This window comes from Streptomyces sp. HUAS MS02 (genome assembly GCF_055702265.1).
Window position 1 is genome coordinate 6,895,584 of the sequence record NZ_CM146747.1, and the last position, 55,866, is coordinate 6,951,449.

Annotated in this window: 51 protein-coding genes, 1 tRNA gene and 1 pseudogene (2 of these 53 running past the window's edge); 27 read left to right on the top strand and 26 right to left on the bottom strand. The window is 71.2% G+C overall.

Going from position 1 to position 55,866, the window contains the following annotated elements; translation table 11 throughout:
• A protein-coding gene (locus ACZ9QC_RS29675; protein ID WP_472915914.1) for an aldo/keto reductase crosses the window boundary here: on the top strand, positions 1-252 show its final stretch. Its footprint begins 774 nt before the window's first position; only the last 252 of its 1,026 coding nucleotides appear in the window; its start codon lies beyond the left edge, outside the window; its stop codon occupies positions 250-252.
• 90 nt (positions 253-342) lie between these two features.
• Here the strand turns inward: ACZ9QC_RS29675 and ACZ9QC_RS29680 are convergent, their stop codons facing one another.
• The 3 genes from ACZ9QC_RS29680 to ACZ9QC_RS29690 all read right to left on the bottom strand — a co-directional run bounded on the left by ACZ9QC_RS29680 (position 343) and on the right by ACZ9QC_RS29690 (position 3,281).
• Positions 343-1,215 carry a DUF4429 domain-containing protein gene (locus tag ACZ9QC_RS29680; RefSeq protein WP_472915915.1) on the bottom strand — a complete coding sequence of 291 codons (873 nt, stop codon included), beginning with the start codon at positions 1,213-1,215 and terminating at the stop codon, positions 343-345.
• A 75-nt stretch (positions 1,216-1,290) separates the two neighbouring features.
• Positions 1,291-2,499, bottom strand: a complete 1,209-nt coding sequence (locus ACZ9QC_RS29685; protein WP_472915916.1) for an alpha/beta hydrolase — start codon at positions 2,497-2,499, stop codon at positions 1,291-1,293.
• A gap of 125 nt (positions 2,500-2,624) precedes the next feature.
• Positions 2,625-3,281, bottom strand: a complete 657-nt coding sequence (locus ACZ9QC_RS29690) for a TetR family transcriptional regulator (RefSeq protein WP_472915917.1) — start codon at positions 3,279-3,281, stop codon at positions 2,625-2,627.
• Between the two features lie 99 nt (positions 3,282-3,380).
• On the opposite strand from ACZ9QC_RS29690, the pseudogene ACZ9QC_RS29695 reads away from it, so the two are divergent.
• Together ACZ9QC_RS29695 and ACZ9QC_RS29700 are read left to right on the top strand one after the other, a co-directional pair.
• A pseudogene (locus ACZ9QC_RS29695) lies at positions 3,381-5,034 on the top strand (MFS transporter); the annotation flags it as partial.
• Between the two features lie 259 nt (positions 5,035-5,293).
• Entirely contained in the window at positions 5,294-5,599 is a 306-nt protein-coding gene (locus ACZ9QC_RS29700) for a small hydrophobic protein (RefSeq protein ID WP_230211969.1), read from the top strand.
• Positions 5,600-5,716: 117 nt separating this feature from the next.
• On the opposite strand, the gene ACZ9QC_RS29705 is transcribed toward ACZ9QC_RS29700, so the two are convergent.
• Complete coding sequence (locus tag ACZ9QC_RS29705) at positions 5,717-6,472, bottom strand: potassium channel family protein (RefSeq protein WP_472915918.1); 756 nt, start codon at positions 6,470-6,472, stop codon at positions 5,717-5,719.
• A gap of 72 nt (positions 6,473-6,544) precedes the next feature.
• A complete protein-coding gene (gene aceE / locus ACZ9QC_RS29710; protein WP_316728802.1) occupies positions 6,545-9,292 on the bottom strand; it encodes a pyruvate dehydrogenase (acetyl-transferring), homodimeric type in 2,748 nt (915 codons plus the stop codon).
• Positions 9,293-9,728: 436 nt separating this feature from the next.
• On the opposite strand from aceE, the gene ACZ9QC_RS29715 reads away from it, so the two are divergent.
• From ACZ9QC_RS29715 to ACZ9QC_RS29740, 6 genes are all read left to right on the top strand, one after another.
• On the top strand, positions 9,729-10,169 hold the full coding sequence (locus ACZ9QC_RS29715) for a DUF3052 domain-containing protein (RefSeq protein ID WP_033527287.1): 441 nt from the start codon (positions 9,729-9,731) through the stop codon (positions 10,167-10,169).
• 206 nt (positions 10,170-10,375) lie between these two features.
• The gene (locus tag ACZ9QC_RS29720; RefSeq protein ID WP_184894666.1) at positions 10,376-10,834 is read left to right on the top strand and encodes a peroxiredoxin; all 459 of its coding nucleotides are present in this window, start codon (positions 10,376-10,378) and stop codon (positions 10,832-10,834) included.
• A 113-nt stretch (positions 10,835-10,947) separates the two neighbouring features.
• Positions 10,948-11,523, top strand: a complete 576-nt coding sequence (locus ACZ9QC_RS29725; RefSeq protein ID WP_472915919.1) for a calcium homeostasis/redox stress adaptation protein — start codon at positions 10,948-10,950, stop codon at positions 11,521-11,523.
• 199 nt (positions 11,524-11,722) lie between these two features.
• On the top strand, positions 11,723-12,298 hold the full coding sequence (locus ACZ9QC_RS29730) for a TerD family protein (protein WP_033527290.1): 576 nt from the start codon (positions 11,723-11,725) through the stop codon (positions 12,296-12,298).
• Positions 12,299-12,423: 125 nt separating this feature from the next.
• Positions 12,424-13,569 (top strand): DUF475 domain-containing protein, encoded by a 1,146-nt coding sequence (locus tag ACZ9QC_RS29735; RefSeq protein ID WP_472915920.1) that lies wholly within the window; start codon positions 12,424-12,426, stop codon positions 13,567-13,569.
• Positions 13,570-13,678: 109 nt separating this feature from the next.
• The gene (locus tag ACZ9QC_RS29740) at positions 13,679-14,416 is read left to right on the top strand and encodes a TerD family protein (RefSeq protein ID WP_472915921.1); all 738 of its coding nucleotides are present in this window, start codon (positions 13,679-13,681) and stop codon (positions 14,414-14,416) included.
• 66 nt (positions 14,417-14,482) lie between these two features.
• Here the strand turns inward: ACZ9QC_RS29740 and ACZ9QC_RS29745 are convergent, their stop codons facing one another.
• A complete protein-coding gene (locus tag ACZ9QC_RS29745; RefSeq protein ID WP_217179560.1) occupies positions 14,483-15,328 on the bottom strand; it encodes a TerD family protein in 846 nt (281 codons plus the stop codon).
• 190 nt (positions 15,329-15,518) lie between these two features.
• On the opposite strand from ACZ9QC_RS29745, the gene ACZ9QC_RS29750 reads away from it, so the two are divergent.
• The 3 genes from ACZ9QC_RS29750 to ACZ9QC_RS29760 are packed head-to-tail and all read left to right on the top strand — an operon-like array spanning position 15,519 to position 20,139.
• A complete protein-coding gene (locus ACZ9QC_RS29750) occupies positions 15,519-16,685 on the top strand; it encodes an HpcH/HpaI aldolase/citrate lyase family protein (protein ID WP_472915922.1) in 1,167 nt (388 codons plus the stop codon).
• Between the two features lie 59 nt (positions 16,686-16,744).
• Positions 16,745-19,309, top strand: coding sequence for a phosphoribosyltransferase (locus ACZ9QC_RS29755; protein WP_472915923.1), 2,565 nt, complete (start codon positions 16,745-16,747; stop codon positions 19,307-19,309).
• Positions 19,309-20,139 carry an HAD family hydrolase gene (locus ACZ9QC_RS29760; protein WP_472915924.1) on the top strand — a complete coding sequence of 277 codons (831 nt, stop codon included), beginning with the start codon at positions 19,309-19,311 and terminating at the stop codon, positions 20,137-20,139. Before ACZ9QC_RS29755 ends, ACZ9QC_RS29760 begins: the two co-directional genes overlap by 1 nt.
• A 14-nt stretch (positions 20,140-20,153) precedes the next feature.
• On the opposite strand, the gene ACZ9QC_RS29765 is transcribed toward ACZ9QC_RS29760, so the two are convergent.
• Together ACZ9QC_RS29765 and ACZ9QC_RS29770 are read right to left on the bottom strand one after the other, a co-directional pair.
• Entirely contained in the window at positions 20,154-20,861 is a 708-nt protein-coding gene (locus ACZ9QC_RS29765) for a DedA family protein (RefSeq protein WP_472921848.1), read from the bottom strand.
• Between the two features lie 97 nt (positions 20,862-20,958).
• Entirely contained in the window at positions 20,959-21,177 is a 219-nt protein-coding gene (locus ACZ9QC_RS29770) for an FmdB family zinc ribbon protein (RefSeq protein WP_472915925.1), read from the bottom strand.
• A gap of 424 nt (positions 21,178-21,601) precedes the next feature.
• Between ACZ9QC_RS29770 and ACZ9QC_RS29775 the strand changes: the two genes are divergently transcribed.
• The 3 genes from ACZ9QC_RS29775 to ACZ9QC_RS29785 all read left to right on the top strand — a co-directional run bounded on the left by ACZ9QC_RS29775 (position 21,602) and on the right by ACZ9QC_RS29785 (position 26,338).
• A complete protein-coding gene (locus ACZ9QC_RS29775) occupies positions 21,602-23,746 on the top strand; it encodes a transglycosylase domain-containing protein (RefSeq protein ID WP_472921849.1) in 2,145 nt (714 codons plus the stop codon).
• A 47-nt stretch (positions 23,747-23,793) separates the two neighbouring features.
• Entirely contained in the window at positions 23,794-25,080 is a 1,287-nt protein-coding gene (locus ACZ9QC_RS29780; protein ID WP_472915926.1) for a polysaccharide deacetylase family protein, read from the top strand.
• A gap of 115 nt (positions 25,081-25,195) precedes the next feature.
• Entirely contained in the window at positions 25,196-26,338 is a 1,143-nt protein-coding gene (locus ACZ9QC_RS29785; protein ID WP_472915927.1) for an amidase domain-containing protein, read from the top strand.
• 19 nt (positions 26,339-26,357) lie between these two features.
• Here ACZ9QC_RS29785 and ACZ9QC_RS29790 read toward each other — a convergent pair whose 3' ends face one another.
• The 3 genes from ACZ9QC_RS29790 to ACZ9QC_RS29800 all read right to left on the bottom strand — a co-directional run bounded on the left by ACZ9QC_RS29790 (position 26,358) and on the right by ACZ9QC_RS29800 (position 29,889).
• The gene (locus ACZ9QC_RS29790) at positions 26,358-27,011 is read right to left on the bottom strand and encodes a DUF4383 domain-containing protein (protein ID WP_472915928.1); all 654 of its coding nucleotides are present in this window, start codon (positions 27,009-27,011) and stop codon (positions 26,358-26,360) included.
• A 112-nt stretch (positions 27,012-27,123) separates the two neighbouring features.
• Positions 27,124-28,500, bottom strand: a complete 1,377-nt coding sequence (locus ACZ9QC_RS29795; protein WP_472915929.1) for a hypothetical protein — start codon at positions 28,498-28,500, stop codon at positions 27,124-27,126.
• 567 nt (positions 28,501-29,067) lie between these two features.
• Positions 29,068-29,889, bottom strand: coding sequence for a DUF4097 family beta strand repeat-containing protein (locus ACZ9QC_RS29800; protein WP_472915930.1), 822 nt, complete (start codon positions 29,887-29,889; stop codon positions 29,068-29,070).
• Positions 29,890-30,058: 169 nt separating this feature from the next.
• On the opposite strand from ACZ9QC_RS29800, the gene ACZ9QC_RS29805 reads away from it, so the two are divergent.
• Positions 30,059-30,130: transfer RNA gene (locus ACZ9QC_RS29805), tRNA-Val, on the top strand.
• A gap of 61 nt (positions 30,131-30,191) precedes the next feature.
• Here the strand turns inward: ACZ9QC_RS29805 and ACZ9QC_RS29810 are convergent.
• On the bottom strand, positions 30,192-30,518 hold the full coding sequence (locus ACZ9QC_RS29810; protein WP_230211983.1) for a hypothetical protein: 327 nt from the start codon (positions 30,516-30,518) through the stop codon (positions 30,192-30,194).
• A 121-nt stretch (positions 30,519-30,639) separates the two neighbouring features.
• Here ACZ9QC_RS29810 and ACZ9QC_RS29815 point away from each other — a divergent pair, with 121 nt between their 5' ends.
• Complete coding sequence (locus ACZ9QC_RS29815) at positions 30,640-31,566, top strand: LysR family transcriptional regulator (RefSeq protein WP_316728824.1); 927 nt, start codon at positions 30,640-30,642, stop codon at positions 31,564-31,566.
• Between the two features lie 43 nt (positions 31,567-31,609).
• On the opposite strand, the gene ACZ9QC_RS29820 is transcribed toward ACZ9QC_RS29815, so the two are convergent.
• Positions 31,610-32,554 carry a ketopantoate reductase family protein gene (locus ACZ9QC_RS29820; protein ID WP_472915931.1) on the bottom strand — a complete coding sequence of 315 codons (945 nt, stop codon included), beginning with the start codon at positions 32,552-32,554 and terminating at the stop codon, positions 31,610-31,612.
• 186 nt (positions 32,555-32,740) lie between these two features.
• On the opposite strand from ACZ9QC_RS29820, the gene ACZ9QC_RS29825 reads away from it, so the two are divergent.
• Positions 32,741-32,968, top strand: a complete 228-nt coding sequence (locus ACZ9QC_RS29825; RefSeq protein ID WP_230211985.1) for a DUF2277 domain-containing protein — start codon at positions 32,741-32,743, stop codon at positions 32,966-32,968.
• Between the two features lie 164 nt (positions 32,969-33,132).
• Here the strand turns inward: ACZ9QC_RS29825 and ACZ9QC_RS29830 are convergent, their stop codons facing one another.
• From ACZ9QC_RS29830 to ACZ9QC_RS29850, 5 genes are all read right to left on the bottom strand, one after another.
• Positions 33,133-33,747 (bottom strand): DedA family protein, encoded by a 615-nt coding sequence (locus ACZ9QC_RS29830; RefSeq protein ID WP_472915932.1) that lies wholly within the window; start codon positions 33,745-33,747, stop codon positions 33,133-33,135.
• Between the two features lie 182 nt (positions 33,748-33,929).
• Positions 33,930-34,385 carry a DoxX family protein gene (locus ACZ9QC_RS29835; RefSeq protein WP_472915933.1) on the bottom strand — a complete coding sequence of 152 codons (456 nt, stop codon included), beginning with the start codon at positions 34,383-34,385 and terminating at the stop codon, positions 33,930-33,932.
• 86 nt (positions 34,386-34,471) lie between these two features.
• Complete coding sequence (locus ACZ9QC_RS29840) at positions 34,472-36,511, bottom strand: FAD/NAD(P)-binding protein (protein WP_472915934.1); 2,040 nt, start codon at positions 36,509-36,511, stop codon at positions 34,472-34,474.
• A gap of 167 nt (positions 36,512-36,678) precedes the next feature.
• A complete protein-coding gene (locus ACZ9QC_RS29845; RefSeq protein WP_472915935.1) occupies positions 36,679-38,334 on the bottom strand; it encodes an alkaline phosphatase D family protein in 1,656 nt (551 codons plus the stop codon).
• Between the two features lie 103 nt (positions 38,335-38,437).
• Positions 38,438-39,082 (bottom strand): HNH endonuclease family protein, encoded by a 645-nt coding sequence (locus ACZ9QC_RS29850; protein ID WP_472915936.1) that lies wholly within the window; start codon positions 39,080-39,082, stop codon positions 38,438-38,440.
• Positions 39,083-39,653: 571 nt separating this feature from the next.
• On the opposite strand from ACZ9QC_RS29850, the gene ACZ9QC_RS29855 reads away from it, so the two are divergent.
• The gene (locus tag ACZ9QC_RS29855; protein WP_472915937.1) at positions 39,654-40,235 is read left to right on the top strand and encodes a TMEM165/GDT1 family protein; all 582 of its coding nucleotides are present in this window, start codon (positions 39,654-39,656) and stop codon (positions 40,233-40,235) included.
• A gap of 176 nt (positions 40,236-40,411) precedes the next feature.
• Positions 40,412-41,083 (top strand): HAD family hydrolase, encoded by a 672-nt coding sequence (locus ACZ9QC_RS29860; protein ID WP_472915938.1) that lies wholly within the window; start codon positions 40,412-40,414, stop codon positions 41,081-41,083.
• Between the two features lie 180 nt (positions 41,084-41,263).
• Here the strand turns inward: ACZ9QC_RS29860 and ACZ9QC_RS29865 are convergent, their stop codons facing one another.
• Positions 41,264-42,220 (bottom strand): NAD(P)-dependent oxidoreductase, encoded by a 957-nt coding sequence (locus ACZ9QC_RS29865; RefSeq protein WP_472915939.1) that lies wholly within the window; start codon positions 42,218-42,220, stop codon positions 41,264-41,266.
• Between the two features lie 69 nt (positions 42,221-42,289).
• On the opposite strand from ACZ9QC_RS29865, the gene ACZ9QC_RS29870 reads away from it, so the two are divergent.
• Both ACZ9QC_RS29870 and ACZ9QC_RS29875 read left to right on the top strand, forming a co-directional pair.
• Positions 42,290-42,652, top strand: coding sequence for a winged helix-turn-helix transcriptional regulator (locus tag ACZ9QC_RS29870; RefSeq protein ID WP_472915940.1), 363 nt, complete (start codon positions 42,290-42,292; stop codon positions 42,650-42,652).
• A 234-nt stretch (positions 42,653-42,886) separates the two neighbouring features.
• Positions 42,887-43,165: a DUF6959 family protein gene (locus ACZ9QC_RS29875; RefSeq protein ID WP_472915941.1), complete on the top strand. Its 279-nt coding sequence runs from the start codon at positions 42,887-42,889 to the stop codon at positions 43,163-43,165.
• A 123-nt stretch (positions 43,166-43,288) separates the two neighbouring features.
• Here ACZ9QC_RS29875 and ACZ9QC_RS29880 read toward each other — a convergent pair whose 3' ends face one another.
• Entirely contained in the window at positions 43,289-43,609 is a 321-nt protein-coding gene (locus ACZ9QC_RS29880) for an antibiotic biosynthesis monooxygenase family protein (protein WP_472915942.1), read from the bottom strand.
• A 51-nt stretch (positions 43,610-43,660) separates the two neighbouring features.
• Entirely contained in the window at positions 43,661-44,773 is a 1,113-nt protein-coding gene (locus ACZ9QC_RS29885) for a peptidoglycan-binding domain-containing protein (protein ID WP_472915943.1), read from the bottom strand.
• A 209-nt stretch (positions 44,774-44,982) separates the two neighbouring features.
• Here ACZ9QC_RS29885 and ACZ9QC_RS29890 point away from each other — a divergent pair, with 209 nt between their 5' ends.
• Positions 44,983-47,205, top strand: a complete 2,223-nt coding sequence (locus ACZ9QC_RS29890) for an MDR family MFS transporter (protein WP_472915944.1) — start codon at positions 44,983-44,985, stop codon at positions 47,203-47,205.
• Here the strand turns inward: ACZ9QC_RS29890 and ACZ9QC_RS29895 are convergent.
• Entirely contained in the window at positions 47,111-47,755 is a 645-nt protein-coding gene (locus tag ACZ9QC_RS29895) for a GNAT family N-acetyltransferase (RefSeq protein WP_472915945.1), read from the bottom strand. The two genes, ACZ9QC_RS29890 and ACZ9QC_RS29895, sit on opposite strands and share 95 nt — an antisense overlap.
• Before the next feature lie 203 nt (positions 47,756-47,958).
• Between ACZ9QC_RS29895 and ACZ9QC_RS29900 the strand changes: the two genes are divergently transcribed.
• Both ACZ9QC_RS29900 and ACZ9QC_RS29905 read left to right on the top strand, forming a co-directional pair.
• Positions 47,959-48,723: a hypothetical protein gene (locus tag ACZ9QC_RS29900; RefSeq protein WP_472915946.1), complete on the top strand. Its 765-nt coding sequence runs from the start codon at positions 47,959-47,961 to the stop codon at positions 48,721-48,723.
• Between the two features lie 5 nt (positions 48,724-48,728).
• Positions 48,729-49,349: a hypothetical protein gene (locus ACZ9QC_RS29905; protein WP_472915947.1), complete on the top strand. Its 621-nt coding sequence runs from the start codon at positions 48,729-48,731 to the stop codon at positions 49,347-49,349.
• A gap of 131 nt (positions 49,350-49,480) precedes the next feature.
• Here the strand turns inward: ACZ9QC_RS29905 and ACZ9QC_RS29910 are convergent, their stop codons facing one another.
• Positions 49,481-52,141, bottom strand: coding sequence for an NACHT domain-containing protein (locus ACZ9QC_RS29910; RefSeq protein ID WP_472915948.1), 2,661 nt, complete (start codon positions 52,139-52,141; stop codon positions 49,481-49,483).
• A 96-nt stretch (positions 52,142-52,237) separates the two neighbouring features.
• Positions 52,238-52,657, bottom strand: a complete 420-nt coding sequence (locus tag ACZ9QC_RS29915; protein ID WP_472915949.1) for a DnaJ family domain-containing protein — start codon at positions 52,655-52,657, stop codon at positions 52,238-52,240.
• Positions 52,658-52,775: 118 nt separating this feature from the next.
• Between ACZ9QC_RS29915 and ACZ9QC_RS29920 the strand changes: the two genes are divergently transcribed.
• Positions 52,776-53,171, top strand: a complete 396-nt coding sequence (locus tag ACZ9QC_RS29920) for a hypothetical protein (RefSeq protein WP_472915950.1) — start codon at positions 52,776-52,778, stop codon at positions 53,169-53,171.
• A 24-nt stretch (positions 53,172-53,195) separates the two neighbouring features.
• On the opposite strand, the gene ACZ9QC_RS29925 is transcribed toward ACZ9QC_RS29920, so the two are convergent.
• Together ACZ9QC_RS29925 and ACZ9QC_RS29930 are read right to left on the bottom strand one after the other, a co-directional pair.
• Positions 53,196-53,867 carry an O-methyltransferase gene (locus tag ACZ9QC_RS29925; protein ID WP_467333518.1) on the bottom strand — a complete coding sequence of 224 codons (672 nt, stop codon included), beginning with the start codon at positions 53,865-53,867 and terminating at the stop codon, positions 53,196-53,198.
• A 113-nt stretch (positions 53,868-53,980) separates the two neighbouring features.
• Positions 53,981-55,327 (bottom strand): DUF2330 domain-containing protein, encoded by a 1,347-nt coding sequence (locus ACZ9QC_RS29930; RefSeq protein ID WP_472915951.1) that lies wholly within the window; start codon positions 55,325-55,327, stop codon positions 53,981-53,983.
• A gap of 272 nt (positions 55,328-55,599) precedes the next feature.
• Here ACZ9QC_RS29930 and ACZ9QC_RS29935 point away from each other — a divergent pair, with 272 nt between their 5' ends.
• Positions 55,600-55,866: the 5' end (the start) of a bifunctional glycosyltransferase 87/phosphatase PAP2 family protein gene (locus ACZ9QC_RS29935; RefSeq protein ID WP_472915952.1), read on the top strand. It continues 1,821 nt past the right edge of the window; the window shows 267 of its 2,088 coding nt (coding positions 1-267); its start codon is at positions 55,600-55,602; the stop codon falls past the right edge of the window.

The window sequence follows — 55,866 nt, forward strand, 5'->3', positions numbered from 1 at the left end:
GAGGTCGCCGCCTCCCACGGCGCCTCCCTCGGCCAGACAGCCCTGGCCTGGGTCCATCAGCAGTCGGCCTTGCACGGCCTCCCGGTCGTCCCGATCCCGGGCACCCGCAAGTCGGCAAGGGTGGAGGAGAACGCGGCGGCGACGAGGATCGTCCTGGGCGAGGAGGACATGGCCCTGCTGGAACCGATAGCGGCAAAGGTGGCAGGCGACCGCTACGCGGACATGCGCTTCACTTCCGCAGGCAGGGAGTAGGGCAGCACGCCCAAGGGGGCGCGGGGAACTGCGCGACAAGCCACGACGCACCGTCAGTGCAGAACGGCGCTCCCCACGAACGACGCTCGGCTAAAGCTCAGCCAACAACTCCGCCTTCTTCACACTGAACTCCTCGTCGGTGACCAGTCCCGCCTCGTGCAACTCCCCGAGATGCCGGATCCGGTCGGCGATGTCGGCCGGATCCCGCCGGGCGCCGGCCCCGGCGTCGCCCCCGGTCCCGGCGGGCGCCACAGCCGCACCCCCGGCGGAGCGGACCGCGGCCAGGACCGCGGCGGCGAACGGCAACGACTCGTGCACCGGCCCGTACCCCAGCCCGAACACGACCGAGGCGGGATCGTGGTCCGGCTGAGCCGGACGCTCCCCGGACGCGTCGCGCGGCAGCAACCGCAGGTATCCGTCGAAGATCTCCGGCGACCGCCACTCGACCCCACCGAGCGCGCTCACCGGGAAACTCTGGTCCCCGGCCTTCCACTTCGTCGACGACGCCCCCGTCCAGAACCACCGGAACGACACCGAGCGCCCGTCGAACGACGCCTTCCCGTCGTACGCCTTGAACTGCAACGGCGCCTCGGGCGCGGCCACCAGGAACCGTTCCGCCGGCCCGGTCTCGGTCAAGCGGGCCCGCAGCTCGTCGGCGTAGTACTCGGCGAGCGTCTCCCGCTCGGCCGGCAGTACCAGCCGGTACGGGTCGGAGCCCTCCTTGAGCTGGTCCGCCGCCGCCTCCATCAGCGGATCGGCGCCCGGCCGCGGCACGGCACGCAGGACGACGGTGCCTCGCTTCCCGGGTGTCAGTGAAACCCCCGCGATCGCCTCCAGGGGGATGCGTCGTTCACCGAGCGCCTGGAAGAGCTTCGGCGTGCGGATCCCCCGTTCGAAGCGGATGAGGACGGAATCGGACTCGAACTCCCAGGCGGCTTGAAATCCGGCCAGTACGTCACCCATGCGGCTCATCGTATGCGGGCGACGCGGGGAAGTCCCGACCGAGGCGAACCGCACTTTTCTCCTCCTCTACGCGCGTCAGGCCGCAGCGCTGTCGGACAGACCTGTCAGACACGCGTCGTTCTCCGACGCGCACCGCACCGACTCGTACGCGCCGATGCCGATCTCGGCGAAGTTGCGCAGACTCTCGGTACCCGGCTCGAAATAGCCGCTGTGTCCCTGGGCGTCGGCCGCCGACAGGATGCGCGCCCCGAACTCCGTGGAGACCGGGTCGGCGCCGTGGCCGAGCCCGCCGACCTCCAGGTAGGGCACGTCCTGGACCCAGTCGTCGGCGTCCCGCATGGCCCACACCCGGGCCGCCGTCCGCAGTTGCCGGACCGAATCGGCGCGCATCCCGGGGCTGCCCGCGACCGCGATGTCGGTGACCCGCGACGGCAGCGAGCGCGCGGCGACCCCGCACACCACGGAGCCGTAGCTGTGGCACACCAGCGCGACGGTGGAGCCGCCGGGCAGGCTCCGCACCAGCCCGTTCAGCCGGACCGAGCCCTGTTCGGCCCGCAGCGCGGTCGCCGAGTCCAGGCCCAGGCCGTCGGGCGCGGTGTAGTCGGCCCAGGCGATGACGGCCGTACGCGTCCCGCGGCTCGCCGCGCGCTCGGCGTCGTAGAGCGACTCGGCCATGCCGACGGGGGCGGAGTACCGGCGGTTGGTGCGCTGGAAGTTGATCACGTTGGTGTCGACGCCGGGGACGACGATGGAGACGCGCTCGGCCTTGTCGAGGTCGCCGAAGACCTCGGCGACCCGGCCGTTGCCCTTGGGGTCGAACGCGAGGATGTGCCGGTTGCGCACGGCCAGCATGTCGAAGCGGTGCATCCGGCGGCCGGCCTCGAACCGGCCGGTCTCGGAGAGCCGCTTGTCGTGCGTGCGTTCCCGTTCGTGTCGGCTCTGCTGCTTCAGCGCGATGCGGTTGGCCCGGTACCGCAGTTCCACGGGCGCGCCGTTCATGTTGCCGACGGCGAGTGGATAGCGGTGGGCGAGCCGGGTGCGCTGCGGTGCGGTGAGCGAGGCGAAGAAGGCCGCCAGGCGGTGCGGGGGCGATTCGGCGTCCGGCAGTTCACGGCCGTCGAGGTGTCCGCTCTGCCACGCGGAGAGCGACGCCTGGAGCGGCGACTTCTCTCGGTGGCTGCGGATCGCGGTCCAGCCGGTGGTCGCCAGCATCACGAAAACCACGGCCAGCGCCAGTAGTGCGCGCCAGACGTTCAGTTGCGGGGAGGAGTCGAAGGAAGTCACTGAAAGGACACACTAAGAGAACGGAAGGGTCTCGCGTTAACGGAGTGAGGGGGATCACGTTTCGATCACGCCCGTTCCGTACGGTGCGCAGAGAAGGTCCCATTGATGCCCTTGCTGAATTCTTTTCAGTCATTACGCCACTTTTCGGCCAATGAGGGGCGCAGGGCGTCCAGGTGTGCGGCGGTCAGCTCGCGCATCGCCTCCATGCTGAGGTCGCCGCCCAGCGCCCACAGTCGTTCGGTGACGCGCATGACGCCGGCGAACACCGCCACCGCCACGCGCGGCCGGGGGTCGGTCGCCACGTCCAGCCCCTCGCGCTCGGCGATGATCCGCTCGATCTGTCGCCCCACCTCGTCCGCCCGGCGCAGATGCGCGGCCAGCAGGGCGGGCGTCGACTCGACCATGCCGTACGCGCGCAGGTGGAGGTCGAGCGGAACGATCTGGCCGACGGCCGCGCCGAAGGCGTCCCAGCCCTCCAGGACGGCGTTGCGCATCGCCTCCAGCGGGGCCTCGTGCGGGGGCCGGGCGCGCACGGCCGCCAGGAAGTGCTCGTGGGTGAGGCTCACGACCGCGAGCGCGGCCTCCTCCTTGCCCGCGAAGTACCGGAAGAAGGTGCGCTGCGACACATCGACGGCCTCGGCGATGTCGTCGACCGTCGTCGCCTCGTACCCCCGCGTCGTGAACAGCTCCAGCGCCGCCCGCAGCAGCGCGTCGTGGGTGCGCTGTTTCTTCCGCTCGCGCAGCCCGGGCCGCTCGTCCGCCGTCGCCGCCGCAGTCTCCATGAACCCTCGTTTCCACCCGCCCTTGCGGCGAGTGACGTGTCAGTTACCGACTTGTGAATTGGTTTGTCAACTGTCAGTGGCTGTCATTAGCCTCGCGGCATGACTAGTCAGACCACTGTCGACAAGACGGGACCGGGGGACAAGGCGCCAGGCGTCCCGTCGGACCCGACGACGAACCGGGGCCGGGGCCTGCGCGGCCATCCCTGGTTCACCCTCCTCACCGTGGCCGTCGGCGTCATGATGGTCGCCCTCGACGGCACCATTGTGGCGATCGCGAACCCGGCCATCGCCAAGGACCTGGGTGCCACCTGGGCCGATGTCCAGTGGATCACCAACGCGTACTTCCTCGCCCTCGCCGTGACGCTCATCACCGCGGGCAAGCTGGGCGACCGCTTCGGCCACCGCCAGACCTTCCTCATAGGCGTGGTCGGCTTCGCCGCCGCCTCCGGGGCCATCGGCCTGTCGGACTCGGTCGCCTTCGTGGTGACCTTCCGTGTCTTCCAGGGCCTGTTCGGCGCGCTGCTGATGCCCGCCGCGCTCGGTCTGCTGCGCGCCACGTTCCCCGCCGAGAAGCTGAACATGGCGATCGGCATCTGGGGCATGGTCATCGGCGCCTCCACCGCGGGCGGCCCGATCCTCGGCGGCTTCCTGGTGGAGAACGTCAGCTGGCAGTCGGTGTTCTGGATCAACGTCCCGGTCGGTGTCCTCGCCGTTGCCCTGGGCGCCTGGATCCTGCTGGACCACCGCGCCGAGAACGCCCCGCGCTCCTTCGACGTCCTGGGCATCGCCCTGCTGTCCGGAGCCATGTTCTGCCTGGTCTGGGCGCTCATCAAGGCCCCGGAGTGGGGCTGGGGCGACGCCCGGACGTGGACCTTCCTGGTGGTCTCCGTCGTCGGCTTCGCGCTCTTCGCCTTCTGGGAGACGAAGGTGAAGGAGCCGCTCATCCCGCTGGCCCTCTTCCGTTCCGTACCGCTCTCGGCGGGTGTCGTCCTGATGGTCCTGATGGCCATCGCCTTCATGGGCGGCCTGTTCTTCGTGACGTTCTACCTCCAGAACGTGCACGGCATGAGCCCCATCGACGCGGGTCTGCACCTGCTTCCGCTCACCGGCATGATGATCGTCGGCTCGCCGCTCGCCGGCGCGCTGATCACCAAGGCCGGGCCGCGCGTCCCCCTGGCCGGCGGCATGGCCCTCACCGCGATCGCGATGTACGGCATGTCGACGCTGGGGACCGACACCGGCAGCGCCGTGATGTCCCTCTGGTTCTCCCTCCTCGGCCTCGGCCTCGCCCCGGTGATGGTCGGCGCCACCGAGGTCATCGTCGGCAACGCGCCCCTGGAGCTGTCCGGTGTCGCCGGCGGTCTCCAGCAGGCCGCGATGCAGATCGGCGGCAGCCTCGGTACGGCCGTGCTGGGCGCCGTGATGACGTCCAAGGTGGACAGCGACTTCGCGGGCAACTGGAAGGACGCGGGGCTCCCGCCGCTCGACGAGGCGCAGCTCGCCCAGGCCAAGCAGGCCGTCCAGCAGGGCGCGGCCCCCGTCGCCGAGGGCACCCCGGCCGAGATCGCCGCGAAGATCACCACGGTCGCGCACGACACGTTCATCTCCGGCATGAGCCTGGCGTCCCTGGTCGCCGCCGGGGTGGCCGCGGTCGCCGTCCTCGTGGCGTTCCTGACCAAGCGCGGCGCGAACGCCGAGGCGGGTGCCGGAGCGGCGCACATCTAACAGCTCCGCCCCTGCTTCACGCGCCGGTTTCCGCCCGCGTTCGCCTATCAGGGTGACAACGCTGAAGATCGCTTCCACCCCGTACGCGCCGCAGGTCACAGTGGGTCAAGTCCTCCGCACGGCATGGTCGTTCGACCGCGGAGCGACCCGGGGGTCTGCGGCGCGCTGCCGGAGGGGGGCAGCGCGCGCAGAACGGCTCCGTCAACCCTCCCCGGTTTCAAGCACTCCTCCTGGGTACTCGCCATCTCGTACTCGAACTGACCGCGAGGATCCGGGAGTTGTTGACTATGGCGGGCTTCGGACACGGTACGCGCAGGCACCCCCGCTCACGTGGCCGGACGTGGTCACGGACCGGGCCGGATCGCGCGACCCTCGGGATCATCGGAGTCATCTGCGCTGTCGCCGGATTCTTCGTCCTGGGCATCGTCCTGGGACCCGTGGCGGTCCTCTGCGGCTGGCTGGCGATGAACCGCACCTGGTCCGGCGCCCGCCCCGTCCCCGCGATCATCGCGGTCGTTCTGGGTGCGATCGACACGATCCTGGCGATCATCTGGCTGGCGGGCGTGACCGGCCCGGGAACGGGTCTCGTCTGAGCGTGCGGCCCGGTGGGGATGAGCAGCACGGGGCGCAGCCCCTGCTTTTCAGGGGCGCGGGGAACTGAGCGAGAAGCCCCACCCACCCGCACCCGACAACGCACCCGCATCCCACCCTCACGGGCGTCCCTCCGGCACCCCCTCCACCCCCTTCAACGACGCCACCTCCGCCCGCAACAGCCGAACCTCCTTCGCCAGTTCCGCTATCGCGGCCGTCTGCCGCCGTTCCTCCGCGTCGTCCTTCTCGAAGCGCGCTATGAACCACGCCGCGATGTTCGCGGTCACCACACCCAGCAGCGCGATCCCGGACAGCATCAGCCCGACCGCCAGCACCCGCCCCAGCCCGGTCGTCGGCGCGTGGTCCCCGTACCCCACGGTCGTCATCGTCGTGAACGACCACCACACCGCGTCGTCCAGCGTGTCGATGTTCCCGCCCGGCGCGTCCCGCTCCACGGACAGCACCGCCAGCGACCCGAACATCAGCAGACCGAGGACCGCCCCGCCGACGTACGTCGTGAGCCTTATCTGCGACGCCATCCGCGCCCGCTGTCCGACCAGCAGCAGCGTCGCCACCAGCCGCAGCAGTCGCAGCGGCTGGATGATCGGCAGCACCACGGCCGCCAGGTCCAGCCACCGCGACCGTACGAACTCCCACCGCCGCTCGGCGAGGATGAGCCGGATGACGTAGTCGAGCGCGAACGCGCCCCACACCCCCCACTCGGCGACGTCGCACCACCACTCCACCTCCGTGCTCGCGTCAGGCCGGACGATCGGCACGGCGTACGCGACGGCGAACACCAGGGCCAGACCGAAGAGCGGACGCTGGGTGCGCTGTTCCCAGTGGAGCTGTGCCGAGACCGATCGCTGCTTCATGGCGGCATCGTAGGAAACGTGAAGGGGTGGTGAACCCACCGGTTCACCACCCCTTGACATCCAGGCCGGATGCTAGGCGTCGCCGCCCGCGGCCCCCGGGTCCGCCGCCGCCACGTCGAGCAGCTGGTAGCGGTCGATGGCCTGCTTCAGCACCGAGCGGTCCACCTTGCCCTCGCGCGCCAGCTCGGTCAGCACGGCGACCACGATCGACTGCGCGTCGATGTGGAAGAAGCGCCGGGCCGCGCCCCGGGTGTCCGCGAAGCCGAAGCCGTCCGCGCCCAGCGACTGGTACGTGCCCGGCACCCAGCGCGAGATCTGGTCCGGCACCGACCGCATCCAGTCGGAGACGGCCACGAACGGCCCCTCGGCGCCGCTCAGCTTCCGCGTCACGTACGGGACCTGCTGCTCCTCCTCGGGGTGCAGCAGGTTGTGCCGCTCCACCTCGACCGCCTCACGGCGCAGCTCGTTCCAGGAGGTCGCCGACCAGACGTCCGCCTTCACGTTCCAGTCGGCGGCGAGGATCGCCTGCGCCTCGACCGCCCACGGCACCGCGACACCGGAGGCGATGATCTGCGCGGGGATCGAGCCCGCCTCGCCGGCCCGGTAGCGGTGGATGCCCTTGAGGATGCCCTCGACGTCCACGTCCGCCGGCTCGGCCGGGTGCTGGATCGGCTCGTTGTAGACGGTGAGGTAGTAGAAGACGTCCTCGCCGGGCTTGCCGTCCGCGGTCTCGCCGTACATCCGGCGCAGACCGTCCTTCACGATGTGCGCGATCTCGTACCCGAACGCCGGGTCGTAGGCGACACAGCCCGGGTTGGTGGACGCCAGCAGCTGCGAGTGCCCGTCCGCGTGCTGCAGACCCTCACCGGTCAGCGTCGTACGGCCGGCGGTCGCGCCCAGGACGAAACCGCGGGCCAGCTGGTCGGACATCTGCCAGAACTGGTCACCGGTGCGCTGGAAACCGAACATCGAGTAGAAGACGTAGACCGGGATGAGCGGTTCGCCGTGCGTCGCGTACGCCGAACCGGCGGCGATCAGCGAGGCCGTGCAGCCCGCCTCCGAGATGCCGTCGTGCAGCATCTGCCCGGTCGGGGACTCCTTGTACGCGAGCAGCAGATCGCGGTCCACCGCCTCGTACTGCTGGCCCAGCGGGTTGTAGATCTTCGCGCTCGGGAAGAACGAGTCCATACCAAAGGTGCGGTACTCGTCGGGCGCGATCAGCACGAACCGCTTGCCGATCTCCTTGTCCCGCATGAGGTCCTTCAGCAGTCGGACAAACGCCATGGTCGTGGCGATCGACTGCTGACCGGAGCCCTTCTTCACACTCGCGTACGTCTTCTCCTCCGGCAGTGCCAGCGGCTTCGCCCGCACGACACGCGTCGGGACGTACCCGCCGAGCCCCTTGCGGCGGTCGTGCATGTACTGGATCTCCTCGGAGTCGCGCCCGGGGTGGTAGTACGGCGGGGCGCCGCTCTCCAGCTCCTTGTCGGAGATCGGCAGGTGCAGCCGGTCGCGGAAGCGCTTGAGGTCGTCGACCGTCAGCTTCTTCATCTGGTGCGTGGCGTTGCGGCCCTCGAAGTTCGGACCCAGGGTCCAGCCCTTGACCGTCTTCGCCAGGATGACCGTCGGCTGGCCCTTGTGCTCGTACGCCGCCTTGTACGCCGCGTAGATCTTGCGGTGGTCGTGACCGCCTCGGCCCAGGTGCAGGATCTGGTCGTCGGTCATGTTCTCGACCATCGCGCGCAGCCGGTGGTCGTCACCGAAGAAGTGGTCGCGGATGTACGCCCCGGTCTCCGTGGCGTACGTCTGGTACTGGCCGTCGGGCGTGGTGTTCATCCGGTTGACCAGCACACCGTCGCGGTCCTGCGCGAGCAGTGGGTCCCAGGAGCGGTCCCAGACCAGCTTGATCACGTTCCAGCCGGCGCCCCGGAAGACCGACTCCAGCTCCTGGATGACCTTGCCGTTGCCACGCACCGGGCCGTCGAGGCGCTGGAGGTTGCAGTTCACGACGAACGTCAGGTTGTCGAGGCCCTCGCGCGCGGCGAGGGTGAGCTGGCCGAGCGACTCCGGCTCGTCCATCTCGCCGTCGCCGAGGAACGCCCAGACGTGCGACTTGGAGGTGTCCGCGATCCCGCGCGCCTCCATGTAACGGTTCATCCGCGCCTGGAAGATCGCGCCCAGCGGGCCGAGGCCCATGGACACGGTCGGGAACTCCCAGAAGTCCGGCATCAGGCGCGGGTGCGGGTAGCTGGACAGGCCGTAGGGCGCCTTGGACTTCTCCTGGCGGAACGCGTCGAGCTGCTGGTCGTCGAGCCGGTCCAGCAGATAGGCGCGGGCGTAGATGCCGGGGGAGGCGTGGCCCTGGAAGAAGATCTGGTCGCCGCCGTCGCCCTCGTCCTTGCCGCGGAAGAAGTGGTTGAAGCCCACGTCGTAGAGGGAGGCGGAGGACGCGAAGGTCGCGATGTGACCACCGACGCCGATCCCGGGCCGCTGGGCGCGCGAGACCATCACGGCGGCGTTCCAGCGGGTCGCGTTGAGGATCTTCCGCTCGATCTCCTCGTTGCCGGGGAAGAACGGCTCGGCCTTGGTCGGGATGGTGTTGACGTAGTCCGTGCTGCGCATCTCGGGCACGGCCACGCGCTTCTCGCGGGCCCGCTCGATGAGCCGGAGCATCAGGTAGCGCGCGCGCTCACGGCCGCGCTCGTCCACGGCGGCGTCGAGCGAGTCGAGCCACTCCTGGGTCTCCTCGGGATCGAAGTCAGGGACCTGACTCGGAAGGCCGCCAATGATGATCGGATTGCGATCGGATCCGGAAGCCACGCTGTTCCTTAGCTGTCAGAGGGCCGCTCTTCAATGGTTCTTCTGGGGGTTCCGCAGGGGTTCTTCTGGGGGTTCTCTAGGTGCCTGCACCGCCCCCCATCGTGTACCTCGGGAACGCAAACGTCATCTCTACCGAGAGGTAACCCGGGCGGTCACCGGCTCGACAAAGGTAGTAAAGGTATTCGATGCTCGTACCCCCGGATGGTTGCTGAATGCACAAAAAGGGCAGAACGGTGTGGCGTGCGTCACGTGAGGCTGTGAATCCGCGTAGAGAGTTGCGGTGACACGGCCCGGATCGTCACCGTTTCGGCGGTCTCCAAGGCTGGGTACTTGCGCGATCCGCCCCGCCCGTGTGGACTACGGCCAATGCTTCGCGCACGCGCGTGGCTGATTCCCCAGGGGGCGACCCCACCCGAACATGATCAGGAGGCAACCCGTGAGCGCGACCGCGGACCACGCGGAGGAGCGGACGAACCCTGCCGCAAGGCTGGGGTTCCAGCCCGAGCAGGTGGTCCAGGAGATCGGCTACGACGACGATGTCGACCAGGAGCTCCGCGAGTCCATCGAGGAAGTCGTAGGCAGTGAGCTCGTCGACGAGGACTACGACGACGTGGCCGATGCCGTCGTGCTGTGGTTCCGAGACGACGACGGCGACCTGACGGATGTGCTGGTGGACGCCACCACGTACATCGAGGAAGGTGGCTCGATCCTGCTGCTGACGCCCAAGACCGGGCGAGACGGCTATGTGGAGCCCAGCGACATTTCGGAGGCCGCGACGACTGCGGGGTTGTCCGCGTCGAAGAGTGTCAGCGTGGGCAAGGACTGGAGCGGAAGCCGCCTGGTCACGCCGAAGGCGGCGAAGTCCGGCAAGAGGTGACGTGACGCTGCCGCTCTGGCTCGGCAGGTTCGCCTGAGAGCTCGGGGCGAGCTGCGCGAGGGTGGCCGCGGGTTCGCCGTGGCTTGTCGCGCAGTTCCCCGCGCCCCTGGAGGCGGGCCCCTTAGGGGCCACCCCTCCAGGGGCGCGTCGTTTCCCGTGCGTAGGCTGGCTCACCCGAACAGTCCATGAAGGGACTCAGGTAGATCATGGCGATCCAGGTCGGTGACAAGGCCCCCGACTTCGAGCTCAAGGACAATCACGGCGCCACCGTGCGGCTCTCGGACTTCCGGGGCGAGAAGAACGTGGTGGTGCTCTTCTACCCCTTCGCGTTCACCGGGGTGTGCACGGGCGAGCTGTGCGAGCTGCGGGACAACCTGCCGAAGTTCGTCAACGACGACGTGCAGCTGCTGGCCGTGTCGAACGACTCCATCCACACCCTGCGGGTCTTCGCCGAGCAGGAAAGCCTGGAGTACCCGCTGCTGTCGGACTTCTGGCCGCACGGCGAGGTCTCCCGGGCGTACGGCGTCTTCGACGCGGACAAGGGCTGCGCGGTGCGCGGCACGTTCATCGTCGACAAGGAGGGCCTCGTCCGCTGGTCGGTCGTCAACGCCCTGCCCGACGCCCGCGACCTGAACGAGTACCTCGCGGCCCTCGACACCCTGTGATTCTTCGGTTCCACACCCTGCGAGGAACGGGAACCCGTCACTAGGATCGACACGTTGATCCGACACCAACGCACGACGGGGCTCCCCGCCCCTGAAACCAAACGGAGGACTTCGTGGGAGTCAGCCTCAGCAAGGGCGGCAACGTATCGCTGACCAAGGAGGCGCCGGGCCTGACCGCGGTCATCATCGGACTGGGGTGGGACATCCGCACCACGACCGGCACCGACTTCGACCTGGACGCCAGTGCCCTGCTGCTGGACGCGTCGGGCAAGGTCAGCAGCGACGCCAACTTCATCTTCTTCAACAACCTGAAGAGCCCGGACGGCTCGGTGGAGCACACCGGCGACAACCTCACCGGTGAGGGCGAGGGCGACGACGAGCAGATCAAGGTCAACCTCGCGACCGTCCCGCCCGAGATCGAGAAGATCGTCTTCCCGGTCTCGATCTACGACGCCGAGAACCGACAGCAGTCCTTCGGCCAGGTCCGCAACGCCTTCATCCGCGTGGTGAACCAGGCGGGCGAGGCGGAGATCGCCCGCTACGACCTCTCCGAGGACGCCTCCACCGAGACCGCCATGGTCTTCGGCGAGCTCTACCGGCACGGCGCCGAGTGGAAGTTCCGCGCCATCGGCCAGGGCTACGCCTCGGGCCTGCGCGGTATCGCCCAGGACTTCGGTGTGAACGTCTGAGTCACGGGGGAGGACCCCCGTGCGCCACAGACGCACGGGGGAAGACCTCCGTGCGCCACAGACTCACCACGTCCGGCGCCGCTGTCGACACCGACCGCGGCGCCGGACGCGCTCGTACGACGAGGGCGGGCGGCCCGCGCGTACGCGACAACTGAACAGTTGAGCAACCGCAGCTCGAAAATCGGGGAGGACCAGCACCATGGGCGTCACACTCGCCAAGGGAGGCAATGTCTCCCTCTCCAAGGCCGCGCCGAACCTCACACAAGTGTTGGTCGGACTCGGCTGGGACGTCCGGACCACCACCGGAGCCCCCTTCGACCTCGACGCCAGCGCGCTGCTGTGCCAGGGCGGCCGGGTGCTGGGGGACGAGTGGTTCGTCTTCTACAACAACCTCAAGAGCCCGGACGGCTCGGTGGAGCACACCGGCGACAACCTCACCGGCGAGGGCGACGGCGACGACGAGTCGCTGATCATCGACCTCTCCCGGGTGCCGGCCACCGTCGACAAGATCGTCTTTCCGGTCTCCATCCATGACGCCGAGAACCGCGGCCAGGCCTTCGGGCAGGTCAGCAACGCCTTCATCCGAGTGGTCAACCAGGCCGACGGCCAGGAACTCGCCCGCTACGACCTCTCCGAGGACGCCTCCACCGAGACCGCGATGATCTTCGGCGAGGTCTACCGCTACGGCGGCGAGTGGAAGTTCCGCGCGGTGGGACAGGGGTACGCGTCCGGCCTGCGGGGCATCGCCCTCGACTTCGGGGTGAACGTCTCGTAGCGCTATATGCGCAAAAGCCGGGGCCGTGTGGGGTGTGAGAGGTACCCGACTAGACTTCGGGTTCAAAGTTTCGCAAAGCCGCGCGCGGCGCGGGGGAACCCCGTACACACACGATTGGGTAGCCAGTGGTTCTGAAAACCTTCGGCTGGTCGTTCGCGGTCACCGCGCTCGGCTTGGTAGCAGCTGTTCTCTATGACGGATGGACGGCGCTCGGGCTCGTCGCGATCCTGTGCGTCCTGGAGATCTCGCTGTCGTTCGACAACGCGGTGGTCAACGCCGGGATCGTGAAGAAGATGAATGCCTTCTGGCAGAAGATCTTCCTCACCATCGGCATCCTGATCGCCGTCTTCGGTATGCGGCTGGTCTTCCCTGTCGTGATCGTGGCGATCAGCGCCCAGCTGGGTCCGATCGAGGCCGTCGACCTCGCGCTCAACGACAAGGACCAGTACCAGCAGTACGTGACCGACGCCCACCCGTCGATCGCGGCGTTCGGCGGTATGTTCCTGCTGATGATCTTCCTGGACTTCATCTTCGAGGACCGGGACATCAAGTGGCTGACCTGGCTGGAGCGTCCGCTGGCCAAGCTCGGCAAGATCGACATGCTGTCGGCCTGTATCGCGATGATCGTCCTGCTGATCACCTCGATGACCTTCGCGACCCAGGCCCACCAGCACGGCGGCACCCATGTCGACAAGGCACAGACCGTCCTGCTCTCCGGACTCGCGGGTCTCATCACCTATCTGATCGTCGGCGGGCTCTCCGGGTTCTTCGAGAACCGGCTGGAGGAGGACGAGGAGCGCGAGCACGAGGAGGAGGAAGCGGCGGAGCGCGCGGGCAAGCCCCGTTCGGCCGTGGCCCTCGCGGGCAAGGCCGCGTTCTTCATGTTCCTCTACCTGGAAGTCCTGGACGCGTCCTTCTCCTTCGACGGCGTCATCGGCGCCTTCGCCATCACCAACGACATCGTCCTGATGGCGCTGGGCCTCGGTGTCGGCGCGATGTACGTCCGGTCGCTGACCGTGTACCTGGTCCGCCAGGGCACCCTCGACGACTACGTGTACCTGGAGCACGGCGCGCACTACGCGATCGGTGCCCTCGCCGCGATCCTCCTCATCACCATCCAGTACGAGATCAACGAGTTCATCACCGGTTCCATCGGCGTCATCCTGATCGCCTGGTCCTTCTGGTCCTCCGTCCGCCGCAACAGGGCGCTGGCGGCCGAAGAGGGAAAGGCTGATGCCGCCGACAAGGCGGAGGTCTCCTCCGGGGTGTGATCACCCGTGAGGTGAGGGCAGGCTCTGAGCGGGGCGGCCGACGAGGATGCGTCCTCGTCGGCCGCCCCGCTGGTGGTTGACGCGACGACACGGCAGGTGTGGGGCGGGCATGAGTTTTCTGGACAACCTGTGGCGCGGGCGGGCCTCGGAGTTCGACGCGGGCAACGCGGCGACCAACGCGATCGAGCTGACCAAGCGGCACCAGAAGGTGTCCCTCTCCAAGCAGAACGCGGCCGCCGGCCATCTGCGGGTCAACCTGTCCTGGCGGATGCGGACCTCCGACATCGGCGCGCCCAAGCGGCAGAGCGTGCTGCGGCACCCCTTCAAGGCCCTCAGGCCCGAGGAGGTGCAGGCGCACAGCCAGAGCATGGTGAACGTCGACCTCGACCTCGGCTGCCTCTACGAACTGGCCGACGGCTCCAAGGGGGTCGTCCAGCCCCTGGGCGGCTTCCTCGGCGACATCAACGAGGCGCCGTACATGCGGCTGAGCGGGGACGACCGGTTCGGTTCCGGGTCCGGCGAGACGATGTACATCAACCTGGACCACCGGGACCAGTTCAAGCGGATGCTGGTCTTCGTCTACATCTACGACCAGACGCCGGCCTTCGACCGTACGCACGCGATCGTGACGCTGTACCCGAGCAACGGGCCGCGGATCGAGATAGGCCTGGACGAGCGGCATCCGCAGGCCCGGTCCTGCGCGGTGGTGATGATCGAGAACGTCAAGGGCGAGATCACCGTGCGCCGGGAGGTGAAGTTCGTCTACGGCTTCCAGGCCGAGCTCGACCGGCTGTACGGGTGGGGGCTGCAGTGGGGGCGGGGCTACAAGACCAAGGCGGAGCGCTGACGCCGGTCCCGGGGCGCGGTTCCCCGTGCCCCGAGGGGCGCTGACGCGCCCCTCGGGGGCAACCCCTCAGCGGCCGATGAACTGAGGGCCCTGCGGGGGCAGGCGGAAGTTCGGGTCCAGGGCCGCCGCCGTGGGCTGCGGGTAGCCGTAGGCCGGGCCGTTGGTGGTGGCGGGCGTCGGCTGCGGGTGGGGGTAGCCGTAGGCCGACTGCTGGGTCGGGGCCGCCGGGGGGTAGCCGTACGCGGGCTGGGACGGAACGCCCGTCGGGGGCTGCTCCGGAGGCAGCGGGGCCGAGATCTCCGGGGCCGGGGTCTGGGTCGTGGCGTCCTCGTCGGCCGTCGCGGCCGCCGCCTCCGACTCGTCGACCGAGATGCCGAAGTCCATGGCGAGGCCCTGGAGGCCGTTGGTGTACCCCTCGCCCAGCGCGCGGAACTTCCAGCCGCCGCCCCGGCGGTAGAGCTCGCCGCAGATCAGGGCGGTCTCGTCGCCGGTCTCCGGCTTGATGTCGAAATACGCCAGCGGTTCGGCGTCCGCGACGGTGGCGTCGTACAGCAGAATGCGCAGGGACCGTACGCGGCCGAAGGGGACGGGTTGCCCGGAGGCGTCGTCGGCGGAGGCCACGAGGAGAATCTGGCCGACGGCGGACTCGACACCGGCCAGATCGGTCTGGATGGTGTCGGTGAGGCCTTCGGCCACACGCTTTTTGCCGAGTCGCCACACCTTGCCCGAGGGGTGGCGTGGCTGGTTGTAGAAGACGAAGTCCTCGTCGGACCGTACGCGGCCGTCGGGGCCGAGGAGCAGCGCCGAGGCGTCGACGTCCGGGGCGTCCTGCCCCGGCGCCCAGCGCAGCACGGCGCGGACCGCCGTGGCTTCTACGGGGACGTTCGACCCCTTCAGCATCGCGTGCGTCATGCGGTCATCCTGCCCTCTCGGTCCTGATCACGACAACGCGGGGGCGGCGAACCGCCGGTGAGAACGTTCAGCGCCCGACACGGCCGGGTTACCAGAACTTCATGTCGGCCGGGAACTGATGTCACACATTTGTACGTACTATTACCGGCCACGATCGTGACCGGATGCCGAGCAAGCACGGGGGAACCACATGCGTCATTTCGGGCACATAGCCCCTGAGGAGCGGCGGCGTCTCTTCTACCGGGAGCCCGGCGTCTTCGACGCCGACTCCCCGGCCCGGGTGCTCGCCGCCGCGCTCGGGGCCACGCTCTACAGCCCGGCGACCCGGGAGCGGCTCGCCGACGACATCGTCAAGCAGGCCGGGCGCGGTGTGGTCTCCATGGTGCTCTGCCTGGAGGACTCCATCGACGACGCCGAGGTCGTGGGCGCCGAGGAGAACCTCGTCCGGCAGTTCACCGACCTCGCCGGCCGGGCGGACGTCGAGCTTCCGCTGCTCTTCATCAGGGTCCGATTCCCCGAGCAGATACCCGACCTGGTCAGCCGGTTCGGCCCGGCCGTACGGCTGCTGTCCGGTTTCGTGTTCCCCAAGTTCACCGAGGAACGGGGCGTGGCCTTCCTGGAGGCGCTCACCGCCGCCGAGGCCGCGAGCGGACGGCGGCTGTTCGGCATGCCGGTCCTCGAGTCGCCCGAGCTGATGTACCGGGAGACGCGCGTAGAGGCGCTCCAGGGCATCGCCCACACCGTCGACAAGTACCGCGACCGCGTCCTCGCGCTGCGTCTGGGCGTCACCGACTTCTGCTCCTCCTACGCGCTGCGCCGGGCACCGGACATGACCGCGTACGACGTCCAGATCGTCGCCTCCGTGATCGCCGACGTGGTGAACGTGCTGGGCCGCGCCGACGGCACCGGGTTCACGGTGACCGGGCCGGTGTGGGAGTACTTCCGGGTCCAGGAGCGGATGTTCAAGCCGCAGCTGCGCACCAGCCCCTTCCTGGCGAACCGTGCCGGGGAACTGCGCGAGTCGCTCATCGAGCACGCGCTGGACGGCCTGCTGCGCGAGATCTCCCTGGACCAGGCCAACGGGCTGCTCGGCAAGACCTGCATCCATCCCACGCATGTGCTGCCGGTGCACGCGCTGTCCGTGGTCAGCCACGAGGAGTACGGCGACGCCCAGGACATCCTGCGGCCCGAGCGGGGCGGCGGCGGGGTCCTGCGGTCCGCCTCCCGGAACAAGATGAACGAGGTCAAGCCGCACCGGGCCTGGGCGGAAAGGGTTCTGCAGCGCGCCGAGGTGTTCGGTGTCGCCAACGAGGACATCGGGTTCGTGGACCTGCTGGCCGCGGGCCTGCCCGACTGACCCCGCACTCGCCCGGCCGTCCACGGGCCGTACCGACCGCCGTACCGACTAAGGAATCGATGAATAACGCAGCGAACGACACGACCGGGGCCCGTGGCGGAGTCTGGTCCGGGTCCTGGGTCCGTGAGCGGCTCGGGGTCGAACTGGTCGGGGACGAGGAGCTGACCGGGCTCCTGGGGCTCGCGTTGCGGCGCAACCCCAAGCGGGCGCATCTGCTGGTGTCGAACGTCCTCGGCAAGCATGTGCCGCAGTCCCCGGCCGTCGTCCACGGGCACGGGTTCGCGCTGGGCCGCCGGGTGCGGCAGCTGCTGGGGGAGGACGGGGCGCGGGCCGCGGTCGTCCTCGGGTACGCCGAGACGGCCACCGGGCTCGGGCACTCCGTCGCGGACGGGGTGGGCGAGGCGCCCTACCTCCACTCCACCCGGCGTCCCGTCGAGGGGGTCGCCCAGGCCGGGGGCTTCGAGGAGTCCCACTCCCACGCGACCTCGCACCTGCTGCTGCCGGAGGACCCCGCGCTGCTCGCGGGGCCGGGGCCGCTGGTGCTCGTCGACGACGAGTTCTCCACCGGGAACACGGTCCTCAACACCATCCGCGCGCTGCACGAGCGGTATCCGCGGGAGCGGTACGTCGTGGTGGCGCTGGTCGACATGCGGTCGGCCGCCGACCAGGGGCGGCTGGCCGCGTTCGCCCGGGAGATCGGGGCGCGCGTCGACCTGGTGACCGCGGCGAAGGGGACCGTACGGCTGCCGGAGGGGGTGCTGGAGAAGGGGCAGGCACTCGTCGCGGCACACGAAGGCACACCGGCCGCGGCCGCGGGCACGAGCGTCGCGGCGCACGACAGCGCGGCGGGCACGGGCGCCGGAGTCGCCACCGGCGTCGACACGGCCGGGGGTCCGGCCGCCGGAGTCACGCGGATCGAGCTGGGCTGGCCCGCCGGCGTGCCCGACGGGGGGCGGCACGGCTTCACCCCCGCGCATCGCGCACGGCTGGAGAGCGCGTTGCCCGCCATGGCCGCGCGCCTCGCGGAGGCGCTGCCCCCGGGGGCCCGCCGGGTGCTGGTGCTCGGTTTCGAGGAGCTGATGTACGCCCCGCTGGCGCTCGCCCGGGAGCTGGAGAAGTCGGCCGCGGAACGGCTGGAGATACGCTTCTCCACCACCACGCGGTCGCCCGTCCTCGCCGTCGACGACCCCGGCTACGCGATACGCAGCCGCCTCGTCTTCCCGGCCCACGACGATCCGGCGGACGGGCCGGGGGAGCGGTACGCCTACAACGTGGCCGGCGGCGGCTTCGACGCCGTGGTCGCGGTCGTCGACTCCGCCGCGGACACGGCCGCGCTGCACGCCGACGACGGCCTGCTGGCCACCCTCGCCGCCCACGTGCCGGGCGTACTCCTCGCCGTGGTCCCGTCGTACGTCCCGCCGACCGTGCCGGCGCCCCCGACCCCGCACCTCCCCGAAAGGCCAGCCATGCTCCCCGAGCCCCTCCGCGGCCCCGACTTCTCCTCCTACGCCGCCGACGAGGTGGGCTGGCTGCTCCAGGATCTCTCCGACGTGACGCTGGAGGCGCCCACCGAGGAGCGGGAGGAGGCCATCCAGAGCGGGGGCGCGCACTACGCCGAGTCCCTGCCGGTCGAGTACCAGCCGAGCGAGCAGTACCAGGCCCTCTTCCACAGCGCGCTCGACACGTCCGCCGAACGCATCGCCGTGGCGGTGGGCGTGGTGACCGAGACCGTGCTGGCCGAGCGGTCGGCGCGGCCCGTCCTGGTGTCGCTGGCCCGTGCCGGGACGCCCGTGGGCGTGCTGATGCGGCGATGGGCGCGGCACCGCCACGACATCGAGGTGCCGCACTACGCCGTGTCCATCGTGCGGGGCCGCGGTATCGACGCCAACGCGCTGCGCTGGCTCGCAGCCCATCACGACCCCGCCGACGTCGTGTTCGTCGACGGCTGGACCGGCAAGGGCGCGATCACCCGGGAACTCGCCGCCGCGATCGAGGAGTTCGAGGCGTCCGACGGGATCACCGGGTTCGACCCCGAGATCGCCGTCCTCGCCGACCCGGGCTCGTGCGTGCGGACGTACGGCACCCGGGAGGACTTCCTGATCCCCTCCGCCTGCCTCAACTCCACCGTCTCGGGGCTGATCTCACGGACCGTGCTGCGCGCGGACCTCGTCGGGCCCGACGACTTCCACGGCGCCAAGTTCTACCGGGAGCTGGCCGGCGTCGATGTGTCGGTGGACTTCGTGGACGCCGTAGCCGCCCGCTTCCCGGACGTCGAGGAAGCGGTCGACGTCCGGACCAAGGAACTGCTCGCCGCCGACCGCACCCCCACCTGGGAGGGCTGGGGGGCCGTCGAGCGGATCAGCGAGGAGTACGGGATCCACGACGTCAACCTGGTCAAGCCCGGTGTCGGCGAGACCACCCGGGTATTGCTGCGCCGGGTACCGTGGAAGATCCTCGCGCGGGCCGGGGCGGGCGCGGACCTCGACCACGTACGTCTGCTCGCCGAACAGAGAGGGGTACCGGTGGAAGAGGTGGCCGAACTGCCGTACACATGCGTGGGGTTGATCCACCCGAAGTTCACGCGGGGCGCCACCGGCGCCGACGGCAAGGCGGTGGCGGTCTGATGCCGGGCCCCAGGGTTCTCGTCGCGAGCGATCTCGACCGTACGCTCATCTACTCGTCCGCCGCGCTCGCGCTGACCATGCCGGACGCGCGGGCGCCCCGGCTGCTCACCGTCGAGGTGCACGAGAGCAAGCCGCTGTCGTACATGACGGAGACGGCCGCGGGGCTGCTGGCCGAGCTGGGCGACACGGCGGTGTTCGTGCCGACCACGACCCGGACCCGCAAGCAGTACCAGCGGATCAATCTGCCGGGCCCGGAGCCGACGTACGCGATCTGCGCCAACGGCGGGCATCTGCTGGTGGACGGCGTCACGGACGTCGCCTGGCACGAGCGGGTCACCGCCCGGCTCGCCGAGGAGTGCGCGCCGCTCGCCGAGGTGCGGGACCATCTGGCGGCCACCGCGCACCCGACGTGGGTGCGCAAGCACCGCGTGGCCGAGGAGCTGTTCGTCTATCTCGTCGTCGAGCGTGAGCTGCTCCCCGAGGAGTGGGTGAAGGACCTCGCGGTCTGGGCCGAGAACCGCGGGTGGACCGTCTCGCTGCAGGGGCGCAAGCTCTACGCCGTGCCGAAGCCGCTCACCAAGTCGGCGGCGATGAGGGAGGTCGCTCGGCGGACGGGGGTCGAGTCGACCCTGGCCGCGGGGGACTCCCTGCTCGACGCGGATCTGTTGCTCGCGGCGGATCGGTCCTGGCGGCCCGGGCACGGGGAGCTGGCGGAGGCGGGGTTCATGGGGCCGGGGGTGACTGCGCTGCCCGAGCGGGGGGTGTTGGCCGGGGAGCGGATTCTTCGGGAGTTCTTGCGGGCCTCGCGCGGCCCCGCTCAGCAGGGGTAGGGGTTTCGTTCCGGTCAGGGGGTGGGGGTGCGGTGGTCGGCGGGCTGCGGGTTCGTCGTGGCTTGTCGCGCAGTTCCCCGCGCCCCTGAAGAGGGGCGGCTGCGCCTGCCCCTCTTCACAAAGCGGGTCGCCGTGAACGCCATGACCGCCAAAGCCGCGCCCGCCAGCACGATCTTCGAGTACGTCGAGACGATTGCCGTGACCTCTGTCCAGTTGGCGCCCAGGAAGTAGCCGGCCAGGACGAAGACCGTGTTCCAGATGGCGCTGCCCAGGGTGGTCAGCAGGGTGAAGACGGGCAGGGGCATGCGTTCCACGCCGGCCGGGACCGAGATGAGGCTGCGGAAGACCGGGACCATCCGGCCGAAGAAGATCGCCTTGGTGCCGTGCCGGAGGAACCAGGCCTCCGTCCGCTCGATGTCCGAGACCTTGACCAGGGGCAGCCTGGCGGCGATGGCGACCGTGCGGTCGCGGCCGAGGAGGGCGCCGACGCCGTAGAGGGCGAGGGCGCCGACCACGGAGCCCGCGGTGGTCCACAGCAGGGCGGCGAAGAGGTTCATCTGCCCGGTGCTCGCGGTGAAGCCGGCGAGGGGGAGAATGACCTCGCTGGGGATCGGCGGGAAGAGGTTCTCCAGCGCGACGGCGAGGCCCGCGCCCGGCGCCCCCAGCAGATCCATCAGACCGATGATCCACAGGGGGGCGCCGCTCATCGACTCCGCTTGCATGGCTGTCATGGGGGCACGCTAGGCAAACGAACCTGAAGGGAGCCTGAGGGGTGGGTGAACGATCGACGGGCGCGGTCCGTTGATCGAGGTGTGTTGATCAACCGCAGCAGCCACCACCGCAGCACCCGCCACCACCGCCCGCCCGGGGCGCCGGGGCGGACGCGGCGGCCGCCCCTCCGACGGCGACCGTCGACAGTAGTTTGACCGTGTCGGAGTGGCCCTCGGGGCAGTCCGCGGGGGCGGAGGACTCGGCCATCGGGCGGCTCAGTTCGAAGGTGTCGCCGCAGGTCCGGCAGCGGTACTCGTAGCGAGGCATGGGGTCAGGCTAACGGGCGTCGGGGGGGCGGCAAGGGGGCCGCGTTCTGCCCGGTCGGTCACACTGGCCAAATTTTCACGCTACCGACAGAAGCGTTTGTGAAAGTGACTGATAATTTGTGGTCGCCGTGTGGAGACCGGGAGGCCGGGGGAACAGGGGGCTCACTGCCGCGGGTGTGGCGGCCGTGACCATCCGTGCGGCGGTGCCAAGTGGGGAGGGGGGACAGTAGTGACCGCTGTCCTTGGTCGATCGGGAGAGACGTGCCCCGGTCGGATAGTCGCCGTGCGCGGGCGGAAGGTTGCCGCGCACCGCCGAATAGTTCTTGGGCACCGCTCGGGCCGTCCGCGTACGGGAGCCCGCCGTGGCTAGCCGGGGGAAGGGGAAGGGGCAGCAGGAGGGGGTGCCGGAGGAGTCCGACCTCACCATGCAGCTGAAGCTCCCGCCGGCCCCGGCGGACGAGACCATGCAGCTGCGGGTGCTGGAGCCGGGCACGTTCGACCTCCCGCAGGAGCCGCAGGAGCCGCAGGAGCCGTCGGCGTCGGGCAGGCGCGGCAGACGCAAGGCGCCCAGGCCGTCGTTTCTGGCCAGATTCACCGCCGTCGCCGGCGCGCGACTGGCCCCGTTCGCCCCCTTCGCCCGCCGGATGCGCCCGCAGTACCCCCGTCCGGGCCGTGCGGACTGGCGCCGCTGGGTGCCGTCCTGGCGGCAGTCGCTGGGGGCCGTGGGACTGGCCGTGGGCGCCAGCGGCATGTTCCTGTCCGTCGCCTACGCCGCCACGGACATACCGGAGGACCTCAACACCTTCGCCACGCAGCAGGACAACGTGTACTTCTGGTCCGACGGCACCCCCATGGCCCGTACCGGCTGGGTGCGACGCCAGGCGATGCCCCTGAAGGACGTCCCCCAGGACGTGCGCTGGGCGGTCCTCGCGGCGGAGAACGCGAGCTTCTACTCCGACCCCGGCATCTCCGTGAGCGGTATCACCCGCGCCCTGGTGCGCACCGTCGGCGAGGGCGACACCCAGGGCGGCTCGACCATCACCCAGCAGTACGTCAAGAACGTCTATCTGACCCAGGACCGCTCGCTCGGCCGCAAGTTCGACGAGGCGCTGCTCGCCCTCAAGCTCGACAACCAGATGAGCAAGGACGAGATCCTGGAGGGCTACCTCAACACCAGCTGGTTCGGCCGCGGCACCTACGGCATCCAGCGCGCCTCCCAGGCGTACTACGGCAAGGACGTCAGCGAGCTGAACGTCAGCGAGGCCGCGGTCCTCGCCTCCCTCCTCAAGGGCGCGGGCCTCTACGACCCCACCCTGAGCAAGGCCAACCGGGAGCGGGCGGTCGATCGCTGGGAGTGGATCCTGGACCGGATGGTGGAGATCGGCAAGCTGTCGAAGGCAGAGCGCGCCAAGTACACGAAGTTCCCCGAGCCGATCGAACAGACGAGCCAGTACGACACCGGTAAGCAGAGCGACTACCTGGTGCAGCTGGCCTCCCAGTACGCGAAGAAGGCGGCGAACCTCACCGATCAGGAGTTCGACCGGGGTGGCTACCAGATCTACACGACCTTCGACAAGGACCGGCAGAACGAGCTGACCGACGCCGTCACCAAGGCCCGTAAGGAGGTCCGCGAGGACAACCCGAAGAAGGCGCGCACCGCGCACTTCGGCGCCTCCTCGGTCGCCGCCGACGGCCGGATCCTCGCCGTCTACGGCGGCCCCGACCACCGCAGACAGGGCTTCAACGAGTCGAACGCGACCACCGTCCCGGCCGGCTCGGCCTTCCTTCCCTTCGTCTACGCGGCGGGGCTGGAACACGGTGTCGTCAAGGAACGCGGCGGCGGGGCTACACCTGTCACCCCGCAGACGATCTACGACGGCAACGACGCCGTGCCGGTGACCACCCCCGAGGGGCCCTACTGGGACCGGGACGGCGACCAGGTCTCCGCCCGCAACGACGGCAAGAAGTCCTGGGGCCCGATCACCCTGCACGACGCGCTCGCCCGGTCGGTGAACACCCCGTTCATGCAGCTCGGCATGGACACCGGTCTGGCCAAGGTGCGCGGCACCGCCGAGGCGGCCGGACTGCTCTCCTCCAGCTTCGGCGCGCAGGTGCCGGCGCTGTCCGTGGGCAGCGCCACGCCCAGCGCGATCCGTATGGCCAGCGGCTACAGCACCTTCGCCGCGCTGGGCAAGCACACCGAGCCGTACTCCGTGCGGAAGGTGACCCACAACGGGTCCAAGGTCGCCCTGGACACCCCGAAGCCGAAGCGGGCGGTGAGCGGCAAGGTGGCCGCCGAGGTCACCTCGGCGCTCACCGACGCCTACCGCACCGCCCACCCCACCTCGCCCGGTGCCGCCTCCTTCGAGGTGGCCGCCAAGGGCGGAACCACCCAGGACGACAAGGCCGCCTGGTACGTCGGAACGGCCGACGCGGTGTCGACCGCCGTGGTCGTCTACCGCATCGACCTGGCCAAGAGCCTGGAGCCGCTGCCGCTCGACGGGATCGCCGGAACGCCCAACGCCGGGGTCCCCTACGACATCTGGTCCAGTGCGATGAGGATCGGCTGACCACCGATGAGCACCCGCACCCGCCACCCTCGCAGAATGAGCCGTACATGAAGTCTGGCAGCAAGCCGCACAAGGGCCGCCGTCGCAAGGCGCGCCCGCAGCGCCGCACCACCCGTCCGCAGTTCCTGACGGTGGCGGCGCTCCTCGTGGTGGCCTCCCTGGTCGGCGGCTACCTGGTGCTGAACCGGTCGGCCGACACCGCGCCGACCGCTTCGTCGGCCGGCGGCGGCAGCGACAAGGGGACCACCAGGAAGGAACCCGTCTGGGACGGCAAGATCAAGGTCATCGGTGACGGCTCCACCTCCTACACCGGCCCGCAGAAGGGCCGGTTGAAGGCCGTGCCGCTCAAGAAGGGCGAGAAGCCGCCGCAGTTCGTCGTCTTCTCCTGGGACGGCGCGCTGGCGGGCGACGACAACCTCTTCGAGCACTACCGCGAGATGGCGAAGAAGTACGACGCCCACATGACGTTCTTCCTCACCGGCATCTATCTGCTGCCCAAGGAGAAGCGGGACCTCTACGACCCGCCGCGGCACGACAAGGGCGCCGCCGCGATCAGCTACCCCACCGACGAGCACATCCGCACCACCCTGGCGGAGCTCGGCAAGGCGTGGAAGGAGGGCAACGAGATAGGCACCCACTTCAACGGCCACTTCTGCGGGAAGAAGGGCGGCGGCGACTGGAGCGTCGCGGAGTGGAAGCAGGAGATCAAGGAGTTCAACTCCTTCCTCGCCAACTGGAAGACCAACACCGGCGCCACCGACCTCGGCCCGCTGCCCTTCACCGTCGACGCCGTCAAGGGCGGCCGCGCGCCCTGCCTGGAGGGCCAGGACAACCTCCTGAAGGCCATCAAGGACTTCGGCTACCGCTACGACGCCAGCTCCCCGGGCGCCTTCCAGGTGTGGCCCAGCAAGAAGAACGGCGTCTGGGACTTCCCGCTGCAGATGCTCCCGTTCAACGACGAGTACCAGGCCCTGTCGATGGACTTCAACTTCCTCTACAACCAGTCCGAGGGTCAGACCGACGGTGATCCGGCCATGTACCCGACCTGGCAGCAGGAGACCATCGACACCTACATGGCCGGCTTCAACCGCGTGTACTACGGCAGCCGGGCGCCCCTGCTCATCGGCAACCACTTCGAGCAGTGGAACGGCGGCATCTACATGAACGCCGTGGACGAGGTCATCAAGACCGTGTGCGTGAAGAAGGACGTGAAGTGCGTGTCCTTCGACGAACTCGCCGACTGGATGGACGTCCAGTCGCCGGAGACCCTGGCGAACCTGCGCGGACTCGACCCGGCCCAGGCACCGGCCGACTGGGCATCGGTCGTGAAATAGCCCCACAGATACCCATGTTGCTCACTTGTTACACCCCCCGGCCTCACTTTGCTTGAGGAGGTCATGTAAAGATTCGAGCCCGGGTACGACCAACTCGGGGTCAAGGAGATTCCCAGTGAGATCAAGGACGTTGAGCCTCGCAGGCTCGACCCTCGCGGCGGCCGTCGTGGCCTCCGCGCTGCTGCCCGTCGCCGCGGCCAACGCCGCCGCGTCGACACCCAAGGTCACGAAGGCGACCAAGGACGCCTTCGGTCGCGTCGCGGACAACGTGCTCACCGACCGTACGGCCGTGCTGCTCGGCAGCAAGGCCGCGCGCAAGTCGCTGAAGCCGACCGGCGGCGTGCAGCTGTCCACCGGCCAGAAGAAGGCCGAGGACGGCAAGCTGTCCGCCCTGAAGGACACCAAGTCCCGCCTGGCGTCCCTGGGCGAGGCCTACACCTCGGCCGACACGAAGGTCACCGTCGACAGCGCCAAGGTCAAGGGCAAGAAGGCCACGGTCAAGGTCACCGAGACCACGACCCTGAAGTACAAGAAGATACGTGGCGACGAGCCCGCCTCCACGGGCTTCGACGCGCACCACGTGCTCACCTTCACCGCGCAGGCGAACGGCACCTGGCAGCTCACCGCGATGCGCTCCACGGACGGTGGCGCCCCGCGGATCAACGAGCCCGCCGCCGCGACCGCGGACACCAAGCTCAGCCGTACGCCGATGGCCATCATCCAGGCGCCCAAGGCGGCCACGACGCGCAACCCCGCCCCCAAGCCGAAGACGCTCACGGGCGGCGCCTACGACTACCGGGCGATGGCGACGTACACCGAGACGTACTGGAAGAACTACAACCCGGCGTACCGCAAGTACAACGCGGCCGGCGGCGACTGCACCAACTACCTCAGCCAGGGCCTCCTGGCGGGTGGCTGGAAGCAGATCTCCACGGTCACGCCGGAGGAGTACGACACCTGGTACTACGCCTCCAACGGCACCGCGGACGCCTGGATCGGCGTGAACGAGTGGTCCTGGTTCACCCAGACCGCCAAGCGGACCACCCCGCTCGCCAACGTCTACCAGATGGACATCGGCGACGTGCTCCAGGTCGACTTCAACAAGGACGGGTCCAAGGACCACTCCATGATGACGACCTACCGCAGCGCCAGCGGCGTCCCGTACCTGACGTACCACGACGCGGACACCTACCGCCGTTCGGTCGCGAGCATCATCGCCTCGTACCCGACCGCGAACTACTACGCGTACCGCACCTGAGCCCGGCCCTCACGGTGCCTCAGCCGGCGCCCTTCCCGTCCGTGTCCGAGTCCGATCCGGTCTCCGCCGCGGCATCGGGGAGGGCGTCGGCCCGTTCCAGCTTCGCCATCCCCACCCCCGCCTTGAGCCGCGTCTCACGCTCCGCCTCCTCCGGGTGCCGGGCCCGCCAGTACGGGTTGTCGTGCGGCAGCGCCGTGCCGACCCTGCCGTACATCCCGAACGTCATCAGCAGAATCCCGACGACAAAGCTGAACAGGACGTTCTGGATGCGGAACGCCAGGAAGTTGGAGTCGGTGTCCAGCAGGGCCATGTTCGCGAAGCCGCTCAGGATGAACAGGACACCCAGGGTCATGTTCAGCGTGGAGGCGAAGTTGCCGCCGATCACCATGCCGACGAGCAGCAGCAGACCCACGGCGATCGACAGGACGCTCAGCGTGCCGTTGGTGCTCAGCCCCGCGACCTCGTCGCCGCCCGTGTCGAACCAGCCCACCTTGTCGATGAGCCCGAAGATGCCGAAGACGAGCAGGAACAGGCCCATCAGGCCCGCCCCGATCCGGTAGACCCTGCTGAGGCGGTGGTCGACGGGCAGGTGCTCGTCGATCCTGATCCGCCGCCGGGGACCCGCGTGCCGACCCTTGCCCGGACGCAGTGTGTGCGTGGCGTGCGTGGCCATGTCCGCCTCCCATCGGGTGTGAGCGGAGGCCTGCGTACCCCTTCAGCATCCGCCGGGCGGCTCCGCCGGGCAACCCAGTCCCCCGGTCACGGGCCCGGCAGGGGCGGGCGTCTCAGGTCGCGCCCGCGCCGCGCTCCTTGCGGATCTGGTCCACGACCCGCGCCACCGCCTGCCGCACGGCCTCGGTCTCCGTCAGGAAGTGCCAGTAGTCCGGGTGCCGTCCCTCCAGCGTGGCGATCGCCCGGTCCAGCCGTGCCACGGAGTCGTCCAGCGGGCGCGCGTGCCGCGGATCGGGCGTCGACCGCCCGGCCATGGCCAGCCGCTGCGCGTCCCGGATCGCGAACCGGGTCCGGTCGATCTCCTGCTGGGAGTCCTTCTGCACGGCGTTCAGCCGCCGCAACCGGTCCCCGGCGGCCGAGACCGCCTCGTCGGTGTGGTTCAGCAGCGCCCGCACGGTCGACAGCAGCGAGGTCGCGTCCGGCCAGCGCTGGGCGTCCCGCGCGGCCCGCGCCTCGCGCAGCTTCAGCTGGGCCTGCTCCACGTCCCGCGCGGCCTGGTCCGGCACCTGCTGGAGGTCCTGCCAGCAGGCCGCCACGAACCGCCGCCGCAGCTCGCTCAGCACCTGCGGCACCTGCTCGGCCCGGGTGCCCAGCGCCTCCGCACGGGTACGCAGCGACACGAGCCGGTGGTCGATCTCGGCGGCCCTCTCCGGCAGCCGCTCGGCCTCCGTGCGCACCGCCTCCGCCTCGCGCACGACCCGGTCGGCCCGCTCCAGCGTCTCCCGGACGCCGTGCTGCCCGGCTCCCTGGTTGAGCTTGGTCAGCTCGGGTGCGAGCGCCGCGAGGCGGGCGGCGAGATCGTCGGCCTTCAGCCCCGAACCCCGTGCGGTGTCCAACGCGTTGGAGGCGGCGAGCAGGCCCTGCCGGGCGCGCTCCACCGCCGGGGCCAGCCGGGCCAGCTGGGTCTCCGCCTTGCCGAGCAGCGGCCCGAGCCCCTGGGCGAACCGGTCCAGCTCCTGCTTGACCCGGTCCAGCTCGGTCCTCGCGGCCGTCAGCTCGGTGCGGGCTCGGGAGGCCGCGGACGCCTCCAGGTCGTCGCGGTCCAGGTCATGGGCGTCGACGGCGTTGATGTACTGGTGGCTGACCTCGTCGATCCGCCGCCCCAGCGCCTCGAAGCCCTCGGCCGCGCTGCGGGCGCCCGGGGAGTCGTCCACCGCCGTGATCGTCTCTATGGAGATCCGCAGATCCCGCTGCGCGGTGTCCAGCTCGTAGAACGCGGCCGCCGCCGCGTCCTTCGCCGCCTGCGCCTCCGCCCGCTGCCCCTCGGCCCGCCCCCCGAACCACCGCCGCGTCCCGCCCCCGGCGAACGCCGCGGGCAGTACGACGAGGGCGACGAGGGGAAGGGCGAGCAGTACGGCACCGTCGCGGACGGCCGACCGTCGCCGGCCTCTCGGGGGCCGGGAGGAGGGGCCCTCGGCCCGTGGGGACACGGGGCGACCGGGCACGGCCGACCGATCGAGCGGCGACGCAGGCGCTTGCGCCCCGGTCGGCCGAGGCGCCCGCCGAGAGCGCGCCGATCCGGCCGTGACCGCCGTCGGCGCCGGGATGCCGTCGGAGGGCCGTCGCACGGAGCCGGCGGAGGGGGGTGGCGGGGGAGTGGGCGTCGTTCGCGGCGCGGGCTTCTCCGACGGTCGGCGCGTGGGGCCCTGGGGCTGCCGGGCGGCGCCGCTGCTCGCCCGGCGCGACGCGGGGCCGCTCGTCGGATGCGACGTGGCGGGGGCCGCCGGCCGCGGCGGGGGCCCGTCGTCGCCGGAGCGTGTCCGGGCGGCCGCTGGTGGGGGTGCGAGGGGGGTGGCCGCATCGGGGACCGGGTCGGTGGCCGGTCGTGGTGCACCGCTTGGGGATTGTCGTGCGCTCGGCACAAACGGTGTGTACGGCTCTGCTGGTGTCGCCGTCACTTCCCTCTCCCGTGCTGTCATCCACCCTGACCGGTGCCATTCTCCCACCGGTCAAGGACGAAAACACGGGCCGAGCGGTTCGAGGTTGACGGCCGCCCGTCAATCGGCGGTGCGGACCGTCACCGAACCGTCCTGGGTGTGGGCGGTCACCACATGGGAACTGTCCTCGTCACGGGGCACCGAGACGTCCACGGAACCGTCATCGCTCCCGGTCTCGATCCGGTACGACGTGTCCCGCGGCAGCCCGATGCTGATCGAACCGTCGTCGCTGCGGGACTCCACCAGGTCCGGTACGACCCCGAGTTCGAGCTTGACCGAACCGTCCTGTGTGCTCACCCTGACGCTCCGCGACGCGACCCCGAGCGCATGCACGGAGGCGTCGTCGGTGTGCAGCTCCAGGGGCCCGGTGGTGTCGCCGACCCGCACGGCACCGTCGGCCGACCGGACCTCCAGCGGCTCCGCGAACCCCTTCGCGGTCACACTCCCGTCGTCGCTGCGCACGGCGACCGCGATCCCGCGCGGAACCTCGATCCGGTGCCTGGCCGCACAGTCGGCGACCAGGCCGTCGCACTTCAGCCGCAGCTCCAGCCGGTCGTCCTCCATCTCCCAGGTCACCCGGGGCTTCCCGCCGACCATGACCCGCCCCTCGAACCACCGGGTCACCTCCACCTCGTCCACGTCCGCCGCGACCAGTTCGAGCGCGGAGTCGTCCGAGTCGACCGTGAGCGTCCGGCCCGCCAGGGCGAAGCTCCGGTGCTCCGGGTCCCGGTCCTCCCCGGCGTCCGCCCCGCACCCGGCGACGGACGCCATGAGCACGACGGCGAGACCGGCGACCGCCCCCACTCCCGCACGGGACCGGCGAGCCGTACGAGCCGTACGAGCCGTACGAGCCGGGCGTGCGGTGCGTGCGATGCGTGTCATGACGATCTCCCCTGGGCTGGTCCTCGGCTGTCCTTCGACCGTACGGAGCAAGGGAGTTCGAGGGGATCCGGGTCACTCCCGGATGAGGGGTGGGGCTAGCCCCCGGGACGGCCCCGATATGGGTTTGCTGGGCACGCCCTCGGGCAATGTAGGCTGTCGACTCGTACTCGGGCGTGTAGCTCAGGGGTAGAGCGCCTGCCTTACAAGCAGGATGTCGGCGGTTCGAAACCGTCCATGCCCACCGGGACGAGGACCCCGGCCGTTCACGGCCGGGGTCCTCGTGTTTCCGGGGCCCGGGTGCCTCAGGAGTCCCGTGCGTGCTTGAGGTGGGTGCGGGCCTCGACCCTCTCCTCCGCGGCGACCTCCGACCAGAAGCGGTGGCAGCTGACGAAGACCGCCAGTTCCCGCTCGCGCTCGCGGAGCTTCTCGACCTCGGCCTGCTCGTCGGGCGTCCAGCCCGGGGAGGCGGGGCGTTCGACCTTGCGCCAGCCGTTGTCGTCGCTGAAACCGTCCAGGGGCTCGACCGACCAGGGCAGCCGCTTCAGCAGTGCCAGGAGCTCGGCCCGGACCTGATGCAGCTCCTCCTGACCGGCGAGAAGGTCGTCTGGGAAGTCATAGGTCTTAGCCACACGGCAATGGTACGCCTGTTCGAATTTGGGATGCGAGTTCCTTCTGCCATTTTGCGGAGGGAGAGATTCTGGAGAGACGGTGCCTCTACACCCAAGCTCGACCTTGGGTATCGTCCTCGTCATGACCCTCGATGATCTCCGTGTCTTCGTCGCCGTCTGCCGGGCCGGAAGCCTCAGCGCGGTGGCCCGGGAGCTCGGGTGCACCCAGTCGGCGGTCAGCCAGCACGTGCGGCGGCTGGAGCGGGAGGTCGGTGTCGGTCTCGTGGAGCGGCAGGCCCGAGGCGTCGTGCCCACCCGGGCCGGCCGGGTCCTCCAGGAGGCGGCGGCCGAGGGCATCACCGGGCTCGACCTGGCGCTGCGCAGGCTGGCCGAGATGGTGCGCGGTGACGGCGGCGTCGTACGGATCGCCACCGGTGGCACGACCGTGCGGCACTTCATGACGCAGGGCATCGTCGACTTCCGGCGCTCGTACCCGGACGTGGGCCTGGAGTTCCAGACCGTGCGGTCGAGCGCCGGGTGCTGTGACGCGCTGGCCGACCCGTCCCGGGACCTCGACCTCTCCTGGCTGACCCTGGGGCCCGCCGTCCGGGGCATCGAGCAGCGGGCCGTGGCGGAGCTGCCCTGGGTGCTCGCCGTGCGCGCCGACGACGAACTCGCCGGGCGGGAGCGGGTGGAGGGCCGCGAGCTGGACGGGATGCGGCTGATCGGGCTGCCGGAGAACTCCACCTCCTACGCCCATCTCGGCGCCGCCTACCGGGAGTTGGGTATCTCCGTCAGCTCCTCCGGGGCCGGGGTCGCCGACTGGGACACCGCCATCCTGCTCGCCGAGCTCGGTGTCGGCCACGCCGTGGTCCCCGCGCTCCCGGGCTGGACGGGCCCCGGCCACCCCGGGCTCCGCTTCGTCCCGGTCCCCGACCTGCCCCCGCTCACCGTCGGGTGGGCCGTACGGCGCTGGGACGCCCTGTCACCACCGGCCCGCGCCTTCGCCGACACGGTGGCGCGGCACGCGGTGCGGGTGGGGGGTGGGGTGCGGGCGGTCGAGGGGTGAGGCGGGGATCCGGCCGGGTTCCGGCTGGCTGGGCTCCGTCCGCTCAGTGGTTCGTCGGTCGGGATTTCTCGGCCGTGCGCCGCTCCTCCGTCGCCCGTAGCTCCGCCACCACCTCCGTCGCCACCGGCACCGGTACGCCGTGGCGTTCGGCCGTACGGAGCAACGCGCCGCCGATCGCGTCCAGTTCGAGGGGGCGGCCGGCCTCCGCGTCGCGCTGCATGGACGACCTGGTGGCGGGTGGGAAGGCGTCGTAGCGGTGGAGGGTCTCGGCCGGATCGACGGGGGCGCCGACCGCCGTGGCGACCGCGGCCGTCTCCCCGACCAGGGCGGTCAGCTCCTCGCGGTGGCCGCTGCGGATCTCGCCGAGGGGCAGGGCGTGACGGGTCGTCAGCAGGGCGAACGGGGCCAGGAAGGACATCTTCGCCCACAGCACGGCCGTCTCGTCCGGGAGGACACGGGTGCCCACGCCCGCCCATTCCAGGGCCCCGGCAAGGGAGTTGAGGCGGTCGCGCGGGACGCCGTCGCCGGTCAGGTCGACCTCCGCGAACGGGCTGCCGTGTTCGATGACGCCCGGGGCGACGCGGGTCGACTCGACGCGGATGGTGGCGGGTGCGACGGCCACGGTGTCGCCGTAGTGGGCGCGGAGGTGTGCCGGGTGCTCCACGCCGTTCAGGAAGGGTACGACCAGGGTCTCGGGGGTCAGGGAGGCGGCCGGGAGGCGGTCCAGGGAGGCCGCCAGGGTGGTGTGCTTGACCGTGATCAGGGCCGCGTCGACCTGTTCGTGGAGTTCGGGCGCGGTCTCGACGCGGGCGGTGAAGTCGCCGAAGCGGCCGCTCCTGACCTGGATGCCGTCCTTCTCCAGGGTCTCGGCGGTCCGTTCGCCGGCCAGGCAGATCACGCGGTGGCCGGCGCGGGCCAGCAGGGCGGCGAGCAGTCCGCCCACGCCGCCGGGGCCCAGTACCGCCACCGTGAGCCGTTCCTTCGTCATCGTCCCCTCGTTTCCGCCGGGTGGGTCGAGCCGGCTTCGGTGATGATCACAAGGGTGGTGGGTGCAGTCAATCCTCGGGGGAACTTGCTGATGCCCAAGGGGTTGCTTGGGTCATGGTGAAGGCGCCGGTGACCTGCTGTCTTCGCGGGGCTGGGGTTGGGCGGGGGCACGCGGGAGACTGGGGGCATGTGCCGCAGCATCAAGACGCTTCGACCGCCCGTCCTTCCCGAAGAGGCCACCGAGGACGACATCAGGGCCGCCGCTCTGCAGTACGTCCGGAAGGTCTCCGGGTTCCGCGCGCCCGCCGCGCACAATCGTGAGGTCTTCGACCGAGCGGTGGATGTGATCGCGGAGGCCACGGCTGAGTTGTTGGCCGGGTTGGAGGTGCGGGGAGCCGCGCGGCGGGCCGGGTAGTTTTTCGCCCCGCCGCCCCTACCCGTCCCGTGCTCGCAAGGGGCTGCGCCCCTTTGACCCCCAGGCGTTCGTTCGGTGGGGGCTGGTCGCGCAGTTCCCCGCGCCCCTGAAAGGCAGGGGCTACGCCCCCTGCTTTTCGCCCTTGAGTGGCCGCAGGCGGTTGCTCACGGGGCCGGACGGCCGGGGCGGCGCATGACGTATGCCGCTGCCGCGCCCGCGCCGAAGAGTGCGGCCAAGGACACCGCCGTCGCGAGCCAGGTGGGGCCGAGCCACTGGGCGCCGAAGTAGCCGAGGGCGACGCTGTAGGCGGCCCAGGCGATGCCCGCGAGGGCGGACCAGGGGAGGAAGTCGCGGGCGCGGTGGCGCGCGGCGCCGGCGCCGAGGGAGACGACCGAGCGGCCGGCGGGGGCGAAGCGGGCGACGACGACCAGGAGCCCGCCACCACGGACGAGCGCGGCGCCGAGACGTTCCTGCGCGGTGGTCAGACGGCGGGAGCGGGCGATGGCGCGGTCGAGGCGTGCGCTGCCCCGCCAGGCGAGCCGGTAGGCGACCAGGTCACCGAGCACGGACGCGGTCGCCGCCGAGAGCATCAGCACCAGGATGTCGGGGACCTCGCCGGCCATCGCGCCGGCCGCCGTCTCCGCCGCGGCCGCTGTGGCCACCGCGACGACCAGGACACCGCTCGGGAGGACCGGGAGGAACACGTCCAGCACGATGGACGCGCCCACCACGGCGTAGATCCATGGGCCGGCGGCCAGCCAACCCAGACTCTCAAGCACCGAGCCACTCTCCTGTTTTCCCCCGGCGTCACGGCGACCCGTGACAGCCGAACAGCGTACGCCCCGGGTATGACAGACGGCTCACAGGGGCTCATGTGTCCGTCATGCCGTGTTCATTCGGACCGTTGGGGAGCCCGGGGGAGGGGGAGAGGAGGAGAGCGGCGGCCGGCCGCCGGTGTGTGTCAGGCCGTCACGGTGGCCTTGTTCGTGGTGGTCCTGTCGGCGGACGCGGTCTGGCGCTTGGAGAAGAGCTGGTCCAGGCCGAGCGCTCCGGAGCCGGTGAAGATCAGCAGGAACAGGGCCCAGCAGAAGAAGGCCGAGAGCTCGCCGCCGTTCTCGAGCGGCCACAGGGCCTCGGGCTGGTGGACCTTGAAGTACGCGTAGGCCATGGAGCCCGAGGCGACGAACGCCGCGGCGCGGGTGCCGAGACCGAGAAGTACCAGGGTGCCGCCGACGAGCTGGATGACGGCCGCGTACCAGCCGGGCCAGGTGCCGGCGGCGACGGTGCCGCCCTGTCCGTCCGCGCCGCCCAGGACGCCGAAGAGGGTTTTGGCGCCGTGGCTGGCGAAGAGCAGGCCGACGACGATGCGGAAGAGACCGAGGGCGTATGGCTGGGCGCTGTTGAGGCGTCCGGTCATGGTGGGGGACTCCTTCGGTAGTGACCCGGTCCTGGTGGGACCAGTGGGGACGGTTATTACCGGTGAGTCATTAACGTTAGGCAGACCTAATCGATGCTTGCAAGTTCAACTTCTGGCCAGCTCTTTACCTGTGCTTGGGGGGTTCGCGGGAGTGTCGTCGCACGTAGAGCCGCTCGCGCCACGGCGTCCGCATCCGAAAGTGTGACCGAATCCACTCCTGGTCGGGCCCCCGCCGCCGTGACCCAGTGCACGCCCTCCGTCGGCACGCCGAACGCGAACCGCCCTGTGTGGACCCTATTTTGACGGTCTATCAGGTTATACGGGCGAGGTGTGACGTCCAGCCCTCCCGTCTCGTAGCCGTCCACCCGGTGCGGACGGCAGGCTCCTGTCGCCAGCAGGCCGGCGAGCAACTCGTCGGCGGTCCTGCGCAGGTCCGGCTCCGGGAGGCGCGCCTCGACGACCGTCGTGACGCGGACCGCGGACCCCGGCACGTCGGGCGAGTGCGCCCGCCAGGCGCCGTCCTCCGCGAGCACCTCCAGCCGTGGGCCCAGCACGGTCAGGACACCCGCCTCGATGAGCGCGGACATCTCCTCGATACGGCTGCGGGGCGGGCCGATCGACAGGAACGCGTTCAGGGGCGTGTACCAGCGGTCCAGGTGCTCCCGGCGCGACGCGCCCGCCAGTCCGCCGTGGTCCACGATCAGCCGCAGTTCGTTGCGCAGGTCCCGGAGCACGTCCAGCGCGGCCTTCATCGGGCCCTCGACGTTCCCGAGGGCGGCCTGTGCGGCGTCCTCCCGCAGATACTCCAGCAGCCAGCCCTGCCAGTCCGCCGGGCTGGTGAACTCCCGCCCCGCGTACGGCCGCGACACCCGCTCCCACGACCACCGGTCCGCCTCCGCGATCCCGAACTCGTCGAGTACGGCGGCCTCTTGCGGGGAGCGGTGGGGAGCGGCGAGGAATCGGTCACGGAAGGGGGCGGCTCCGCCGAAGAGGGCGCAGGAGGGCGCGGGGAACGGCCCGCACGCCGGACCGCCGCGCAAGGCCTCGTAGTAGACCGTTTCCACCTCCTTCGCGACCAGCGGCCATATCTCCGTCAGGAAGTCCGGTGCCTCGCCCGAGTCGGCCCGTTTGCGGAACGCCGCGATGACTTCCGGGGTCAGCACGAGCGGGGTGTGGCGGCCGTAGGGACCCTTCGCGTTGTCGCCGCGCGCCTGGTACGGGACGCCCCGCCGGGATCCGGCGTACAGACGCGGCTCCCGGCCGGACGGCTCGTACCGCAGGCCGTTCGTCGCCGGGTCGTATACGAAGCGCCCCCCTCGTCCGGTCGTCAACAGGGCCATGTGGTCGAAGAAGTTGAGGCCCAGACCGCGCAGGAGGACGGGTTCGCCGGGGGCGATCGAGGAGAGGTCGAGGTCGGCCGGGTTGGCGGGCGGGAAGTGGCGCAGGCCGTGGCGGGCGGCGTACTCGGCCCGGTCCCGTTCGGTCCGGTCGGGCCGGGTGGGGAGGTGGCCCTGGGTGAGGACCACGGCGGCGAGACCGGTGAGGACGAGGCCGGTGGCGAGCGTGAGCCGCTGGCCGCCGTCGGGGGCCTCGTCGAGGCGGACCGCACGGGTGCCGTGGACCTCGACCCGGATCCCGGACGGCGCGCCGCGCACCACCTCGGCGAAGACCCACTCCAGGTAGCGGCCGTACTGGGCCCGCGTCGGATAGTCGTCCGGCCCCAACCCCTCCGGCTCCGACCCCTCCACCTCCGACCCGTCCGGCTCCCCGGCCCCGTCCGGCTTCCCGGCTCCTCCGCTCGCCCACTCGTACAGGCTCGGGCCCCGGCGTATCGGGCCCGAGCAGTCCACGCTGTCGTCGGTGAAGAGCGTGACCTGGGACGCCACGGTGTTCATCAGCAGGTGGGGGGACTGGTCGGTGCGCCAGACCTGGCCGGGGCCCGGCGGGGCGGGGTCGACGACATGGACGGTCAGACGGGTGCCGGGGCGGAGCAGTTCGGGGGCGGAGGCGCAGAGGCGTTCCAGGACGCTGGTGCCGCGCGGGCCGGCCCCGACGAGGGCGATGCCGATGTCACTGATCCCTGGCCGTTCGGACAAAGGGGTAACTCCCGTGCGTGTGGGGCGCATCGTGGGGCGCGGTGCGGCTGACCGCCCGCCGGCAAGCGGACGGTCCGCCTCATCATGCCGTCGTACGCGACGGGAAAAGAGCCTTGGGGCTCATCAGGGGCGCCGGGTGTGGGATGCCTCACGAGCATCTCGGACAACAGGGGCAACAACCGTGCGCAATGGGTGGATTAGGGGGTGAGTACCGACTCGGATGCCGTTTCGAGGTGCGCCTTTCCGCCCCGCCGGATCCGTGCGCGATCCAGTCGCAGGCGCGCCGAACGGCCGTGCAGGGTCAGCGTCATGAGGTGGTTGCCGAACCACGGGCCGCCCGTCCTGCGCCAGTCGATGGACGGCCGCTCGCCCCGCCCGTGCCGCCCGAACCACCGGCCGAGCGCCCGCCCCGTCCCGCTCCAGCCGAAGCGGAAGCCGAGCTTTATCGAGAGCGGGATGGAGTTGTGCACGGGGGAGCAGGTCAGCTGGAGCACCCGGGCGTCGGGGCCCCGGGCCCCGCCCGGCCCGCCCTCGGGCCACGACGGTTCGGCGATGTACGCGTGGTGCACGTCCCCGGAGAGCACCAGGACGGTCGCCGGGGCGTCGGCGCCGCCGCCCGTCTCGGCGATCAGCCGGGTCAGGGCCTCGAAGGAGGCGGGGAAGGCCGCCCAGTGCTCCAGATCGGCGCCCTGGCGCAGCTTCTCCCCGAACCTCGCCCAGCGGTCCCCGCGCTCGCCCCGGCAGAGCGCGGCGCTCCAGGACTCGGCGTCGTGCACGAGGTGGGGCAGGAGCCAGGGCAGCGAGGTGCCGATGAGGAGATGGTCGTACGAGCCGCGCGCGTCCAGCGCCTGGTCCCGCAGCCATCGCGCCTCGCCGGGGTTCAGCATCGAGCGGTTGCCCTCGTCGAGCACGCGCGCCGCCCGGGAGTCGAGCATCAGCACCCGTACGCGGCCGAAGTCCCGCCGGTAGCTCCAGCGGACCGAGGCCGGGTCCCGGTCGGCCTCGGCGGCGTGGGCGCGCAGCGCGTCCGTTCCGTCCGGGGTGGCGCGTACGGCGGTGTGGACCGGGTCGGTGGCCAGTTCGGCGGGGGAGAGGTTGCCGAGGTGCTGGTGGACCCAGTACGACATCAGGCCGCTCAGGATCCGCTCGCGCCACCAGGGCGTGGCCCGCATGTCGGCGAGCCATGCCTCGCTGGTGTTCCAGTCGTCGATGACGTCGTGGTCGTCGAAGATCATGCAGCTGGGGACGGTGGAGAGCAGCCAGCGGATCTCGGGGTCGAGCCAGGACTCGTAGTAGAGGTGGGTGTACTCCTCGTAGTCCGCCACCTGGTCGCCCGGCGGGTCCGTGAGGTCGCGGCGGGCGGCGAGCCAGCGGCGGGTGGCGTCGGAGGTCTCGTCCGCGTACACCTGGTCGCCGAGGAGCAGCAGGACGTCGGGGCGCTCCGCGCCCGGTTCGGCGGCCAGTCGGGCGGCGAGCGTGTCGAGGGCGTCCGGCCCCACCGGGTCCGGACGCCCGCCGGGCGGGGCGGCCCAGCGGCAGGAGCCGAAGGCGACCCGGACGGTGTCGCCCTCGCCGGGGGTGCGGATCTCGGAGGGCGGGTGCGGGGAGTCGGGCAGGGGCCACACGGGTGTGCCGTCGAGGAGCACCTCGTACGCCGAGACCGTGCCCGGCGCGAGTCCTGTCACCGGGACCAGCGCGTAGTGGTGGCCGGCGATCTGGAAGGTGCGGGCCTCGCCGCGCCCGCCGCCGGCGCAGCGGACCTCGGCGACGCAGGGACGGCTCGCCTCGACCCAGACGGTCGCGGACGAGCCGTCCACATATCTCAGCAGTGGTCCCAGGCGCAGCCCCGCCATGAGCGATCACCCTCCTCCGTCGCCCCGTACGGTACGGAACGACGGACGGGAACGGGGAGGTTCCGGACCACTTTCTCGTGCGAGTCCCAGCGTGACGCGCGTGTCAGCAGTTCGCCAGGTAGCTGGTCAGGGCGCTCTTCTCGGCGGAGTCGACCGAGAGGTCGTAGTAGTACTTCACCTGGACCCAGGCGCGGACGTACGTGCAGCGGTAGGCCGTGCGCGACGGCATCCAGGTGGCGGGGTCCTGGTCGCCCTTCGCCTGGTTCACGTTGTCGGTGACCGCGATGAGCTGCGGGCGGGTGAGGTCGTTGGCGAAGGCCTGACGGGTGGCGCTGCTCCAGCTGTCGGCGCCGGAGTCCCAGGCCTCGGCCAGCGGCACGAGGTGGTCGATGTCCAGGTCGGAGGCGAGTGTCCAGGTGGCGCCGTCGTACGGGGAGTACCAGCTGCCGCTGGTGGAGGCGCAGGCGGAGTCGGTGACGACGTTCGTGCCGTCGCGCTTGAGGACCGTCTCGCGGGTGTTGCAGGTGCCGCTGATGGTGATCCAGTGGTTGAACAGGTCCCGGTTGTAGCCGGTGCGGTCCTCGGTCGCCACGGTGAGGGTGGCGAGGTAGGAGCGGGCGGTGGCGGCGCTGACGGGGGTGGGGAGGGCGGCGGAGGCGGTGGGAGCGTTGAAGAGCGCGGCGGAGGCTATCAATCCGCTGAGCGCCGCGAGTATGCTGACTCGTCGACGCGCGTAGAACCTGCGCATATGAACTCCTTGTGGACCCGGGGTGGGGTGGGGAGCGAGCGATTGAAGGGTTGCGTCGTGGTGTTACCGGCGGATGTGCGTCGGGTGAGAAGTTAATGACGTGCGCATGACACAACAAGGGGTGCGGGCGTGATTGGTGCCGGGCGCCTCTGCGGAGGGGCGCCTTGGGGGGCTGGGTGCCTGGGCCGGGTCGGCGGGGGCGGTGCGGGTGGTGGGTGAGGGTGCGGGTGCGTGGGGGCTTCTCGCGCAGTTCCCAGCGCCCCTGGAAAGCAGGGGCTGCGGCCTCGTGCTTCTCATCCCTCGGGGCGCGGGGAACTGCGCGACGCGCTCGGCGTACCATGGACCCCGCAGAAGGGGAGTAGCTCTTCGCCGGACCGTCGACACACTGCTCAGCTCGTCTGAGCCGGCGCCCGGAGGCGGGTCCCGATGACCGGGACCGCGCCAGCGAGACCTTCGGCAAGCAGTGCACCGCCCGTGCCACCCGGCACGGGCCGACCGTGTGCTGCCGTGCCGAGGTGTCGCGACAGCGGATGATTTCTCTCGGCGGGGCGGCCCGACCGATTGAGGAACCTTGATCAGCTTCAGTGTCACGGCGCTCGTCTTCGGCGTCGTCTTTCTCGCCGAACTCCCCGACAAGACCGCCCTCGCCGGACTCGTCCTCGGCACGCGCTACCGCGCCTCGTACGTCTTCGCCGGAGTCGCCGCCGCGTTCGCCGTGCACGTCGCGCTCGCCGTGGCCGCCGGCAGTGTCCTCACGCTGCTGCCGCAGCAGATCGTGCACGCCCTCACCGGCGTGCTCTTCCTCGGCGGCGCGGCCGTGCTGCTGATGAAGAAGGACGAGGACGAGGAGGAGATCCGCAGGCCCGAGGACCAGAGCTTCTGGAAGGTCTCGGGCGCCGGCTTCATGCTCATCCTGGTCGCCGAGTTCGGCGACCTCACCCAGATCATGACGGCGAACCTCGCGGCCCGGTACGACGACCCGCTCTCCGTGGGGCTCGGGGCCGTCCTCGCGCTGTGGACCGTGGCCGGACTCGGCATCGTCGGCGGCAGGGCGCTGATGAAGCGGGTGCCGCTGACACTGATCACGCGGATCGCCGCCGTGCTGATGCTGGGGCTCGGTGTGTGGAGTCTGTGGGAAGCCGTGGCGGGATGAGTGAGCCGTACGGGTGAAGGGGTGGCGGGCGCCGGGATTGTTTTGTACCGTAGAGAAACAAAGTGGCTCCCGCCCGCATTCCCTGACCGGTGGGCGGGGCCGCCTTGTTCCCTCCGGGCCGCCTCGCCGGGTGCGACGCCGCCCGCGACCCCCTTCTCCGCGCCTTGGAGCTGCTGATGACGGCCACGACCGTGCTGACCGCCCGCGCCCTCCTGCTGGACATGGACGGCACCCTCGTCAACTCGGACGCCGCCGTGGAACGCGTCTGGCGCCGCTGGGCCGAGCGGAACGGGCTGGACGGCGCCGACATCATGAACGTCGTCCACGGCCGTCAGGGGTACGCCACGATGGCCGTCCTGCTGCCGGACCGGCCCCTGGAGGAGAACCTCGCGGACAACGCGCGGATGCTCGCCGAGGAGACCGCCGACGTGGACGGCGTCGTCCCGATACCCGGTGCACCCGCGTTTCTCGCCTCCCTCGTCGCCGGCGGTGTGCCGCACGCCCTCGTGACCTCGGCGAACGTCGCGCTGTCCACGGCCCGGATGGGCGCGGCCGGGCTGACGCTGCCGGACGTGCGCGTCACCGCCGAGTCCGTCGGGGCGAGCAAGCCGGACCCCGAGGGCTTTCTGAAGGGCGCCGCCGAACTGGGCGTCGCGCCCGAGGACTGTGTCGTGTTCGAGGACTCCGAGGCGGGGATCCGGGCCGGGCGCGCGGCGGGAATGCGGGTCGTGGGCATCGGCGAGCGGGCCCGCCCCCATGGACCGGACGTCGTGGTGCCGGACCTCACCGCGGTGCGGGTCGAGGTCATGGGGGAGGACGGCGGGCCGATCCGGCTCACGGTGGGGTGAGATTCGTGCAGGGGCTCGCGGTGGTTTGAGGCTCGTGCAGGGGCTCGCGGTGGGTGAGCATCGTGCAGGGGCTCGTGGCGGGCTGAGGCCCTCGACCGGCCCGGGATCGGCGTCTGGCTTCCGGGTCGCCCGGGTCGCCCGGGTCGCCCGGGTCGCCCGGGCCGGTCGAGGGGCGTCGGGTCAGTGCTGGAGGTCGAGTACCTCCGTCAGGCGGGTGAGGCCGTCCGTGCCGTGGCCCTGCGCGATGGCGCGGCGGACGAAGCCCTCGGCCGACCGCATGACGCTCGCGTCGATGCCGTGGGACTCGGAGACCTCGATGACGTGGGTCATGGTCGACAACGCCGACGTGAGCGGGTTGCCCTCGCCGGAGTGCCGGCCGCTGTCGACCTCCTGCGCGCTGTCCTCGAAGAGCGGCGGCAGGATCGCGGCGATCCCCTGGGCGAACGGCGTCAGTTCCCGTGCGCTGACACCCTCGGCCCGGGCCAGCGCCAGGGCGTGGGTGTAACCGGCGATCGAGGTCCAGAAGAGGTCGAGCAGCGCGACGTCGTACGTGGCCGCCCGGCCGATGTCCTCGCCCAGATGGGTGTGGGAGCCGCCGAGCGCATCCAGCACGGGCCGGTGCGCGCGGTGGAGGTCCTCGGGGCCGCTGTAGATGTACACGCCGTCCGGGGTGCCGATGGCCGGCGTCGGCGTCATGATCGCCCCGTCCAGGTAGTCGATGCCGTGCTCGGCCGCCCACGCGGCGGTGTCCCGGGCCCGGTGCGGGGTGTCGGCGGACAGATTGACCACCGTGCGGCCCTTGAGGGCCTCGGTGACCGCCGGGGTGCGCAGGACCGCGTCCGAGGCGTCGTAGTTGACCACGCAGACGACGGTCACCGGGCTCGCGGCCACCGCCTCCTCGGCGGAACCGGCGCCGATCGCGCCGCGCGCCACCAACTCCCCGTCGCGGCCCGGCGTACGGTTCCAGACCGTGGTCCGCACCCCGGCGTCGAGGAAGGCCCCGGCGAGGGCCCGGCCCATCGGGCCGAGGCCCAGTACGGTGACGGCGGGAGCGGGGGTGCTGTTGCCGGGTGTGCCGGAAACGGCGGTGGTGGGGGCGGTGGTGGTCGCCGTGTGCTGTTCGGTGTGTGCGGGCATGACTCGGTAACTCCTGTGGAAAATGGGTGAGTTCGTCGGATCGCGACTGAGGGGAACGGGGGAGCGGAAATGAGGCGCAGGCGTGCCCAGGACACGGGCGTGTGCGGGGTGACCGCGGCGATCGCCGTGATCGAGGGGAAGTGGAAGCCGTCGTTGCTCTGGCTGCTGGAGTCCGGCCCGCACCGACCCGGTGAGCTGCGCCGGCTGCTGCCGGGGCTCAGCGAGAAGGTGCTGACGCAGGCGCTGCGCGAGATGGAGACGGACGGGCTCGTGCACCGGGAGGTGCACGATGTGCTGCCGCTGAAGACCGTCTACTCGCTGACGCCCTTCGGCCGTGAACTCTCCGAGGTGCTGGGGCCCTTGTCCGACTGGGGGTACCGGCGCCTGGAGAGACTCACCGGGGTCACGCCGTCGGCGACGTCGTCGCCGTAGCTCGCAAACTCGCAAGCTCTCAAGGCCTCAAGGTCTCACTGTCACGTCATCGTCTCGTCTTCCGTCCCCGTTCACGTGGCGCGCGCCCCGTCGGCCGCGCCCTCACCACAAGGATCGTCGGGCACCGGCCGGCCGCCAAGTACCCACAAAAAGGTGGGTACTCACGGGGCGCCGACCGCGTCGGTGGAGGGTTGTACGCCGCAGGGCGCGGGCGCCTTGGGGTTGGATGACCGGATGGAACGTATCGAGGCCGAACTGTTCACGGATCCGGGCAACGACGCGGTGGTCCGTCTGCCCGCGCGCAGGTTCCCGGGCGTGCTGATCCAGGGCGATTCCCTGTCGGTCATCCGCGCCGACGTCGCCGAGATCGTGGACGCCTGCGACCAGGGCGACATCGGCGAGGCGCGGGAGGCCGCGGCCCTCGTCCTCACCCACCTCGACGAGCTGCTGGCTCACTACGGCGGTGCCCTCAAGGCACACGGCATCCCCTTGCCGTACCACGAGGCGCCCTGATCGCCGATGCGAAGGCCCCCGCCCGGGTGCGGTGATGCGGGCGGGGGCCTTGGCGCGGGGCGGGCGTGTGGCGGGGCCTTCGCGCGGGGCGGCGTGGGACGGAGCCTCGCGCGGGGCCTTGCGTCAGGAGTCGGTCTTCGGGCCCGTCTGCTGGAGGACCTCGAAGGTCCAGACGGAGGAGTCGGAGGCGGCGGGCCTGGGGCGGTCGCCGCCGCCCTGGTGGGCCTGCTTCATGGGGCCCTCCATCCATGCCTGGAAGGCGGCCTCGTCGCGCCAGCGGGTGTAGACGAGGTAGTTGTCGGTGCCGTCGACGGGGCGCAGCAGCTCGAACCACTCGAAGCCGTCGGAGTTCTCGACCACCCCGGCACGGGAGGCGAACCGCTTCTCCAGCGTCTCGCGCTGCTCGGCCGGGACGGTGAGGACGTTGATCTTGACGATGCTCATCCCCTCATCCTGCATCACCCGGGCCGAGGGGGCGGCCGCCGACCCCCGTCGTCACGGCTTCTTCGTCTCCGACTCCAGGCGCTTCCGGGTCACCAGGCCGTAGACGCCCGGCTCCTCCTTGTCCTTCGTGATGCCCCGGGTGTTCTGGTAGACGATGACGGCCTGTTCGAGCTGGTCGTCGAAGTTCTGGTCGATGTCACCGGTGTAGAGGCCCAACTGCCGCAGTCGGAGCTGGAGTTCGGTGACCTCGGGGTCGTCGTCGCCGACGCGCAGTGTCTTCGGGCCCCTCAGCCGGCTGTCGTCCGCCTCGCTCGCGTCGGCGGCCGAGGAGCCGGTGGAGGCGCCCGCGCTCGGCCCGCTCTCTTCGGGGCTCGGCGACACGGACGGCGACGGCGAGCCCGACGGCTCCGAGGGTGACGGAGAGGGCGACGGGCTCTTGGAGGGGCTCGGCGACCCCGCGCCGCCGCTCGACGGGGCGGGTGCGGGCACCCCGCCCCCGGCCCCGGTGCCGCCCTCCCCGGACGGCTCCACAGGCGAGGCCTCCCCGTCGGGCGACGTGTCCGGCACGCTCGCCCGCCAGTCGTCCGGCAGTGCGCGGTCCCGCTCGGGGGCCTCGTACGAGAACAGCCCGCTCGCGAATCCGGCGGCGGCCATCACTCCGGCGGCGGCCGTCCCGGCGAGGGCCACCATCAGCCCCGTACGGCGGCGGCGCCGGCCCCGGGCGCGCCCGGCCGACGGCGGTGCGGTGGCGGGGGACGGGGGAGCCGGAGGGGAGGAGAAGGCGGGGGTCGCGCGTGCCGCCGACGTCGCCGTGCTCATCGGCGTCGCGGTCGTCGGAGTCGTGGTCAAGGGCATCGCGGTCGTCGGCGCCGTGGTCAGCGGCATCGCGGTCGTCGGTGTGCTGTCGGGGCCCGGGCCGGGGGCTTCGGCGGCTCCGGGGGTTCCGTAGTGCCGCGCGGTGCCGTAGGGGGCGTCGGTCTCGTCACCCAGCTCCACGTAAGGGCGTATCCGGAGGGGGTCGAAGTCCTCCGCGGCCGCCGCCTCGGCCGTGCGGGTCTCCAGCAGGGCCTCGGACGCGCGGCGGCCGCACGCGCAGGACGGCGTGCCGTCCGAGGCCCGGGGTGTGAAGCACTCCGGGCATATGTGACTGGTCGGTTCACTCACGTGTCGTTCCTCCCCGTGAAGACTCCAGAGTTTAAGCAAAGGGCCGACACAGAATCTCCCGAACACTTCGGGAATCGGGGGTTCCGGAAACGCTTCGACAGGCCATAACCGGTCACACCGACCACCATGGGAACGGACATGGAGGAAGAGGAAGAAGGAGAGGAGACTGAGGGCGCTGTACGAGGCCCTCGGGTCCTCAGGAGGTCTGCATGACCGACGACACCAGCCACGAGCCGGGCCCTCGCGAGCCCGCGCACGGGCCCATGAAGGGGGTCTCCCACGGGCCCGCCTCCACCGGCGCCGCCGCCGGCCGCACACCCCCGTCCGGCCCCCGTGGCCACGGCGTCCCCACGTCGGAGCGGGTGCCCGGCGGGGTGATGGTCTCCATCGGGGCCCTGCTGCTGGGGATGTTGCTGGCCGCGCTGGACCAGACGATCGTGTCGACGGCGCTGCCGACGATCGTGAGCGACCTCGGCGGGCTGGAGCACCTGTCGTGGGTGGTCACGGCGTACATGCTGGCCGCGACGGCGGCGACCCCGCTGTGGGGGAAGCTGGGCGACCAGTACGGCCGCAAGCGGCTGTTCCAGACGGCGATCGTGATTTTTCTCATCGGGTCGGCGCTGTGCGGAGCGGCCCAGGACATGCCCCAGTTGATCGGGTTCCGGGCGCTTCAGGGCCTCGGCGGCGGCGGGTTGATGGTGCTGTCGATGGCGATCGTCGGCGATCTCGTGCCGCCGCGCGAACGCGGGCGCTACCAAGGGCTGTTCGGCGCGGTCTTCGGAGCGACGAGCGTGCTCGGGCCGCTGCTGGGCGGGCTGTTCACCGAGCATCTGAGCTGGCGTTGGGTGTTCTACGTCAACCTGCCCGTCGGAGCGGTCGCGTTGGTCGTCATCGCCGCCGTGCTGCGCATCCCGCGCAAGGCCGAACGGCATGTCATCGACTACCTCGGGACCTTCCTGATCGCCTCCGTGGCCACCTGTCTGGTGCTGGTCGCCTCCCTCGGCGGCACCACCTGGGACTGGAACTCGCCGCAGGTCATCGGCCTCTCCGTGCTGGCCGTGCTGCTGGTCGTCGCTTTCGTGGCCGTCGAACGGCGGGCCGCCGAACCCGTCCTGCCGCTCAAGCTGTTCCGCGTCCGCACCTTCACCCTGTCCGCCGTCATCAGCTTCGTCGTCGGGTTCGCGATGTTCGGGGCGATGACCTATCTGCCGACGTTCCTGCAGGTCGTGCACGGTGTCTCGCCGACCATGTCCGGTGTGCACATGCTGCCGATGGTGTTCGGGCTGCTGCTGTCCTCGACGGTCTCCGGGCAGATCGTCAGCCGTACGGGCCGCTGGAAGGTGTTCCCGCTCGCCGGGACGGCCGTCACCACGCTGGGCCTGCTGCTCCTGCACCAGCTGGACGCCGACAGCGGCGACGGCGAGATGAGCGCGTACCTCTTCGTCTTCGGGGCCGGGCTCGGTCTCGTCATGCAGGTCCTCGTCCTCATCGTGCAGAACGCCGTCTCCTACGAGGACCTCGGCGTCGCCACCTCCGGCGCGACCTTCTTCCGGTCCATCGGTGCCTCTTTCGGCGTAGCCGTCTTCGGTACGGTCTTCGCGGGCCACCTCGGCGACAAGCTCGCCGACGCGCTCGACGGGGCCGCGCTGCCCGCCGGTGTCACCGTGGAGGGACTGAAGGCCGACCCCCGCGAGATCGCCGACCTCCCCGCCGCGCTGCGCCCGCCCGTCCTCGACGCGTACGCCTCCTCCATCACCGACGTCTTCGTCTACGCGGCCCCGGTCGCGCTGCTCGGCTTCGTCCTCGCCTGGTTCCTGCGCGAGGACCGGCTCCGGGCGTCCGTGACGGCGCCGGACGCCACCGAGACGCTCGCCAGCAACCCGGTCGAGCGGTCGTCGTACGACGAGGTGTGCCGGGCGTTGTCGGTGCTCGGTTCCCGGGAGGGCCGCCGCGAGATCTACCGGAAGATCACCGCACGGGCCGGTTACGACCTGCTGCCCGCGACGAGCTGGCTGCTGCTGCGGATCCGGCGCTACGGCTGGGCCGAACCCGCCGTCCTCGCCGAGCGCAGCACCGTCCCGCTCGACGTGATCATGGCCGCGACCCGGCAGGTCGAGGAGTGCCGTCTCGCCCGTCGCGACGGCATCGACCTCGTCCTCACCGACGCCGGCCATGAGGCCGCCGACCGGCTCGCCAAGGCCCGCGAGGACTCGCTCGCCGAGCTGCTCGGCGACTGGTGGGGCCGCGACCGCCCCACCGACCTGGTCCGGCTCGTCGAGGAACTCAACGCCGAGCTGTGCGGCTCCGACGAGGAACGGCCGCACTCCGCAGGGGCGATCACCCGTCGGCCGGCCGTCGGGCGGGGCCCGGGGACACCGCCGACACCTCCCGCGCCGCCCACGGCTCCGACGTCTCCGTCAGTGCCTTCGTGAACCAGTGGTCCGCGTACGCGTGGTCGTTGTGCGGGGCGCTCTCCGCGTAGCCGAGCCGGGCGTACAGCGCGCGGGCCTCCACCAGGTCGTTCCGGGTGTCCAGCACCATCCGTTCGGCGCCCAGCGCGCGGGCCGCGTCCTCGGCCGCCGTCACGAGCAGCGCGGCGCCGCCCCGGCCCCGGGCCCGCGGCCGTAGGTAGACCCGCTTCAGCTCGGCCGTCGTGGCGTCCGCCAACCGCACCCCCGCCGTGCCGACCGGCTCGCCCTCGTACCGTGCCACCAGCAACAGCCCGCCCGGAGGCGCGAGGTACTCCCCGGTGTCCGCCGCGACCTCCCGCTCCAGTTCGTCCGGGTCCGTGGCACGCCCTTCGTGGAGCCGGTACCAGCGGTCGCTGACCTCCGTGTAGTACGCCCGCCACAGGGCCGCGGCCACGGCGGAGTCGTGGGGCTCGGCGGCCACGGACCAGTGCTCCGGAGCCGGCGTGCCGGTGGTGCGGGGCGTGAGGGGCTGCGGAGCCGGCGGGGGTGTCGAACGGGTCATGGTGGTCATTGTCGGGAGCGGGACGGGGCGCCTCGCAAACGATTTACGCCGCCGCCCCCGGTGTCACGCGGTCGGCACTCGGTTGTCCCGCGGTCGTCCCGCGGTCGTCCCGCGCGCACGCGCTTGCCGTTTGAACGAACGGGTTCGGGCAACCCGGTGCGAAACGGCCCGACGGGGCGAGACGCCCGGGCCGAGGACTCTGGAAGGCATTCATGTCCACAGGATTGATCATCGCTTTGATCGTGATCGTGGCGCTCGTGGTCGTCGCGGCCGCCGTCCTGACGCTGCGCGCCCGTAGGGGCGCGGGTGGCGGCGGCTCGCTGAAGCGGCGCTTCGGCCCCGAGTACGACCGGACCGTGGCCCGCCACGACGGTGACGAGCGGGCCGCCGCCCGGGAACTCGCGGAGCGGGTCAAGCGGCACGGCTCGCTGGAGAAGCGGCCGTTGCCGAGCGCCGAGCGCGAACGCTACGAGTCGCGCTGGGCCGCCGCCCAGGAGCGCTTCGTCGACTCGCCCCGTGAGGCGGTCGCCGAGGCGGACCTGCTGATCGCCGAGGTGGCCGAGGCCCGCGGCTTCCCGGACGGGAACCGCTACGAGACCCAGCTGGAGGCGCTCTCCGTCCACCACGCCCACCATGTGCACGGCTACCGCCGGGTGCACCTCGCGGCGCACACCACCGGCGACACCGCCCAGGGCCGCACGGGAGCGTTCGACGGCAACGGTGTCGGCCCCGGCCCGGGCACCGGCACCGAGGACCTGCGCGAGGCCATGATCGAGGCCCGCGCCCTGTTCGAGGACCTGGTGACACCGAGCCGCCGGGACGCGCGGGTGGACCGCGACGCCTCGGCCGGACACGCGGGCCGCGCCCACCGCGACGGCTCGGCGCGACGCGACGTGCGCGACGGTGCGGTCGACGACGGCCGCCACCGGTCCCATCTGCCATGGGCGCCGGCCAGGCGCCACGCGAAAGGGAGTTGAGGGGGATGACCGACGACATGACGAGGGGCGAGGGCATCCGCGAACGCGGTCCGCGTGACACGCGGGAGGCCGACGCGAGGCGGGACGGCACGCGGGCGAGCGGCATTCCCCCGGGCAGCCGCGCGGCGGACGCGGCCGGTTCGGCGGCGAGCGGCACCGGCGCTCCGCTGGTGGCCGGCCACGACACCGAGGAAGGCCGCACGGGCGGCCCTGCCGAACACAGGACAATGGGTGTCCGCGACGAGCCCGGCCGGGTCCGTGGCGCAAACACCTCTGGCCCGGGCCGCGGCGAGAACGCCACCGGGGCCGGGGCCTCCGCCGGGAACGGCTCCCGGTCCACCGGCTCCCCGCTGCTGCCCCATGACGAGAGCGACAAGCTGACGCTGCGGCTGCAGCACGCGGTCGGCGGGTTCGTCGACGGGCCCCGGTCCGCCGTCGAGGAGGCCGACCACGTACTGGAGGAGGTCACCGCCCGCTTCACCGACGCGATGACCGAGCGGCGCCGCACCCTCCGCAACACCTGGGAGACCGGGGCCGACGACCGCGCCGCCGCCACCGACACCGAACAGCTCCGCCTCGCCCTGCGCGACTACCGCGAGCTGACCGAACGGCTGCTGCGCCTCTGACGGCGACAGCGGCACCGGCACCCGCACAGAAGACCGCGCCCCGGGTCACGACCCGGGGCGCGGTCTTCTGTGCGGGTGCGGGGGCTGGGGCTGGGGCGGGGGCGAGGTGCGGGGGCCGGCGGGCGGGCCCGTCAGACGATGGTCGTGATCTCGAAGCGGGGGTCGGGGCGGCCCCCTTGCGTCGTGCGCTGTCGGGGGTCCATGCCGACGGTCCGCAGCGTCGGATGCGCGGCCAGCGTCGACAGATCCACGGCGGTGGAACCGCGGTCGAGCAGCAGGGTGTGCAGCCGGGGGAAGGCGGCGAGCCACTCCCAGGTGGGCGTCCGGTCGGCGCGCAGCCACAGACAGGTGAGGCTCTCGGGTGCGAGGGCGTTCACCAGGTCGTCCGGGGTGAGCTCGTCCCCGACCCGCAGCCGGGGCCGGCCGCCGAGGCGGCTGATCGCGTCCAGTTCGGCCCGCGTGACGATCTCGAAGTAGATGTCGTCGCCGGGGAGCCTCGCGATGACCTCGTCGGCGTACTGCTCGGTGTCGAAGCGGTGCCAGGCCTGCGCGACCTGGCTGCGGACGACCGGGTCGGGGTGGTCGGTGTACCGGGCGAGGACGGGGATCGCCGCGTCGCCGCCGATCAGGGTCGCCGTCCGTACGGTGTGGACGGCGGTGCCGGCCTCCTGGTTCTCCGGGCCGGGGAGCAGTTCGAGGACCACGGGGCCCACCTGGGCCAGGTCCTGGGCCTCGGTGTTGTTCCTGGGCGGGATCAGCCGGGCGGCGCGCTCCTCCACCCGGGCGCGGATCGAGGGTTCGAGTTCCGTCGCGTGCTCCAGCGACACCATGGCGAGCAGATGCAGCAGGGTGCGGCGGCGGGGGACGGCGACGTCGCCGCGCGTGATCAGCTCGCTCAGCAGGACCGCGCGCTCCTTGGGCCGCGCGTGTGCGATGGCCATCCGGATGACGTCCTCCCACTGGCTGTCCGTGGCGCGCAGCACCAGCAGGGACAGGTCGCCCTCCTCCACGGCCGCTTTGGCGCCCAGGTAGTCCTGGAAGGTGCGGTGGACGAAGTCGATCGTGCCGGGCGCGGGTTCGCGCAGCACCCCGCTGCGCAGCAGCAGATGCCGGAACACCTGCTGTGCGGTGCCCTGGCTCGCGGCGGCGGACACCGAGGGCAGGGTGTGCGCGATGATCCGCTCCGCCTGGTCGCTGTCGATCTCCGACTTGCCGTTCAGCAGAAACTTGTAGGCGAGTTTCTGCAGCAGTTGGGTCTTCGGTTCCTCGGTGAGGTCGATGCTGTCGGTGAGCCCCATGTTCCGCTCGATGTCACGGCGGGAGAGCAGCATCGACAGGGCGGCGTCGTACAGGTCCTTGCGGGCCCGGGGCAGGAAACCCCGGCGGTCCCGGTGCAGGGCGCAGATCAGGCCGCACATCAGGGGGTTGGTGGCCAGCCGGGAGAGATCGCCCTTGGTGCGTACGGCCTCCATCAGCGACTGCTCGTAGGTGTCCAGCAGTTCCCAGTCGGAGGTGTCGCTGGCCCGGGCCGCCGAGTGCCAGCGCCGGATGAAGTGGTTGACGTCGGCCGTGCTCATGGGCGCCAGGGAGCCCTCGGTGAACCCCTGACCGTCGAGCCAGTGTTCACGCACCGCCGAGGGGCGGGAGGTGATCAGCCACAGGTTGCCCGGGTAGGCGGCGATCAGGTCGCGCAGCCACTCCTTGGCCTTCTCCCGTACGGCGGTCGGTACTTCGTCCACGCCGTCGACCAGCAGCAGACCGCGTCCCGCCTGGAGGACCCGGTCGGCCCAGCCGTGGGGCTGCGCGTCGGCGAGGGGGTTGCGGGCGGCGGTCAGGAACCGTCCGGGCGTGGGCAGGTCGTGCCAGGAGTGCGTCAGCGTCCGCAGCGCCAGCACGAACGGGACCCGCCCGGCGAGCGAGGCCAGATGGCCGTCGAGCGTGGTCCCCCGGGCGGCGGTGACGGCCAGCCACTGCACGAGCGTGGTCTTGCCCGACCCCGCGACGCCTCGCAGCAGTACCCGGTCGCGACCGTCCAGTACGTGATCGGCGCGGATCGGCAGCTGACGGGTGCCCTCGCCGACGCCCAGCTCCAGGCTGAGATAGGCCGTGTCCAGCGGCCACTGGGCGGGGGAGTTGGTGAAGTCGATGCCGTAGATGGTGAGCGTGCCGTACTTCTCGATGACGTACGCCGCGTACCGCGCCTCGAAGGCGGCGTCCTCGCCGATCCGTGAGGGAGTGCGTTCCAGCAGGAGGTCGATCCGGGTGACGGCTTCGGCGAGTTGGCTGCTCTGGCTGACCAGGGTGCGGGCGACGAAGGTCGAGCGCTGGGTGAAGAAATGCAGGATGTGCAGGCAGGCGACGTCCACCAGGGTGTCGTGCAGCCGGGCGGCGTCGTCGGACAGGTCGAAGGTCACCCGGGGGTCGGCGTCGCGCAGCCGTCTGGACAGGGCCCGGTGGCCGAGCTGCACCGCCTGGACGTCGTCCATCTCCAGGTCGCCGAGCGCGGCGAGGGTCCGGGCCAGCGCCGTGGCGAGGGCCTCCTCCTCGTCGACGGTCACCGGCCGTTCGACCGGCCCGGCCGAGCCGACGGCCCGTGCGACCAGCTCCGCCGCGACCTTCTGCAGTTCCTTCTCACCGAGGGTCCGTTTCTCGCCCCGGAACGACACCAGGCCCGAGACCCTGATCGGCTCGGAGACCAGACCGCCGCCGGGTCCCTGCTGCACGAAGAGTTTCTTGACCAGCGGAGCGACCACGCTCGACGCCAGGCGAGCACCGACGGCAGCAGCGTCCACCCGAACCCCTTCCCCCGATGTCCCTCAGCATAAGGACGCCGGGGTCGTCAGGGGACCGGGTCGGCCGCACTCGAGCCGGGCGGCCGGGCGTCGGGCTCACCCCTCCTGGCGCTGCCGTCCCTCCCGGCGCTCACGCCACTGTCGTACGACCTCTTCCACGTCGTACGGCTTCAGGCCGAGCGGCGGACCCGGTGGGGGCTTGAACATCATCTCGCGGATCTTGGCGTTGATCTCGGTGACGATCTTGCGGACGACGCGTTCGGAAGGGGCCTCGGCGGCCGTCGCGAGCGCGTCCTCGGCCTCCTTGCGCAGGGCCAGCGTCGGGGGCAGGACCGACATGCCCTCGCGGGCCATCTTCCGTTTGATCCACCACAGTTCGTCGTACGTGGTGTCGTCGCCCTCCAGCGGCCGGCCGACGCCGGGGAGGGTCTTGAAGTCGCCGCGCGCCTCGGCGTCGCGGATCTGTTTGTCGACGAACGACTCGAAGCTGACACCGGGGGGCTTTCGCTCGGTCATGCGTCCATTGTGCCGGAGCCCGCACAACAGGACGATCCGGCGATTTATCATGCGGCGGCGGCGTGCCAAACGTGCCGTGCGCAGCGACAATTGGAGTTTGACCCGTTAGGAGCGGTACGTGCTCGAACTCACCATGGCCTCGGTCTCCGAGGCGGACGCCGGGGCGACGGCCGGCATGCAGATGGCCGACGCGCCCAGCGAGCCGGGCGGCGTGCTCCGGGTGGGCCGCGATCGGGCGGTGTGCCGGCTCGCGACACCGGACGACTGGCTCTTCGTCTCCCGTGTCCACCTGGAGTTCCTGTGCGGCCCCGACGGGGCCTGGCAGGTCACGTGGCTGCGCGGCTCGCACGCCGACCCGTCCTCCGAGGTGCGGCTGACCCTGCAGGGCCACCAGCCCTCGCCCCTGCCGTACGGAGGTACGGCGAAGCTGCCGCACGGCAGCTCCGGTGAACTCGTCATCCACGACCGCACGGCCCCCCGCAGCGTCAACGTGGGCTTCTACCACGAGGGCTGACGGGAGCCGCTCCCCTCGACGGCGTCAGTCGGTGACCCGGGCCAGCGCGAAGCCGTCGTACCCCTTGCTGCCCACGGTCTGCAGCGCGGTGCCGGACAACTTCGGGTGCGTGGCGATGAGTTCGATGGCGGCCCGGGTGCCGCGGATGTCCGGCTCGGTGCTGTCGGCGTCGGCGACCCGGCCGCCGCGTACGACGTTGTCGACGACGATGACGCTGCCGGCCCGGGTGAGCTTCAGGGCCCACTCCACGTAGTGCGGGTTGTTGGCCTTGTCCGCGTCGATGAAGACCAGGTCGAAGGGTTCGGGGTTCTCGTCGGTCAGCTTGGGCAGCGACTCCAGGGCCGGGCCGACCCGGACCTCGACGAGGTGGTCGAGCCCGGCGCGCGCGATGTTGCGGCACGCGACCTCCGCGTGCCGGGCGCTGTACTCCAGGGAGATCAGCCGGCCGTCGGCGGGCAGCGCGCGGGCCAGCCAGATGGTGCTGTAGCCGCCGAGGGTGCCGATCTCCAGGATGCGCCGGGCGCCCTGGATCAGGGCGAGGAGGTGGAGGAACTTGCCCTGGTTGGCGGCGACGTCGATGGCCGGGAGCCCGGCCGCCTCGTTGTCGCGCAGTGCCGCCGCCAGGGCCTCGTCGTTCGGGGCGAGGTGGGTGGAGAAGTAGGCGTCCACGTCGTCCCAGGTCCGTGACTCGCTCATGAAGCTGTGCCTCCCGCGCCTTCCATCAGGATACTTATTTAGGTCAGCTAAGTAGATGCGCTAATGAATATAGGCGCGGGGTGGGCTCCCTGTCAGCGGTTCCCGGCGGTGTGTCAGCCGTTCGGCGCGGACTTCTGGTCGGCCGCGGTTCCCGGTACGGGCGCCGGACTGGCCCCGGGAGGCACCGGAGCGCCGGGCGGGACCGGGGCGCCCGGCGGCACCGGGGCGCCCGGCGGTATGTGCGCGCCCGGCGGGTAGGCCCCCGGCGGGTAGGCGCCCGGCGGCACGAAGGCCGCGCCCGGCGGTGGCACGGGCGGCAGTTGCCGCTTGGCGTTGCGCTTGAGCACGATCGCGACGGCCACCGCCTTGACCGCCAGCACGGCCATGCCGATGCCGAAGGACAGCAGCCAGCCGGGGATGCCCCATACGGTCCACATCTCGTCCACGTGAATGACCTCTCGATAGGTGTCGTCGGCCGCGGCCCGCCGCAGCGTGTGGTCGCCGGAGATCCGCTCCGGCCGCGGGAAGTCCTGCTCGACGGCGGTGAGGAAGTCCGTGCCGCCCTCGGCCAGGTCGCCGAGGGCGCCCACCGGTGCGCCGAGCCGACCGGCGAACGTCACCTCCGGCTCGTCCCCGCCGATCGCCGAGCTCGGCTCCATCCGGTGCTCGGCGAGCACGTACAGGCCGAGCGCCTGCGGCGTGTCGGCCAGCCGCGACAGCCGCATCGGATAGACCAGCTCGTCGCTGGCGAAGGTGAGGTGGAGCGGGTCGAGGGTGCCGGACAGCGGAGCGGAGCCGGCCGAGTCCTCCGGCGCCAGCCGGATCGCCACGTACTCCCACTTCTGCCGGACGTACGGCTCCAGCGCCGTGTCCAGGCGGTCCGGGAGCCGGAAGCCGTTCTCGTCCAGCCAGTCGCCGAGCGCTCCGGAGTCGGTCGCGGTCAGCCGCGCCACGTCGAACGGGCCGAGCCGTTCGCGGCCGACGACGTCCACCGGGGAGCGCGGGCCCCCGGCCGCCGCGTCCCCCGCGCCGCCGCCCTCGAACAGGTCGAAGGGCCAGTCGTCCGAGCGCGGCCAGAAGTACTCGCGCCGCTCGTACACGGGCGCGGTCTCCTCGTCGAGCTGGTCGAAGAGGGCCGCGTCGCCCAGCTCCACCGTCGCCCGGTTCGGCACCGGCATGATCCACGCGGCCGTCCGGGCGTCGCCGGAGACCGTCAGACTCATCACGATCTGTTCCTCGCGGCCGTCCCAACGCACCACGGACCGCTCGCGGCTCACGTACACGCTCCGCTGGTCGTCCGGCACCATCGCACCGCAGCCGCAGGCGTACGCCGGTGCCACGAGCGAGGCCAACTGGAGCCCCAGCAGCGCCAGCACGACCACCACGAGCCGTCCGTGTATCCCGCGCCCCTCGCGCGCCCTCAGTACCGGACGCGCGCGCCCCCGTACGAAACCCTTCATCCCCCGTGCCTTTCCACTGCCCCGCTGACCTGCCGTACCGCTCCGGGCCATGGTTCCAGGTGTTTGTCAGTGGTCTGTCACCACCGTGCCCGCGATGCGCATCCGTGATCCGCGCCGTGCCCTTGAGCGGGACGGAGGCCCCGCGCGCACTATCGTCATCCGGACAAACAGGGGCGACTCTCAGGTGAACTCGGGGTTGCCCGCGTCTCACCATCGGGACAGTGTGAGCCTTTCTCGGTGGGACGGCCGACGGGGCGGGAGGACGACAGCACGTGGCGACGGAGCGGAGCAGACCGGGCGGAGCCGTGGGTACCGGTGCGGCGGCGGCGCGCCTGGGGGCCCTGCGGGCCGTGCTGTGGCTGGTCGCCGGCGTCCTGGCGGTGCGCCAGATCGCGGTCGTGCTCCACACGCCCAGGGGCGAGCGGCTCACCGACCTGGAGACCTGGGTCGGGCCCAGTGGAGTCCTCCATGTGAACGGCTCGCTGTACGACTCGACGCGCTTCACCGGCACCCCCTTCGGCGGCCTCGTCCTCAAGCCC

Coding starts and splice junctions, on each gene's coding strand:
- ACZ9QC_RS29720 (WP_184894666.1), top strand. CDS start 10,376: ATGGCGATCCAGGTCGGTGACAAGGCCCCCGACTTCGAGCTCAAGGAC.
- ACZ9QC_RS29750 (WP_472915922.1), top strand. CDS start 15,519: ATGCGTCATTTCGGGCACATAGCCCCTGAGGAGCGGCGGCGTCTCTTC.
- ACZ9QC_RS29850 (WP_472915936.1), bottom strand. CDS start 39,082: ATGCGCAGGTTCTACGCGCGTCGACGAGTCAGCATACTCGCGGCGCTC.
- ACZ9QC_RS29835 (WP_472915933.1), bottom strand. CDS start 34,385: ATGACCGGACGCCTCAACAGCGCCCAGCCATACGCCCTCGGTCTCTTC.
- ACZ9QC_RS29700 (WP_230211969.1), top strand. CDS start 5,294: ATGGCGGGCTTCGGACACGGTACGCGCAGGCACCCCCGCTCACGTGGC.
- ACZ9QC_RS29905 (WP_472915947.1), top strand. CDS start 48,729: ATGACCGACGACATGACGAGGGGCGAGGGCATCCGCGAACGCGGTCCG.
- ACZ9QC_RS29740 (WP_472915921.1), top strand. CDS start 13,679: ATGAGTTTTCTGGACAACCTGTGGCGCGGGCGGGCCTCGGAGTTCGAC.
- ACZ9QC_RS29775 (WP_472921849.1), top strand. CDS start 21,602: ATGCAGCTGAAGCTCCCGCCGGCCCCGGCGGACGAGACCATGCAGCTG.
- ACZ9QC_RS29870 (WP_472915940.1), top strand. CDS start 42,290: ATGAGGCGCAGGCGTGCCCAGGACACGGGCGTGTGCGGGGTGACCGCG.
- ACZ9QC_RS29730 (WP_033527290.1), top strand. CDS start 11,723: ATGGGCGTCACACTCGCCAAGGGAGGCAATGTCTCCCTCTCCAAGGCC.
- ACZ9QC_RS29930 (WP_472915951.1), bottom strand. CDS start 55,327: ATGAAGGGTTTCGTACGGGGGCGCGCGCGTCCGGTACTGAGGGCGCGC.
- ACZ9QC_RS29800 (WP_472915930.1), bottom strand. CDS start 29,889: ATGACACGCATCGCACGCACCGCACGCCCGGCTCGTACGGCTCGTACG.
- ACZ9QC_RS29760 (WP_472915924.1), top strand. CDS start 19,309: ATGCCGGGCCCCAGGGTTCTCGTCGCGAGCGATCTCGACCGTACGCTC.
- ACZ9QC_RS29765 (WP_472921848.1), bottom strand. CDS start 20,861: ATGCAAGCGGAGTCGATGAGCGGCGCCCCCCTGTGGATCATCGGTCTG.
- ACZ9QC_RS29840 (WP_472915934.1), bottom strand. CDS start 36,511: ATGCGCCCCACACGCACGGGAGTTACCCCTTTGTCCGAACGGCCAGGG.
- ACZ9QC_RS29705 (WP_472915918.1), bottom strand. CDS start 6,472: ATGAAGCAGCGATCGGTCTCGGCACAGCTCCACTGGGAACAGCGCACC.
- ACZ9QC_RS29680 (WP_472915915.1), bottom strand. CDS start 1,215: ATGGGTGACGTACTGGCCGGATTTCAAGCCGCCTGGGAGTTCGAGTCC.
- ACZ9QC_RS29900 (WP_472915946.1), top strand. CDS start 47,959: ATGTCCACAGGATTGATCATCGCTTTGATCGTGATCGTGGCGCTCGTG.
- ACZ9QC_RS29745 (WP_217179560.1), bottom strand. CDS start 15,328: ATGACGCACGCGATGCTGAAGGGGTCGAACGTCCCCGTAGAAGCCACG.
- ACZ9QC_RS29755 (WP_472915923.1), top strand. CDS start 16,745: ATGAATAACGCAGCGAACGACACGACCGGGGCCCGTGGCGGAGTCTGG.
- ACZ9QC_RS29895 (WP_472915945.1), bottom strand. CDS start 47,755: ATGACCACCATGACCCGTTCGACACCCCCGCCGGCTCCGCAGCCCCTC.
- ACZ9QC_RS29890 (WP_472915944.1), top strand. CDS start 44,983: ATGACCGACGACACCAGCCACGAGCCGGGCCCTCGCGAGCCCGCGCAC.
- ACZ9QC_RS29925 (WP_467333518.1), bottom strand. CDS start 53,867: ATGAGCGAGTCACGGACCTGGGACGACGTGGACGCCTACTTCTCCACC.
- ACZ9QC_RS29880 (WP_472915942.1), bottom strand. CDS start 43,609: ATGAGCATCGTCAAGATCAACGTCCTCACCGTCCCGGCCGAGCAGCGC.
- ACZ9QC_RS29770 (WP_472915925.1), bottom strand. CDS start 21,177: ATGCCTCGCTACGAGTACCGCTGCCGGACCTGCGGCGACACCTTCGAA.
- ACZ9QC_RS29915 (WP_472915949.1), bottom strand. CDS start 52,657: ATGACCGAGCGAAAGCCCCCCGGTGTCAGCTTCGAGTCGTTCGTCGAC.
- ACZ9QC_RS29815 (WP_316728824.1), top strand. CDS start 30,640: ATGACCCTCGATGATCTCCGTGTCTTCGTCGCCGTCTGCCGGGCCGGA.
- ACZ9QC_RS29790 (WP_472915928.1), bottom strand. CDS start 27,011: ATGGCCACGCACGCCACGCACACACTGCGTCCGGGCAAGGGTCGGCAC.
- ACZ9QC_RS29820 (WP_472915931.1), bottom strand. CDS start 32,554: ATGACGAAGGAACGGCTCACGGTGGCGGTACTGGGCCCCGGCGGCGTG.
- ACZ9QC_RS29825 (WP_230211985.1), top strand. CDS start 32,741: ATGTGCCGCAGCATCAAGACGCTTCGACCGCCCGTCCTTCCCGAAGAG.
- ACZ9QC_RS29690 (WP_472915917.1), bottom strand. CDS start 3,281: ATGGAGACTGCGGCGGCGACGGCGGACGAGCGGCCCGGGCTGCGCGAG.
- ACZ9QC_RS29865 (WP_472915939.1), bottom strand. CDS start 42,220: ATGCCCGCACACACCGAACAGCACACGGCGACCACCACCGCCCCCACC.
- ACZ9QC_RS29845 (WP_472915935.1), bottom strand. CDS start 38,334: ATGGCGGGGCTGCGCCTGGGACCACTGCTGAGATATGTGGACGGCTCG.
- ACZ9QC_RS29875 (WP_472915941.1), top strand. CDS start 42,887: ATGGAACGTATCGAGGCCGAACTGTTCACGGATCCGGGCAACGACGCG.
- ACZ9QC_RS29780 (WP_472915926.1), top strand. CDS start 23,794: ATGAAGTCTGGCAGCAAGCCGCACAAGGGCCGCCGTCGCAAGGCGCGC.
- ACZ9QC_RS29860 (WP_472915938.1), top strand. CDS start 40,412: ATGACGGCCACGACCGTGCTGACCGCCCGCGCCCTCCTGCTGGACATG.